Origin of the sequence: Amycolatopsis pithecellobii (assembly GCF_009707865.1) — a bacterium.
GTDB lineage: Bacteria > Actinomycetota > Actinomycetes > Mycobacteriales > Pseudonocardiaceae > Amycolatopsis_E > Amycolatopsis_E pithecellobii.
Map to the genome: position 1 here is coordinate 1 of NZ_WMBA01000065.1, position 44,427 is coordinate 44,427.

A 44,427-nucleotide genomic window follows, 5' to 3' on the forward strand; every position below is an offset into this window, starting at 1 on the left:
CCTGCCACACCTACCAACCAAGGTCCTAGCCGCAGCCACCCTAACCGGCACCCGCAAGGCCTAACCGCCACGCACCGAACGCGCGGCGGGCGCTGGTCACGCCAAACGTGCCCAGCGCCCGCCAGGGCAAGAAGCTCGCACCGTGGGGGTTTGGGGGCTCGGCCCCCAAATGCAATGGCCGGCCCGCGCCCGAGGGAAGCGAGCGCAGCGAGCGAACAGGGTTGGGCCCGCGGGCCGGCACCGGTCGGGGGAGGGGAGTGCAACGGCGCCGGCCCGCGGAGTTTCGGGGCCTCGTCAACGAGGGCGAGGTGCTCGCAAGATGCGCTCTGCAAGATCGCAGTCAGGGGTCTGCTTGATCAAGATAGCGCTGGGGCGGGTTACCCGCTAGGGGTCAGCCCCACGTTTTTTCGATTAATCGGTAACTGGTTAGTGGGTCGCGACCTGCGGGATAAGCGCGTGGCGCCCCGTGGTCTCGGACTGCGTCGGCTTGCTGCGGGCGCTCGGCACGGTGGACCGGGTGCGGCGCCACGGGCGGTTCAGGTTCTGCTGCGGTGCGAGACCACCGGCGACGAGATGTTCGTGCGCGACCTGCCAGACGGAGCACGGCGCCTTGCATCTGTGCCAGCGGGTGGAGCAGGTGGGGCAGTCACCGCGCTCGTCGGGTTCGTGTGCCGACAACATCGCCCGCCAGCCTTCGGTCAGCCGGGGCAGTTCGGAGCGGGCGACGGATACCAGTGAGTCGGTGTCGGCGCGCGTCGCCAGGTCGGCGAGCATGTCGAGGCGCTCCCACACCGCATTGCGGAGCACCTGACCAAGGATCTGATCCACGGGAGAAGTCACTTACCTTTCCGTCAGCTTCGCAGCTTCGTTGAGCGCTGCCCGCAACTGGCCGAGCTGGCCCGCGGTCAATCGCGCTGTTTCTCCGGGCGGCCCCACCAGCACCACCTGGTCGTCCTGGACGAGCACCGTCACACAACGTTCCCGGTTGATCATGTCGCCGCACTGCACGCGCCACACCAGCTGGCCGCTCTCGTACCGGCGCACCTGCGCGGCACGCGGGTCGGTGACGGACGGCACCGCCGAGCGGGCCACCGTCCTCATCGGCCCGATGTGGTGGTGGGCCTGGGCGGTCGTCCGTGCTGCGGGTATCGAGTCCATGAACTCCACCGCGTCAACTCCGCTCTGTCCGGGCTTGGTCTGTTGTGTCCCTCGTTGCTCTGTGTGATCGCGGGGCGTACCCACTCGCTCACGGAGAACTGAGAACTAGATTGCGATGAAGCCGACCGGAAGAGAAGTCGAACCGCCGTCATAGCGGCGACCGGCGCGGGTTCCACGGTAAACGGTCGGGATAGTTCGGCCGGGCTGATCAGGCTCGGCAAAAGGCGTTTCGCGCGGTTGAATATGAGTGCCTACGCTGCGAATCGACGCCCGAGTGAATGGTGAGGGGGCGCAATGGACGCCAGTAGCAGTGCGGATACCCGGCAGGGTCACCCGATCAGCCCTGCTGTCTGGGACAAGCGCGAGATGCGGGAAGCACTGGCCGGTCGCGCGATCAGCGCGGTCTACCGGAATCTCCGCAAGGAGGGCATCTCCCAGCGCCAGATCGCCGCACTCACCGGCCAGTCACAGTCCGAGGTCTCGGAGATCCTCAAGGGGCGGCAGGTCATGGCTTATGACGTGCTCGCCAGGATCGCCGACGGGCTGGGCGTCCCCCGTGGATACATGGGCCTCGCCTACGACGAGGCCACCGAGATTCAGGTCGTCGGCGCAGCCGACGAGCAGCAGGCTGAGGAGGACGAGTCCGTGAAACGGCGGAACTTCCTCGCGCATGCCGCCCAGGTCACGATGGGGGCGGCGGTCTTCGGATCGTCCCCGCAGGCGTGGGCGGCGAGCCCCGCGAGGACGCCGGCACCGGGGCACATCGGGATGACCGATGTGCGCCAGGTGGAAGCAGCGACAAGGGCGCTGCGGGCGCTCGATTACCAGTACGGTGGCGGATTCTGCCGCGATGCCGTAGTCGCGCAGCTGTCCTGGGGGCAGCAGATGCTGGACTCGTCGGCGACCAGCCCGGTCAAGTCCAGACTGTTCGTCGCGCTCGCCGACCTGCACAGCCTGGCCGGCTGGACCTCGTTCGACACCGGCCTGATGGACTCCGCGCGCGGGCATTTCGCGAACGCGCTGGAGCTGGCGAAGCAGGGCAACAACGACCCGCTGGTCGCCAACATCCTGTACCGGATGGGCCGCGTCTACCTGCACCAGGAGGCGCCCAACGACGCGTTGAAACTGTTCCAGCTCGGCCAGATCGCCGCGCAGGAGTCGGGGTCCGAGCTGGCCATCGCCGTGCTCGCGGCGAACCAGGCCTGGGCCTACGCGATGATGGAGAACGAGGAGCAGGCACTGAAACTGCTCGGCCTGGCCAAGGACGAGTTCGCCCGCGCGAACCTGGCCGAGGCCGAGGACTGGGTGAAGTTCTTCAACGAAACCGATGTCTACGCGATGATCGGCACTGTGCACACGGTGCTCGCGCGCAGCGTGGACCTCAAGCACACGAAGTACGCGATACCGGCGCTGAGCAGGGCGATCGACGCCTACGGTGACGACATGCAGCGCAGCAAGACCTTCAACGTGAGCGCGCTGGCCACCAACCACCTGCTGGAAGGCGACATCGACCACGGAGCCAGGGTCGGGCGGGCTGCGCTCGACGCCGCTGAGGGGTTGAAGTCCGCGCGCGTCCGTGACCGGATGCTTCCGCTCAAGGAAGAGGCGGAGAAGCGGAAGAACAACCCGGACGCGCGAGAACTCGCCGAGCGATTGGGCATCTTCTTCGCCGCGTGAGGCTGGGGAAGGGTGGGTCCGGACGATGCCTGCCACAACTCTCGATGGCCGTTTCACCAGGGAAAAGCTGGCTGAGACGGTAAGCGCCACCGCCGCGCTGCTCGGGCTCGACCCGGGCGGCGCGCGGTTGCTGCGATTCACCAACAACGCCGTCTACCAGCTGGCGAGCGCGCCGGTCGTGCTGCGCATCGTCGGATCGGACGCCTTGCGGTACCGGGCGCGCCGGGTGGTCGCGGTGGCCAGGCATTTCGAGCGCCACGACGTCCCGGCCATCCGTCTGCTGCCAGGTTTCGATCAGCCGATCGCGGTCGGCGAGCATCTGGTGACCGCGTGGATTCACGTGCCGTCCGTGCGCCGCCGCGCGACCGCGAAGGATCTTGGCGTGCTGCTCAAACGAGTGCACGAGCTGCCGGTGCCCGACGGGGTCGGTGACTGGGATCCGCTCGCCGACGTGCGGGCACGCGTTCTGGACGCGGAGGAGCTCGACCCCGCCGACCGGCGGTTTTTCCTGCGGCGTTGTGCCGAGGTCGAGGCCTTGCTGGACGAGCTTGAGTTCCCGTTGCCCCGTGGGCTGATCCATGGCGACGCTCATCCCGGCAACATCATCGTCGGTTCGGACGGCCCGGTGTTGTGCGATTTCGACTCCTCGTGTGCGGGGCCGCCGGAATGGGACCTGACTCCGCTGGCGGTCGGCCGAGAGCGGTTCGCCGATCCTCCGGGCCGCTACCGCATGCTGGCCGACGTCTACGGCTTCGATGTCACGGCCTGGTCCGGATTTCCCGTACTCAGGGCGCTGCGTGAGCTGAAGCTGACCACGAGCGTGCTGCCCATCCTGCGCAGCAACCCGAAGGTGCGGGACGAGTTCCGCCGGAGGCTGACCGATCTGCGGACCGGACGCACCGGCGACCCATGGGTTCGCTACCGCTGACCACCGAGGGAGACCGGCCGCGACACTCGCCGATCCCAGGTGGCCGCTCGTCGTTTCGCCACAAAGGGGCTCAATGGCGGGTAATTCGGCCCGACTAGTCACCTGATCGGGCCGATTCGCCACTCCCTAGGTGCAAATTGCGCTACATCAGGTAACGGGTGCGCGCGTGAGCACAACGGCGAACCCGAACGCGAGGCCCATCACGGTCAGCTCCAGGCTCGCCCAGGAGGCCAGCGCCGTCCGCTCGTGACGGAGGATCCGCGGCATCAGCCGCCACCGCAGGTTCGCGCCGAGCGCGCCGATGGCGATCCCGCACAGCAGTTTCAGTACCACCAACTGCCCGTACGGCGTGGTGAACAGGGCGGACCAGAAGCCGATGGTCGGATTGATCAGGATCTCCACGCCCGCGTTGAACAGCCCGGTGACGATCGAAAGGGCCAGGCACAGCGTGGCGAGCTTGGAAAACCGGGGCAGCGCGTGCGCGAGCAGCGTCCGGTTTCCGATGAGCAGCACGGTCATCGCGCCGAGCCCGCCGGTCCAGGCGACAGCGCTCATCACGTGCAGCTCCATCGAGATCGTCGTGTAGTCGTGGTAGTTCCAGTTCGACGCGTGCCCGGTGACCGGCAACGGCAGCAACGAGAACAGGCCGAGCCCGACCCGCACCTCGGCGGGCACCTTCTCGCCGTGGCGCAGCGTGAGTATCCCGAGCGCGGCCTGCGCGAGCGCGAGCACCGCGACGACGAGGAGCGCCTTGCCCGCGCCGATCTGCCGGACGTAGTCCCAGATGTCGGCGAAGCCGATCCTCGAGGCTTGTGGCCGGTACTCCGCGGTCTGCAGCACGAGGCTGACCAGCGCCGCGACCGCCCACACCAGTGCCGCCGCGACCGCGGCCGGCCGCGCCCTGGCGAGCACCGGCTCGGTCAGCTTCGGCCGGTCGTAGCCGACGAGCACCGACAGCAGGCCCAGCCCGACGGTCGTGACGGCCGACAGGTCGAGCAGCACCCGGACGACCGGGATGGCGACCGAGACCACCTCGTTCACGTCTACCACGCCCGGCACGGGGGTGGTCGTGGTCAGCGCGACCCCGATCAGCACCCCGGCCAGCGCCGCGGTGCCCGCGGCGAGGAGCGTCGAGTACTGGACCGGCAAGGTGGTCCCGGCGCTTTTCACCGAGTCTTCTCCCGGCCCATCCGCAGTGCCAGCGTCAGCCCGATGGCCAGCAGGACGAAGGCGCCGATGACCCACACCCACACCGGCACGCCGCCGCCGGAACCACTGCTGGACCCGGCCACACCGGTGGCGGCGCCCGCCGTGGCCGGCGTGCCGTTGCCCGCTTTGGTGAGGGTGAACGTGTACTCGCCCGTGACCGGATGCCCGTCCGAGGACAGGATCCGGTAGCCGACCGTGTAGGTGCCGGCGGGTCCGAGCGGCCGCACCGGGACGGTGACCACGTTGCTGCTGATGGCCACCGTGCCCTCGGCCCACTGCGACCTGTCCGGCCCGAGGACGGAGATTTGGTTGATGTCCCCGCCCTGGACCGGCGCGTCGAAGATGAGCGTGATCTTCGCCGGCCCGGTCTCGAGCGCGGTGCCTTTCGCCGGGTCGGTCGAAATCAGCACGTTGTGTGCGAGCGCCGGCGTGGCGGTGCCGATCATGGCGGCCACCGCCAGCGCCAGCACGGCGAGTGCCTTGCGCATCTACTTCGCCTTCCGGCTGCGCAGTACCGCGCCCCCGCCGATACCGAGTCCGAGCGCGCCGACGACGAGTCCGGCCCCGCCGAGCCACCTGGCGGTGTTGTCACTCGTGGTGCTCGACGATTCGGCGGCGGGTGAAACGCTCATGTCGGAGTGCCCGGAGCCGGTCGCCGCGGCGGCGAGCTGCACCGTCGGCGCCGGGTGTTCCGGCTCCGCCCCGCCTGTCTCCGCCTGGTCCCAGTGCACCACCAGACCATTGTCGTAGGTCTGGATCGCCGGCAGCGCCAGTTCGTCCACATTGGACGGAAGGGTGGAAGCGCTGATCTCGAACTCCTGGAACTCGGCGTCCCCCTTGGCGAGGGCGGACCCGGGCTGCGCGGTGAAGGTGATCTTCGTGACCGGGTTGGTGACGTCGAGGTTCTTGCCGTTCTTCACCGGCGCCGGAAGCTGGGCCTTTTCGACTTGTGCCGTCCAGCCCGGCACCGGCTTGTAGCGCACCGTGCTGATCGCGTACTCGGGCTTGAAGTCGATCTCCACCTTGTTCGTGCCGGCGTCCTGTTCCTCGTTGGGCACGCGGAAGACGATGGTGCCGCTGCCACCCTTCTGGGGTTGGTTGCCGTAGATGTTCGCGGTCACGTGGGCGGACGCGACGCCGGCTCCGAGAAGCCCGACGGCGCCGAAGGTGGCCGCCAGTACGGTCGCGCGCATGACACGGTTGTTCGACATGAAAGTGCTGCTCCTGAACAGGCTTGAGTGACCAGCGCCGGACCGGTCGCTGGCTTGGTGCGCGAAGGTTCAGGAGCGCGTGGGCGGGCCGCGCCGCCCGTGCACACGACGCAGTAGCACCGACAGCAGCGGGACATCCGCCACGGATTCGGCAGGCACCTGCCGCGGCGCGGCGGGTACCGGCGCGGGGCGCCAGACGACGGGCATTAGCAGCCACAGACTCGCGACCGCGATCCGCGCCATCGACTCGGCGTGGGTGAGCAGCCCTGCGGTCAGCACCGTGGCGATCGCATGCGCGACGTACATCGCGGGCTGTGCGGGGGCGGAGTGTTCCATCAGCTCCGTGAGCACGAGGTGCATCGCCAGCTGCGCGACCCCGAGCACGGCCAGCACCCCGAGCGGCCCCTTGGTCTTCTCGGCGAGTGCCGCGCCGACCCAGCCGATGAGCACGGTGAGCACCAGCGTTCCCGTGGCGTCGGGCAGGCTGCCGTCCGCAAGCGCATGCGCGGTGATTCCGAGACCGGCCGAACACAAGGCGAGCAAGATGCCACGCAGCATCGGTGACACACCGTGCTTTCGCCTTGGCTTGCTCACTCGCACAGCGTAAGAGAAGCCCCCGGTGTGGTGTACGCAACGGCTGTTACCAGTCGGGAAAAAGTATGACGAACGGTTATCTTCCCAGGTCACACCACTTCAGTGTCGCTGTGAGACACGTTTCGTTGAGTGGCAATAGTTGCTCATTAACAAAGAATGCGGAACGGTGAGCGGGCCATTGACCGGGAGGGAGGGCCGCCACGCGTGAACCTTTTCGACTACGTGGCCGACAGATGGAGCAGGCTGTCGCTACAGGCATGGCTGCACGTCAGCGAAGTCGTCCAGGCCACCGTTCTCGCCGCGGTGATCGGGGTTCTGATCGGTATCGCCGTGTACCGCAGCCCCGTCGGTTCGGCGCTGGCCACCGCACTGGCGAGCACGATCCTCACCATCCCCTCGTTCGCCCTGATCGGCTTGCTGATCCCGCTCGTCGGGCTCGGTGTCGCGCCCAGCGTCATCCCGCTCGTCGTCTACGCGCTGCTGCCGATCGTCCGCAACACGATCGTCGGGCTGGCCGGTGTGGATCCCGCGGTGACCGACGCGGCCAAGGGCATCGGCATGAACCGCTTCGGTGTGCTCACGCGCGTCGAGTTGCGGCTGGCCTGGCCCGCCATTCTCGCCGGGATGCGCGTCGCGACCCAGATGCTGATGGGTATCGCGGTGATCGCGGCCTACGCGAAGGGGCCTGGTCTCGGTTCCGAGGTGTTCTCCGGGCTGACCCGCGCCGGCAGCGCGAACGCCACGAACCAGGCCCTCGCCGGCACGATCGGCGTCGTCATCCTGGCGCTCATCCTCGACGGCATCTACGTCCTCATCGCCCGCTTCACCGTTCCGAGGGGTGTCCGTGTCTGAAACGATCGAAACCACAGCGAGTCCCGCGGCCGAGGGGGCCGTCTCGGGTGTCGAAATCCAGCTCGAGCACGTCACGAAGCGGTACCCGGGCTCGCGGCAACCTGCCGTCGACGACGTCACGATGACCATCCCCGCCGGGCAGATCGTGATCCTCGTCGGGCCGTCGGGCTGCGGCAAAACGACCACGATGCGGATGATCAACCGGCTGATCGAGCCCACCTCCGGCAAGATCACCATCGGCGGCGAGGACGCGCTGCGGCTCAACCCGGACACACTGCGCCGCCAGGTCGGGTACGCGATCCAGCAGGCCGGTCTGTTCCCGCATTTCACGGTGGCGCAGAACATCGGCGTCGTGCCCGGCCTGCTGGGCTGGGACAAGAAGAAGATCGCCGACCGGGTCGAGGAGATGCTGGACCTGGTCGGGCTCGACCCGGCCCAGTTCCACGGCCGGTACCCGCGCCAGCTATCCGGTGGCCAGCAGCAACGCGTCGGTGTCGCACGGGCACTCGCCGCGGACCCGCCGGTGTTGCTGATGGACGAGCCGTTCGGCGCAGTGGACCCGATCACCCGCGGCAACCTGCAGGACGAGTTGCTGCGCCTGCAAGCCGAGCTGCACAAGACGATCGTGTTCGTGACGCACGACTTCGATGAGGCGGTCAAGCTCGGCGACAAGATCGCCGTGCTCGGCAACCAGTCGAAGATCCTCCAGTACGACAGCCCGGACGCGATCCTCGCCAACCCGGCCGACGACACGGTGGCCGGGTTCGTCGGGGCGGGCGCCTCGCTCAAGCAGCTGACCCTGCTGCGAGTGCGTGATGTCGAACTCGACGAGACCCCGGTGACCGCGGCGCTGAGCGAGTCCCCGTCGTCGGTGCGGCAGAAACTGACCGAACGCGGCTCCAACTACGCGCTGGTGCTCGACGAGCGGCGCCGTCCGGTGCGGTGGGTGCACGTCCGCGACCTGGCCGCCGCCTCTTCACTGGCCACGGCGGGCAAACCGCTCACCGACCTGGTGAGCTTGCAGTCGACGCTGCAGGACGCACTCGAGGCGATGCTCGTCGAGGGCGGCGGGGTGCCGGTGACCGGTGCACGGGGCGAGTACGTCGGCACCATCCACCTGGACACCGTCATCGCGACGATTCAGCGTCTCCGTGGGGAGCACGCCGAGTCATGACGACCATCGAAAGCGGTTTCTCGACCGGGTCCGGTTCGCGCCGCGCGGAACGCGGCCGGTTCATCGCCCAGCCGCTCGCCGTGGTCGTCATCGTCGGCGCGGTGCTCGTCTGGGCGTTGACGCGGGACAACGACGCGATCGAAGCGGAAAGCCTGAACATTTCCACGCTCCTGCACGACACCTGGCAGCACCTGCTCATCACGCTCGCGGTGGCGGCGATCGTCGTGGTCGTCGCGGTGCCGCTGGGCATGCTGCTGACCCGGACCTGGGCGCGTCGCGTCGCACCGCTGTTCCTGACCATCGCGAACATCGGCCAGGCCGCGCCCGCGCTCGGCATGATCGTGCTGTTCTTCCTGTGGACCAGCTGGGAAGGCTTCTGGTGCGCGGTGCTGCCGCTCGCCTTCTACTCGCTGCTTCCGGTGCTGCGCAACACGATCGTCGGCATCGAGGCGGTGGACCCGGCGTTGATCGACGCCGGCCGTGGCATCGGGATGTCCGGCTCCGCGGTGTTGTGGCGGATCGAGATGCCGCTGGCCGTGCCGCTGATGCTGGCCGGCCTGCGGACGTCGCTCGTGCTCGCGGTCGGCACCGCGACGCTGGCGTTCTTCGTCAACGGCGGCGGTCTCGGCGAACTGATCGACACCGGGTACAAGCTCAACCGGATTCCGGTGCTGATCACCGGCGCGGTGCTCGCGGTCGGTCTCGCGTTGTTGATCGACTGGGTCGGCGCGGTGCTCGAGGAGGTATTCGGACCGAGGGGACTCAAGTGAAGCATCGCCTGAAGGCGCTTTTCGGCGTCATCCTGCTGGCGTCGTCGCTGACCGCGTGTGGTCTGAACGTCAACGCCGCCCTGCCGTACCAGGTGGAGCCCGGTTCGATCCGCCCGGTGCCGAGCCTGCAAGGGCTCAGCGTGACAGTGGGGTCGAAGGACTTCACCGAGAACATCATCCTCGGTTACCTGGCGGAACTCGCGTTGTCCGCGGCCGGCGCGGACGTCATCGACATGACGAACATCGCCGGCTCCAACAGCGCGCGGCAGGCGTTGCTCAACGGTCAGATCGACCTGTCGTGGGAGTACACCGGCACCGGCTGGATTTCCTACCAGGGCAACACCGAACCGATTCCGGACGAGCAGCGCCAGTTCGACGCGGTGAAGGCGGCCGACGAGAAGCAGAACGGCATCACCTGGCTGGACTACTCGCCGTTGAACGACACGTATGCCTTCGGCACCAAGGAATCCTACGCCGCCGAGCACAATCTCAAGTCCAATTCGGACATGACGGCGTTCTTGAAGGAACATCCCGACCAGGCGGTGTTCTGCGTGGAAACGGAGTTCGCGAGCCGGCAGGACGGCATGCCGGGGGTGCAGAAGACCTATGGGTTCCCGACCACGGACGTGAAGACGTTCGGCACCGGCGCCATCTACTCCGCGGTCGCGAGCGGCACCTGCAACTTCGGCGAGATCTTCACGACCGACGGCCGGATCGCCGGGCTGAACCTGCGTGTGCTGGACGACGACAAGAAGTTCTTCCCGCAGTACAACGCAGCGGTGACGCTCAAGAAGTCCTACCTGCAGGCGCACCCGGCACTGGCCGACGTGCTCGTGCCGGTCGGCAAGGCGATGGACAACAAGCAGATGATCGAACTCTGCAAGGAGGTCGACGTGGACGGCAAGGACGCCGGCGAAGTCGCCCGCAACTGGATGATCTCGAAGGGCTTCATCAAGTAACGGTGTTTTCCTTGCTCACACCCCGAGGTGCTGGAGGATCTCCCTTTCCAGACGTTCGAGTTCGGTGGATACCGCGTGGTGAGCGGCTTTGCGGCGGGCGGCGGGCATACGTTCCGCCGCGCGCACGGCCGCGGTCAGCTGCTCGAGCGTCGCCTGGGCGTCGGCGGCGAACTTCTGGTCGTCGTCGCTCGCCCGCTCGGATTTCCGGAGGGTATCGAGCGCATCGGACACGCCGGCGATGCGCGCGAGCAACCCGGCGCCGCGCCCGGTGAACTCCGGCAGCCGCTCGACGGGCACACCCAGCTTGCGTGCCTGGTACCGGTCGTAGGCCTCGCGGGCGGCTCCGGCCGCACGCACCGCGAGGGGCGCGAGCACTGGCGTCACCGCCGGCACGATGATCTTGGCTACCGAGACGGCGTTGCGTGCCTTCTTCGGTGTCAGACCGCTGCTCGTGGACTCGCCGCTCTTCTTGCGTGCCATGGCAGAGAACTTACTGGTCGCGGGATGGCCGGGCACGCCGGACGCGCGTCATTTCTGTCGGGGGGTGCTTCTAGAGTGTTGTACATGGAAAACGAGGTGCTGTTGGATGCCGGGGCGGTGAGCCGTTGCCGGCGTCGAGTGCATCTCGAAGCGGACCCTTCGATGCGGGAAACTCCGCTGGCGCCGCCCGATCCGGCGGCGGAGCAGCGCAAGGCCGACGCGGCGGCGCACCGGCTGGAGATCCGCCGCCGATTGGTCGAGGCCATCCCGGGCACGTGGGTCACGGTGCCGCGTGAGCTGCCAGCGGCCGAGCGTGTCCGGATCACCGAGCAGGCGCTGGCGGACGGCGCGGCCCAGATCTGGGGAGCGCTGCTGCCCACGGATCGCAGCGGTCATCGGCGCGGTGGTGCCGAGCTACTGGTCCGGTCCGGGGAGGGGTACCTGCCGGTGATCGTGGTGCGGCACCGGATCACCGATCCCGGCTCCGGCGCGGTCACCACGCCGCCCACGCAGCTCGACCCGGCGCACGCGGTGGTCGACGAGCAGCGCAAGGTCCGCTCCCAGCCGCGGGACCAGCTGCGTCTCGCGCACCTGCGCCGCATGCTGGAAACTCTCGGCCTCGCCGCGCATCAGCCGCTCGGCGGGGTCATCGGGCTGGACGCCGATGTGGTGCTGTGGCATGACTTGGCCGCGCCGACATGGCCGGGCGGTCGCAGCGCGCTCGCGGAGTACGACGCTCGCTTCGCCGACCGGGTCGCCGTCGCGCAGGCGGCGGCCACCGGAGCCGCCGCGCTCGCGGAGCCGTCCCGCATTCTGGACTGCCGCAGCTGCCCGTGGTGGCCCACATGTGAGGCGGAGCTGCTCGCGATCCGCGACGTGAGCCTTGTCGTGCGTGGCGAGGACGCGATGGAGCTGCGTCGCGCTGGAGTGTCCACTGTGGACAAGCTGGCAGCGCTGAACCCGGCCGAGGAGCCGCCGATCGTCTGGACCTCCGGCCCGTTCGGTGACGCGGTCGCGCTCGCGCGGGCGTGGCTCGCGGATCTCACCGTGGTGCGCCGGGTCACGGCGGTCACCGTCCCCCGTGGCGATGTCGAAGTCGACGTGGACATGGAAAGTTTCGGTGAGTCGGGCGCGTACCTGTGGGGTTGCCTGCTTTCCGGAGCGGATATCGGAATGCCGCAGGGATATCGCTCGTTCGTCACCTGGGACCCACTGCCCACAGTGGACGAAGCCAGGTCGTTCGCGCAGTTCTGGGCGTGGTTCCGGGAGGTGCGTGCGCGCACGGTCGCGGCGGGGTTGACGTTCCGCGCATACTGCTACAACGCGATGGCCGAGAACCGCTGGTTGTTCGGCTCCGCGGACCGGTTCGCCGGGCTCGACGGCATCCCGGTCAAGCGCGAGATCCAGTCCTTTGTGGACTCGGGCGAGTGGGTCGACCTGTTCCGCGGGGTTTCCGACCAGTTCCTGTGCTCCCGCGGCAAAGGCCTGAAAGTGATCGCGCCCGTGGCCGGCTTCACCTGGCGGGACCCGGAAGCCGGCGGCGAGGCGTCGATGCGCTGGTACCGCGACGCGGTCGGCATGGACGGCACCGCCCCGGACCTGGCGCAGCGCGAACGCATCCTGCGCTACAACGAGGACGACGTCCGCGCCACGCACGCCCTGCGCACCTGGATGTCCGGTCCCGCCAACGAAATCCCGTACATGGGCGACCTCTGACCCCAGACGTGCCGGGTCCGGCGTTCGTCAGCGCGGTGCCATCCGGATCGAGCCGTCCATGCGGATGACTTCGCCGTTGAGGTAGTCGTGCTCGATGATGTCCACGGCCAGCTGCGCGTACTCGTCGGGACGGCCGAGCCGCTTCGGGAACGGCACGCTCGCCGCCAGGCCGGCGCGGTACTCGTCGCTGACCGTGGCAAGCATCGGCGTGTCGATGATGCCCGGCGCGATGGTGACCACCCGGATGCCCTGCGACGCCAGATCCCGCGCGGCGGGCAGCGTCAGCCCGGCCACGCCGCCCTTCGAGGCCGAGTACGCGACCTGCCCGATCTGACCGTCGAAAGCGGCGACCGAGGCGGTGTTGACGACGACCCCGCGGGCGTCGTCCTCGAGCGGCTCGGTCTTCGCGATCGCTTCGGCCGCGAGGGTCAGCACGGTGAATGTGCCGATCAGGTTGATCTCGACGACCTTCTTGAATAACCCAAGGTCGTGTGGGCCCTTGCGGGACAGGATGCGCGCGGACGGTCCGATGCCCGCGCAGTTCACCACGGTCCGTAGCGGCACGCCCGCCGAGGCGGCCTGCTCGACCGCGGTCTGGACCTGCTCCGGGTCGGTCACGTCGGCCTCGACATACGTCACGCCGGGCACTTCGGGTGCCTTCTCGATCCCGCCGGGCAGGTCGAGCGCGAACACCCGCGCACCCTTGCCCGCCAACGCCGCCGCGGTCGCACCGCCGAGACCGGAAGCGCCACCGGTGACCAATGCCGCCGTGTCCGTGATCCGCATGTCGTTCCTCTCTGCCTGGGCTGCCGAAACTCTGAGGTTAACGTTCGTTCGCGCGACGGGCAGGTGGCCCTCCTCACCCGTCGCGCTAAGTATTCGGGAGCGACCCCTGCCGTTAGCGCGATTGTCAACTCCGGGTGTCAGGTTGGCCCCATGGGCTCAGCTCGGATCGTCGTCATCGGGACCGGATATGTCGGCCTGACCACCGGGGCGTGCCTCGCCGGCCTCGGTCACCAGGTCACCTGCGTCGACGTCGACGAGAAGAAGGTCGCCAGACTCGCGGCCGGGCAGGTCGACATCCTCGAACCCGGGCTCGAAGAACTGGTTTCCCGTGGTCTTTCCGCCGGTCGGCTGAACTTCGTGGTGGGCGCGGGCGCGGCGGTCGCGAACGCGGAGGCCGTGTTCCTCTGCGTGCCCACCCCCATGGGTGCGGGCGGCGCGGCCGACCTGCGCGCGGTGGAGGCCGTCATCGACGAGATCTGCGGCGTGTTGCCCGCCGGCTGCGCGGTGATCACCAAGTCCACCGTTCCGGTCGGCACCGCGCAGCGCATCCGCGCCATGCTGGGCCGGGTGGACGTGCCGGTCGTGGCGAACCCGGAGTTCCTGCGGGAGGGCACCGCGGTCGCGGACTTCCTCAACCCGGACCGGATCGTGGTCGGCTCGGACGAGGAGCAGGCCGCGCGCTGGGTCGCCGATCTCTACACCGACCTCGCCGCGCCGAACGTGATCACCGACGCGGCGAGTGCGGAGCTCGTGAAGTACGCGGCCAACTGCTTCCTCGCGATGAAACTGTCTTACGTAAACGCCATCGCCGAGCTGTGCGAGCGGCTGGGCGCGGACATCATGTCGGTCACCGAGGGCATGGGCTACGACCGCCGGATCGGCCGGTCCTTCCTCAAACCCGGCCCCGGCTGGGGCGGATCCTGCCTGCCGAAGGACACGCACGCGCTCGTGCAGGTCGCCGAGTCCGTCGGGTTCGACTTCTCACTGCTCTCGGCCGCGATCGGGGAGAACATCGCGCAACGGGACCGGATCGTCGCGAAGATCGCGGGTGCGGTCGGCGGCACTCTCGCCGGCTCCCGCATCGGCGTACTCGGGCTCGCGTTCAAGGCGGGCACGAACGACCTGCGCGACTCCCCGGCCCTGTCGGTGACCGCGATGCTTGCCGCACACGGCGCGGAAGTGACCGCTTACGACCCAGCGGTCGGCGGCGAGCTGCCCGGGATGCGCATCGTGGACGACCCCTACCAGGTGGCCAAGGGCGCCGACGCGATCGTGGTGCTGACCGAGTGGGACGAGTTCCGCCGGATCGACTGGTCCTACCTGGCGGACCTCATGCAGGGCGATTCCATTGTGGACACCCGCAACCTGCTCGACCCGCAGGTGGTGCTGGCCGCCGGCTTGACCTGGCTCGGCCTCGGCCGCCCTCGCGCCAGGGTGCTCGCCCGCTGAGTTTCGCTGCGGCACCGGGGGCTCACCAGGGCAATTCGTAACGAGTTCCTTTACGCTGGCCGCGTTGCCGGAGTTTCCCCGCCTGCGCGAGCCGGCGAAGAACCCGGCTCGCTTGCTCGGGCGCGATCGCGCACAGATCGGCCGCCTGCGCCCGGGTGATATGCCCGTGTGCGGATACGAACGCGAGGATCATCTGCTCCTGCTGAAGTGGTTCGAAGCCTCGTACCCGGACATAACCCGCCGACGAATCCAGGGTCCGGTAGACCGCGGCCGACAGATGCCAGGTTCGTCCTTTGCCATCACCACGAGCTTCGACCCACCCCCGCTCGACCATCCGGGTCAGGAGGTGGCGAGTCTCGGCTTCCGTGCGTTGTGTGAGAATTGCGAGTTCGGCCGTCGTCGCCCGCCGTTCCCGCAGCAGTTCGGAGAGGATCTGCAACTCGGAAAGCGTCAGCGGGCGGTTGTGGTGCTCCTGCTCCAGTACCCACTTGGTCATCGCGAGATTCGCCGGCCCACCAGGGAGAATCGCAACCACGGTCTCGTCGGTAGTGCGCCCGTAGTCCGGTGCGGGTCGTCCGACGCGCAGTTGCTCCGCGAACATCCGATTGATGCCCCGGCCGGTTCGCTCCACGAGCCCGATTCGCTTGAAGGCGTCCGCGAGCACCGCGCTTCGTGGATGCGGTGGGGCGACGAGCAGGTTGTCGATCCTGATGCCCTCGGGGAAGCCCCCCGGACTCGAAATTTCCAGCTGCTCGTCGGACCATTGGACATGAATGGCGCCACGCTTGGTGTAGTCGCGGTGGGTGAGCGCGTTGGCGAGCACCTCTCGAAAAGCGACCTCAGAGTAGGTGGGAATGGCGATCCGAAAAGGGCCGAACTGGATACCGCATGAACTCGTTGACGTCGACTCCCGGGAAGCGAGGTGAGTATCGGCGGTCTTCTGCTGTTCGGACGTGAAGCCGCGCTCGGCAGGCATATTCCCACCCACGAGGCGGCATTCCAAGTCTTGCGCGGCCTTGACTTCCAAGCCCAGCGCGCGAGTCAATTCCTCATCGGCGAGTGTTGCCAGAACTCTGTCGGCCTGATCTCCGGCATCGGCAACGAGACGCCGAACCCGTTCGAATTCGAAAGGATCCAGGTCAGCCCAGGTAGCGCCATGCGCCGGCAGCCGGGCGAGATCGACCGCACCACGATCGATCTCGTGAGCCAGCATCTCGTGTGCACGTAATGGCAGGCAGGTGGGGCGGCCGTTGCGGTCGATTGCCCTGCGGACGTACTTGCCTGCGGCTGTTCCGACGATATGCGGACTGTTCGGAACCTCGACCGCAATGACCTCGGCGCCGGTGACCGTGACCACGGACGCTTGGCAGGTGATCGCCGGTTCGGTCCGGCTGGCGATGAGTGCCTGCAAACGCAGCGGGTCGGTACGCCCGCCCTCGTGGCGCGGGCGCGCGCCAGTTATGCGGCCGTCGTCCTCGACGCCGATGAGAAGGACACCGCCCGCGGTAGTCCTCTCCCGCAGCCAGCCACGCTTGGATGCGCGTGACGAGGTCAACGGGGGCCTCACCGTCCACGTACGCCTCCGACTCGGCTCAGCTTATCAATATTTATCGTCATCCCAGCTGAGATAGAATGCGCGTCCGATATATATCGATAAGCCGCCGCTAAGGCTGCTGCAGCAACCAGAACTCGATCCCCTGGTTGTCGACGCAGTCGGCGGACGGGCCGTATCGCTGCTGCTCGACCTCCCCGGCTTGACCGCCGAGTTCCCGGACACGCGAGAGCGCGGCCTCGAGGTCGTCGACGGCGTACATCAGCTTCCAGCCGACCTGCCGTCCCGGGCCGCCCCAGAGGCCGCCGAACAGGCCGTTTCCTTCGACGCCCCAGGCGGTTTCCGTGCTGCCCGGTGAGAAACGCCAGCCGAGCACACCGCCGTAGAAGGCTTTCGCCGCTTCGTCATCCGGCACTTGGAACGTGAAGTACGCGGCCTCGCCATGACGCGGGCCGGTGCCCGCCGCCGTGCGCGCCGGGGCCTGCGACACCAGCCACCGCTGGCCGAACGGGTCACGGATCGCGCCGCCGCGCCCGTAGCCACGGTCGGCCACCGGGCGCAGCAGTTCCGCACCACGGGCCAGCGCGCGCTCGACCACACCGTCCACATCGGACACTTCAATGCGGACGGACGCGCCGCCGGGCGAGGAGACGTGGCCGATGTCTTCGAATTCGTCGGCCAGCATCAGCACGGCGTCACCGATGGCCAGTTCGGCATGCCCGATCCGGCCGTCTTCCATGACGATCGGATCGCCACGGCGGGTCGCGCCGAACACCTCGACATAGAACTCGATCGCCCGCCGCGCGTCCGGCACGGCGAGATACGGGGTCAGGGAGTGCAGTTCCGCGGCGGTTTCGGTCGTGGTCATCTCTCCTCCATCCAGAATCGTGTGCTGCAACGTCATCCGTAGTTCGGCGGCGAACCGGGGATCGGGATCGACCGGGCGCACCGGCGCGCGGAGGGCTTCGAACGGATCAGTCATCACGGCCCTCCTTCGTCCGATAGGCGGCGCGGAACGCGGCACGCGCCCGCACCAGCAATGCCTCGGTGGCATGCACCGTCCGGCCCAGCAGCCGCGCGACCTCAGGCACCGCGAGCCCGTCGAGGTATCGCAACGTCAAGGCCGCTCGGTGATGCGCGCCCAATTCGGCGAGCACCTCACGCGCCAGCAACGCGTCCAGCTCGTCGTCCCACGGGTCCACGGTTTCCGTCTCGTGCACGAGCCGCAGCCCACGCTCCTCCCGCTCCCGCCTGCGCCAATGATCGACCAGCTTGTGCCGCGCGACCCCGATGAGCCACGGCGTGCTCACCGGCGGTGCCCCCGCACCCCGGCACGCGCTCACCGCGCCGAGGAACGTCTCCGACGTCAGTTCCTCCGCGACGGCGCGGCTGCCGCACCGGGACAGCAGGTACCCGTACACCTGCGGCAGCGCCGCCTCATACAGTTCGAGCAGCGCCAATGCCGGGTCCGGTCGTACCCGCGGTTCGCTCACATCCCCATCGTCGTCCGGGGGCCCACTTCTCCGACGGGCCGCCGCGAGATTTCACGCGCGTGGGTCAAGCGACCGTGGGTCGGTACCGGTCGTAGCCACAAAAGCCGCTTTTCGACCGACGCGCCACGTCCCGTGGTGCCGTAGCTTCACTGACGTGTGGCGAGGTAACCGGTTCGCAGGCGACGTCGTGCTGACGGTCGTGCCGATGGCGTTCGTGCTGGCGGTGACCACCGCCGCCGGGCATTTCCAGGCCGGTGCCCGGCATCTCGACGTGCCGGGGTACGGCTGGCTCGTCGTGGCCGCGCTCCCGCTGCTGCTCGCCCGCCGGTTTCCGCTGCCGGTTTTCCTCGTGACCTTCGGTGCGACGCTGGCTTACTACTGGTCGGACTATCCGAACGGCCCGGCACTGCTGTTGCCGACGATCGCGCTGCTCGTGCTGACCCGCCGACGAGGGCCGCTGGTCGCCGGCATCACCGCGACGGCGACCCTGCTCGTCGCGTTCGCCGGATACCTCATCGCCGGCGGTGCGATCACGTTCGACGCGCGAGCCGGTCTCCTCGTCGCCTGGCTCGCCGCCGTTCTCGGGATCGGGACCGCGGTGCGGAACCGGTCCGCGGCCATCAGCGCCGCCCGCGAACGCGCGGCCGAGCACCAGTACCGGATGGCCGAACAGGAGCGGCTGCGGATCGCGCGCGAGGTGCACGACGTGGTCGCACACAGCCTGGCGATGATCAACGTGCAGGCCGGGGTCGCCGCACATGTCGCGGACCGGCGGCCCGAGCAGGCCGTCGAGGCGCTGCGGGCGATCAAGGAGGCGAGCGCGTCGGCGCTGGCGGATCTGCGGGCGACGGTCGCGGTGCTGCGTTCCGGCCAGGGCCTCGGCCCCGCACCGAGCCTGCGCCGGCTCGACGAGTTGCTCGACCACGCGCGGGCGGCCGGGCTGACCGTGCGGGTGCACGGCTCGCCGGGGGAGCTGCCCGCCCCGGTCGATGGTGCCGCCTACCGGATTTTGCAGGAATCGCTGACCAATGTCGTCCGGCACGCCGCTGATCCGTCCGAAGTGGACGTATCTTTTGGACGGTCGGACGGAATGTTCTCGTTGCGGGTCAAGGACAATGGGCGCAACCCTGGTACACCGACGCCCGGCAACGGCCTGCGCGGGATGTCCGAGCGCGCCGCCGCGCTCGGGGGAAGCGTGCGGGCCGCGCCCGTCGACGGGGGTTTTGAGGTCCGGGCCGAACTGCCGGTGAAGGAGGCGTGATGACGATCCGGGTGGTGCTCGCCGACGATCAGGCGCTCGTGCGCGCGGGATTCCGGGTGCTGCTGGAAACCGAGGACGGTTTCGAGGTGTGCGGTGAGGCGGACGACGGCGGCGAAGCGGTCGAGCTGGCCAAGCGGCATCGGCCGGACGTCGTCGTAATGGACATCCGCATGCCCGTGGTCGACGGTCTGGAAGCCACTCGCCGGATCACCGCCGACGAGGAGCTGGCATCGGTGAAGGTCCTGGTGCTGACCACATTCGACATCGACGAGTACGTCTACGACGCGCTGCGGGCCGGGGCCAGCGGGTTCCTGTTGAAGGACACCGAGCCGGTGGAGCTGCTGCGGGCGCTACGCGTCATCGCCGACGGTGAGTCCCTGCTCGCCCCGACCGTGACCCGGCGCCTCATTGCGGAATTCGTCGGCCGACCGGAGAACCGGCGCGTCGACACCCAAGCGGTCCAGCAGATCACCGGCCGCGAGCGCGAGGTGCTGGCACTCGTCGCGGGCGGGCTGTCCAACGACGAGATCGCCGCCCAGCTGGTCATCTCGACGGCCACCGCCCGCACCCACGTCAGCCGCATCATGACGAAGGTCGGTGCCCGCGACCGCGCCCAGCTCGTGGTGCTCGCCTACGAGTCCGGCCTGGTCGCTCCCGGCCGCTGACCGGTCAGGGCGTGTGCTGCGTCGGCGGCGCGAAGTCGACCTGCTGGGCCAGCAACGAGGTGAACAGCGTCTGCGCCTCGGCGCGGTCGGGACCGAAGGTCTCCACGATGACCACCCGGCTGTAGAGCACGTAGACACCGCGGAACACGGCCTGCTGTGCCTTCGCCGAGGTGCTGAACACCGGTAGCCCCTGCATCGACAGGTCACGGTTGGCCTGCAGCCCACCCGACTTCTGCGTGTCGGCGTACGTGTTGGCGACCGTCGTCGCGTCCGACGGGGTGGGCAGTGTCAGCGAGAAGATGCCGACGGTCGAGGAGCCGGTCGTGGACGCGTTCAACCGCCCGCTGATCATGTTGCCCTGTTGCAGCGCGGCGATCACAGGGTCGGGCAGCAGCTTGTTCGTCGCCAGCGAGCCGAGGGTGAAGTCACCGCCGCCGTTGCGAGGCGAGCCGGGGGCGGCGACAAGCGCTGTCGCGTCACTGCTCGGCTCCGGTTTGGCGGGCGGCGGCATCGGCAGCGGTTTCGTGGTCACCGGAGCGGGCGGCTGCTGACCGGGCCCCGCCTGGACTTCCGCGCCGTTGTCACGACCGAACAGCAGCCACACCGCGACCCCGAGGCCGACGACCACGATCCCGCCGAGGACCGAGAAGAGGATCTTTTTGCTGTTGCTGGGGGACTTCTCCCCGTCGGCGCGCTCCGGGCCCTGCGACACCCAGTCGGCGCCGGCCGGCGGCGCGATCGGCGGAAGGTCTGAACCACCCCATGGTGGGCTGGAGTCCGCCTCGGGCGCATTCCACGCCGGCGGCTGGGCGAACCCGGCAGGCGGGGACTGCATGCCCTGCTGCGGGTAGCCGGCAGGGCGCTGGCCCTGCCACGGCGCAACGGCCTGGGTGCGTTCCGCGGAACTGTCCAGCGGCGACACGATCTGCGTCGATTCGGCGTTCGGTTGCGGCTGGCTCGGCTGGCTCGACGGCGCGGACTGCTGCGGGGTTCCGGACGGCGGTGACAGCGGCTCGATGATCTGGGTCGAGTCGCCCTCACCCGGGGCGGCGTTCTCCGTGGGAGCGGCGGTGACGGCGGCGGACAGGATCTGGTCACGGCGCACGCGATAGTCGTCAGCCGACAGCGAGCCGTTCGCCAGATCTTCGTCGAGCTTGCGGAGCTGTTCCTGCCAGGTCACCCCGGCACCCCCTTCGGGATCGATGATGCTTTTTGCGAGGCCGCCGTCAAACCGGAACGTCGCCGCAGTCGGCTAGGCAATATTGTGCACCCCGCCACTCGCGCGGTTACTCCTACCTGGGGTGACTGGCCAGCACCGCCGCTATCTGGTCAATCACGGAATCCCGCAGCAGCGGGCTCGCCCCACCAGCGGCATTTCGCTCCGCGAGCTCCACGACCACGACATCTCGATCAGCCAACAGTTTCGTCGCGTTGGCGGTCGTGTCCTGGGCCATCGTCTCGGCGTGCACGATCGTCACGTTCTGGAAGGCGGCGGCCAGGAACGGGCTCGCGAACTGGGTGAACGAGTCGGCGAGGACGGCCGTGTTCGCGCCGATCACGCCGGTCGACGGGGTCGCCGTGTCCTGCTTCAACTCCAGCGGTGCGCGGAAATCGCTGGCGACATAGTGTTCCCGGTCCGTCACACCGTCCGGTTTGAGCGTGTACGTCATCAGCCTGCGGTCGGCGGACTTGCCGATCAGCATCGGCAGATCGGCGGGCCACGGGTTGATTGTCCGTGGTCCCACCAGCCAGGACGCGGTGATCCCCGGCTGGATGGCCTCGGCCAGCGCGTACGTCATCGTCAGGCCACCTTCATAGGTCCAGTGGCTGTCGTTCGCGTCGTACAGCGGATGTCCGACGCGGGTGGCGGTGGCGGTGAGGCTGGGCCGCAGATCGACGTCGCCAAGCCGGGAGGTGGCGTTGCGCCAGAACGTGGCGGAGGCCGCACGGGCGCAGTCCTTGCCCGCATAAGTACTGGGCAGATGCTCGGGTGCGGCCGTCGACTTGTCCGGGGCGATGACGAGTTCGAAGCGGCGACCGGAGTTCTCCACCGCCGCACGCAACCGTTGGAAGGCACGGACGACGCCGTCGGGGCTGAGCGTGGGCACGCACTTGTTGCTCATGTCGACCCCGAGGTACAACCAGTCGTCCGAGCCGTAGATCAGCGGCGGGTAGCCACCGGGCGGATCGTTGTCCTTCGGTCGCGTGGTCGTCGGCAGACCCAGCCCGATCGGCCCGCTCGACTCCGTCTGCCCGGACTGCGGCGGATCGCCGAAAACCCCCGTGCTGATGTCGCGCGCCGCGTCCACGCCTTGCTCGCGCAGCGGGAGATGATCGGTGGCCCAATCGGAAAGACCGGTGAAGAACGCCCAGCCTTCGCCGGGCGGAAACCCATGCAGGGCACGGTTTTCGAACGCGGCCGGGCGGACACCGGCGACGAACGCCAATGCCGGGGTGAGGAAGAAGACCACCGCACAGACCAGTGCGGTGCGTTGACGGCGGCTGTGCCGTGGCCGGTACAGGCTGTGTTCTCTCGGCAACCACGACTCCGGCGTGGCCGGCAGGCCACCTGGTCTGTGCGGCCGCAGCCTGGGCTCCCCCGTCATGATTCGTAGGCTACCGATGCCCGGCGTCCGGCCGGGGCCACACCAGTAACCTGCACTGCATGGACGCGGGAACCCCGGGCGAGCGCCTCATCGAGTGGACCGGCGAGCGGTGCGTGCCGTGGACCGACGACCACCAGGTGATCTACGAGCACTACCACCGCTACGCCTTCGCGCTGCGTTACGTCGGCGGCAAGCGCGTGCTCGATCTGGCCAGCGGGGAGGGCTACGGCGCCGCGCTGATGGCGCAGGCCGCGAGCTCGGTCGTCGGGCTGGAACTCGACCCGGTCACCGTCGAGCATGCGAACCGGCGCTACGGGTCGGAATCGCTGACCTTCCACCAGGGGTCGATCGAAGACCCCGAAGCGCTGCCCGATGAAGCACCGTTCGACGTGATCACGTGTTTCGAGGCGATCGAGCATGTCGAACGGCAGGATCTCGTGCTCGGGCTGGTCGGGAGGTTGCTCGCGCCCAACGGGGTTTTCCTGTGCAGCACCCCGGATATCGAGGTCTACACCCACGATCACGGCAACGAAAACCCGTTCCACGTAAGGGAACTGGACGAGCAGGGGTTCCGGGCGCTGCTCGGCGAAAGGTTCGGCCATGTCGTGCTGCTGCGGCAAAACGTCGCGGTCGGTTCGCTGATCCACGGTGACGGGCCGGGCAGCGAGCTGCACACCTTGCGGCAGAACCCCCCGGACGACTGGGAAATCCGGCCCGGCGCGCCGCACACCTATTTTCTCGCGGTCGCCTCGCGGGAGCCGGTCGACGTGATCGGCTCGTCGGTCATGACCGACGAGAAGCTGATCCTGATCGCGCGGGCGCTCTCGGACACCGCGGCGGCCAGGGGCGAAGCCGATCGTCTCGGCGAGGTCGCCCGCCGGCTCGAAGCCGAACTCGGCTCGGCCTCCGGTCGGGCGGACGGGCTGGCCGCCGAACTGGACACCACCGCGCGCGAGCGGGACGAGGCGCTGGCCCAGGTTCAGCAGGGGCGCGTGGCATATTCGTCGCTCGCCGCGGAGCTCGACCGGGAGCAGCGCAAAGCCGCGCACGAGCACGCGCGGCTGTCCTGGCTCGACGAGAACAACGCCAAGCTGCGCCAGACCACGCACGACCTGGCGACCGAGAACGCCCGGCTCCGCGAAGAGGTGTCGGCCCTCGGACAGCGGCTGATCAACCGGTACCGGGCGTCCATCGAGCGGTATGCACCACGGGGCACGCGGCGCCGTGACGCCTACGAGCGGGCGCTCGGCCGCCCGGCCGGCGTGCTTCCCGGCGCGGTGCCCGAGCCAGGCCCGGTCGGCGTCACCACGAGCGAGGAACCCATCGTCAGTGTGATCATCCCGGTGTACGGGCACTGGGACTACACGCGCCGGTGCCTGGAATCGATCGAGCTGACCCGGCCGCGCACGCCGTTCGAGGTGATCGTGGTGGATGACTCGTCGGTCGACGACTCCGCGGACCGGGTCGCGGCCTGCCCCGGCGTCCGCCTCGTCCGGACCCCGCGCAATCTCGGTTTCATCGGTGCCTGCAACCTCGGTGCGGAACACGCCCGCGGCGAGCTCGTCCTGTTCCTCAACAACGACACCGAAGTCCAGCCGGGCTGGCTGGACAAGCTCGTGGAGGTCGTCGAGGACCGCTTGGACATTGGACTCGTCGGCTCCAAGTTGGTGTATCCGGACGGCAGCCTGCAGGAGAGCGGCGGCATCATCTGGGCCGACGGCACCGGCTGGAACTACGGGCGCAATCAGCCCGCGGACATGCCGTGGTTCCAGACCATGCGGGACGTGGACTACTGCTCCGGCGCCGCGGTCCTCGTCCGGCGCGAACTGTTCGAGCGCATCGGCGGGTTCGACACGCGCTTCGCCCCGGCCTACTACGAGGACACCGATCTCGCGTTCGCGGTGCGGGACGCCGGGTACCGGACGGTGGTCCAGCCCGCGTCGGTCGTCGTGCACCACGAGGGCGTGTCCAACGGCACCGATCTCGCGTCCGGCGTCAAGCGGCACCAGGAACTCAACCGCCAGATCTTCGTCGACAAGTGGGCCGCGCAGCTGGCCGGGCACCTGCCCGAAGCCTCACCGGCCAACGTCTGGCTGGGCAGGCAGCGCACCGCGGCCGGACACGCCGGCGGGATCGTGCTCGTCGCGGACTACCAGGTGCCGCGGCCGGACGAGGATTCCGGCTCGGTGCGGATGAGCCGGCTGCTGCGCCAGCTCGCCGAACTGGGCGAGCGGGTGGTGTTCTTCCCGATGAACCACGCGCTGCCCGAGCGCTACACGGTCCCATTGCACGAGCAGGGGATCACGGTGGTCGTGGGGGAGGAGAACCAGCGCGCGTTCCTCCGTGAGGCCGGGCCGGTGCTGAGCCTCGCCCTGCTGTCCCGGCCGCAGGTCGCCTGGCAGCTGCTGGAACAGATCCGCGACGTGGCGCCCAGCTGCCGGGTCGCCTATGACACCGTTGACCTGCACTTCCTGCGGCTCGAGCGGCAGGCCGAACTGGCCGAGCGGAACGGTGACGCCGGCGCCGAGTCGTTGCGTCAGCGCTCGAAAGCGTTGCGGGAGATGGAACTCGGCCTTGTCCGCAGCACGGACGTCACGCTCACAGTGTCCGAAGTGGAGCGAGAGTTGCTCGGGCGGCTCGAGCCGTCGGCGCAGGTCGCGGTGCTGTCGAACGTGCACCTCGTGGACGAGACCGTGGCCGATCCCGACGGGCGCGCCGATGTGCTCTTCGTGGGCAGCTTCGACCACGTCCCCAACCGCGACGCGGTGCGGTGGCTCGCGACGGAGATCATCCCGTTGGTGCGCAAGGCCCGCCCGGACGCCGTCGTGCATGTCGTCGGCAGCAACCCGCCGCCCGAGATCACCGCGCTGGACGGCGAAGGCGTCGTCGTGCACGGCTGGGTGCCGGACATCGATCCGTTGTACCGCAAGGCCCGCGTCGTCGCCGCCCCGCTGCGCTTCGGGGCCGGGGTGAAGGGCAAGGTCGGCGAGGCGCTGGCCTGCGGTGTTCCGGTCGTCGCGACCACCGTGGCGGCCGAGGGGATGCACCTCGAGCACGGTGACGAGGTGCTGATCGGCGACACCGCGCGCGACTTCGCCGAGCATCTCGGCACGCTGCTCGACGACGACAAGATCTGGCAGCGGCTGTCCGACCGGGGCAAGGCAGCCGTGCGACGGCAGTTCGGTCCGGACGTGCTGCGGCGGGCGCTGGAATCCTTGTTGCGGTGAGTTTCCCACCGGTTTCGCCATGGTCACGTGATCGCATGAGCTAGCATTTGCGGCCATGCGCGCCCCGAAGGTCCACGCCGACGCGAACGTGGGCTTCGCGTGGTTGCGGATGCTGGGTGCGGTCACCGTCGTGGTGGATCACAGTGCGCCGCTGCTGGATCCCGGCCGGCTCACGATCTTCCCCGCCTCATGGGGCATGTCGCCCGGGTACATCGCGCTGATGGGCTTCTTCGCGATGAGCGGCTACCAGATCCAGGACAGCTGGTCGCGAGACCCGTCGTGGTGGCGGTTCGCGGCGCGGCGGCTGCTGCGGATCCTGCCGCCGCTCGTGGTCGTGGTCTCGGTGACGGTACTGGTGATCGGCCCGTTGGTGACCAGCCTCTCGCAGGGTGCGTACTGGTCGAACCTCCAGACCTGGCGTTATCTCGTCGGCACCATCGTGTTGTTCCTGTTGCAGCACCGGCTGCCGGGCGTGTTCGACGCGAACCCGTACCCGTTCTCGGCCAACGGTGCATTGTGGACACTCCCGATGGAGATGCTCGGGTACGCGCTCGTGCTGGTCGCCGGTGTGCTGATCGCGCTCGGGCTGACTCGCGGGCTGCTGCTGGTGTTCCTCGGGGTGCTGGTGTACGCCGACACCCTGTGGCAGGCCACCTTCGGCGATCACGGCGGTGGCGGTTCCCTCGGTGAGCTGCCGCTGGGTTCGACGGTGGCGTTCCTGGTGCCGTTCGTACTCGGCATGATCCTGCATTCCTTCCGGCACCGGATCCCGTTGCGCCCGTGGGCGGCGCTGGTACTGCTGGCGCTGTATCTCGCGCTGAACCAGACCCCGGCCGGCCGGTATGCGCTCGCGCTCGCGGCCGCCTACGGCGCGATCACGCTCGCGACGCACTGGCCGAAGCGGCTGGAAAGGTTCGAACCTTACGTCTACGGCAGCTATGGCACCTATATCTGGGGATTCCCCATCCAGCAGCTGATCATCATGGCCGGGGTGCACAACGTCGCGGCCCTTGTCCTGCTGGCGGTTCCGGCGGCGTATGCGGCCGGGCAGCTGTCCTGGCGTTTCATCGAGCAGCCGACCCTGCGCTTGCGCCGGCACCTGCCTGCGCCGGCGGTGAAGCGTCCCGCGCCGGCGGACGCACCCACGGTGCAGATGGAGCCGGCCGGCACCCCGGTGCGGTGAGGCGGCCGAAGTCACTCTGTGACTTTTGAGGCGCCGAAACCGGACACGAATTTCTTACCGCTCGGTTAGCATCGGCTGGTCATGCGATCTTGCCCCAAACTCCATGCCGACTCCCATGTGGGTTTCGCGTGGCTTCGTACCATCGGGGCGCTGCTGATCGTACTGGATCATTGCTGGGCGCTGCTCGTGTCCGGGCGCTCGACGATCTTCCCGCCGTCCTGGCAGATCGCGCCCGGGTATGTCGCGTTGATGGGCCTGTTCGCGATGAGTGGTTACCAGATCCAGCACAGCTGGGCCCGCGATCCGTCGTGGTGGCGGTTCGGTGCGCGCCGGCTGCTGCGCATTCTGCCGCCGCTGGTCCTGGTGGCGGCGGTGACGACGTTCGTCGTCGGGCCACTGGTCACCGAGTGGCCGCAGGGGGCGTACTGGAGTCATCCGCAGACGTGGCGGTACTTCGTCGGCACGAGCCTGGTCATGTTGCTGCAGCACCGGTTGCCCGGGGTGTTCGACTCGAATCCGTTCCCGTACTCCGCCAACGGTTCGCTGTGGACGCTGCCGATGGAACTGCTCGGCTACGGCCTCGTGCTGCTGCTCGGGGTGTTCCTCGCGCTCGGCGCGTCGAGGCTGGTGCTGCTGCTCCTGCTCGCCGCCATCGTCTACGCGGACACGACGCTGCAGGCGGACTTCCTGTCGCAGGGCAAGGCCGCTTCGGTGCTGAGCATTCCGCTCGGGTCGGCGGCCTCCTTCCTGGTCCCGTTCGTGCTCGGGATGGTGCTGCACGCGTTCCGCGACCGGATCCCGCTGCGCCCGTCGATCGCGGCCGGCTTGTTCGTGCTCTGGCTGGCGCTGAGCCAAACTTCGTGGGACCGCTACACGTTGCCGGTGATGGCGGCATACGGCTCGGTCACGCTCGCGGCGCACTGGCCGCTGCGGTGGGGCGGTGCCGGTGACTTCGTGTTCGGCAATTACGGCATCTCGATCTGGGGGTTCCTGGTCCAGCAGTTGATCGTGCTGGCCGGGGTGCGCGAGCCGTGGCTGCTCGTGGTGTTCTCGCTGCCCGCCGCGTACCTGGCCGGTCAGCTGTCGTGGCGGTTCGTCGAGAAGCCGACTCTCCGGTTGCGCAAGCATTTGCGGCCGAAGCGCGCGGTGGCTCCGGTGCCGGAACCGGCCACACTCACGCCGGTGGCAGAGCCGCTGTCAGTTCCGCTTTCGTCCGGTCGAGATGTTGCTTGAGTTGCGCCGCTCGCGCGGCGGCCGCCGGTTGTGACAGCCAGAGGATGACCGCGAGATCACCCGAGGAGTACCAGGTTCCGTTCATCAGCCGGCCCGACCGGGTCCCGCTGAGGACCGAGGAATCGGCGGGCAGCGGGACGAAACCCGTGCTGAGTGCCCCGGACCGCATGTAGTCGGCGACCTTCTTCGCCTTGGCGGCGTCCGCCGCGTGCACGACAAGAAGAAAGTACCGCTCGTTGTTGAGCGAGGAACCGCGGTAGACGATCTCGGTGACCTCGTTTTCCGCGAAGAACTGGGCCGCCTGGGCGGGATAGAGCCCGCGCTGTGCGCCCTGGTCGACCGAGACCATCGCGTTGCCGGTTTCCGGAACACCGGGCAGCGCCGGCACTCGCTGCTCGATCGGGACCACCGGCACGCTCGGCGTCGTCGAGGGGGTGACGGGCGCCGCGCCGGTGGCCGGGGCCGGCTTGTCGCGGACGCCGAGGAACCAGGTCGCGCCGATGATCATGAGCAGCACCAGCAACACCCCGAGCGCGAGGAACAGCCACGTCGGCCGGTGCCGGGACGGGCGGTTCGGGCGGGTCGGCAACGGTGGCACCTGCTGTTTCGACGGCTGCAGGCCTGGCAACGGACCGATCGCCGGCGTGACCACGGTCGGCAGGTCATGGATCGTCGGATGCCGCATCGACTCGGTGGACCGCTCGTCGGCCGGGCTGGGCGCGCTCGTCGGGCGGTCGCTCGCCAGCAGGGCGGCGGACCGGCCCGGCGGCTGCTGGGCGATCACGGGTGCCGTCACTGGGGAAGGGGAGAACCCGCCGGAGGCCGCGGCCAGCAACTCCTCACGTTGCTTCCGATGCTCGCGCAGGCTGATCTCGCCACTGGCCAGCTGCATATCCAGGCGGCGAAGGTCTTCCTGCCAGGTCATCGAGGCTCCTTGGAGTCTTACCAATCCGACCGAAAGTAGGCGGACACGGTCCGTAGCCGATCTGCTTGTAGACATCCGTTTCCGCCGTGGCTGCCGTCGGATTGGTAACGAAGGGCACAGTCGGCCCTACGGTAGCGCGATCGAGTGAACGGTGGGCGATCCCCGCGGGCGAATCAGAACAGGGTCAGCGGATCGCTGGGGAGCGGCTCCGGCAGCGGCTCGACATCGGGCAGGCGGGCGCGCACCTCGTCGTGGAAGCGGCGGGCGAGGACGAGCGCCCGCGCATTGTCCGGGGTGTGCACGAAGACCGTCGGGGAGCGGCCTTCCCGCAACCAGCCGACGACGGTGTCGACCCAGTGTTGCCAGCCCTCGACGGTTTGCGCGTCATCGTCGCGCCCGATGTATCGGACGACGGGATGCGCGGTAAGCGCTTGCGAGCGGCGCGGCAGGCGCGGTTTCTGCTGCCACGCCTCCTCTTCCGCGGGGCCGAGCGGCGGAGCGCCGAACAGGACCGTGGTGTCGAACAGCACCCACTCGGCGCCGACCTCGCCGAGCACCTGCTCCAACCGTTGAGGGTGCGCGAAAAACGCGGGATGCCGCACTTCGACGGTCAGCCGGCGATCGCGCGGCATACGACGCAGGAACGCCGCGAGCGCGCCGAGATCGGGTGGTCCGAACGACGCCGGCAGCTGGACCCACAGCGCGTGCACCCGCTCGCCGAGGGGCTCGATCGTGTCGAGGAAGCTCCGGACGAGTCCGGCGACGTCGCCCAGCCGTCGCTCGTGGGTGATCGCCTTCGGCAGTTTGAGCAGGAGCCGGAAGTCCGGCGGGGTCTGGTCCACCCACGAGGAGATCGTGCTCGCGGCCGGCGTCGCGTAGAAGGTCGTGTTGCCCTCCACCGCGTTGCACCAGCTCGCGTACGAACGCAACCGTTCCGGCAGCGGCCACGCCGGGTGGGTCCACATCGCGCAGCCCACATGCACCCGCATGGCTGGAGACTACTCAACCGCGTCGTCCAGGTAAGCCGCCGCCTGGAGGGTGAACAGGTCCGCGTAGGCACCGCCGAGTCGCATCAGTTGCTCGTGGGTCCCGTGTTCGGCGAGTTTGCCGTGATCGAGCAGCAGGATCTGCTCCGCCTGCCGCACCGTGGAGAACCGGTGCGAGATGTACAGCGTCGTGCGGCCGGAGGCGAGCGCCCGCAGGCGGGCGAACAGCTCGTGCTCGGCTTGCGCGTCGAGCGCCGACGTCGGTTCGTCGAGAATCAGCAGCGGCGCGTCCCGCATGAAGGCCCGCGCCAGCGCCACTTTCTGCCATTCCCCGCCCGACAGGCTCACGCCCTGGTCGAACCACCGGCCGAGCGGGCTGTCGTATCCCTTCGGCAGCCGCTCGATGCGCTCGGCCGCGCCGGCCCGCCGCGCGGAATCGACGATCCGTTCTCGATCGTCCAAAGCGGACAGTTGACCGAGGCCGATGTTCTCCGCGGCCGTTCCCTGGTATGTCACGTAATCCTGGAACATCGCACTGATCCGCATTCGTAGCTCGTCCGGGTCGAACTCACGGATGTCAACGCCGTCGAGCAGGATCCGTCCGCTCGTCGGGTCGTACAGTCGGCACAGCAATTTGATCAGGGTCGACTTTCCTGCACCGTTGCGCCCGACGACGGCCACCGTCTCACCCGGCCGGATTTCGAAGCTCACGCTGTCCAGCGCCGGCTCGTCGGCGCCGGGATAGCTGAACGACACGTCCTGGAATTCGACATGCCCGCGCACTTTCTCCGGCAGCGGGCGGGGATGCGTGGGCCGGGTGATCCGCGGCCGAGTGCCCAGGAACTGGTACAGCGTGTCGAGATACAGATTGTTCTCGTACATTCCGGAAAATCCGGTGAACAACCCCTGGACCGATGCCTGTACGGCGGTCGCGGCGCTGGTGTACAGCGCGAGATCGCCGATCGTCAGCCTGCCGTGCACCGCCTCCAGTGCGATGTACAGCGCGATCCCGGAACCCGCCGCGGTCGACAGGAAACTCCATGCCGTGCCGACGAGATTCCGGGTCGTGGTCAACTTGCGTTCGCGTGCGTAGTAGGTCTGCCCGAGCCGCCGGAAGCGGTCGGTCAGGTACGTGCCCAGTCCGAAGAGTTTGGTCTCCTTGGCATAGGTGTCCGTTGTGACGAGCGAAGAAAGATAGTCCATCCGCCGCCGGATCGGGGAGACGTACAGCGCCAGCATGAACGCCCGTGCGCCGTACTTGGACTGCGAGATGAACGCCGGGATCGGCGCCAGCAACGCGATCACCGCCAGCAGTGGGCTGACCGCGACGAGCAGCGCGACCATGCTCGCGAATGTGATGCCGGTACGCACGAGGCTCAGTGCCGAGGTCAGCATCGACACCGGCCGCGACGGCGCTTCCTGTGAAGCCTGGCGCAACAGGTCGTACGACTCGGACCCCTCGAAGAACGCGAGGTCGAGCTTTGCCGCGTGGGACATCACCTGGTGCCGGATGGTCAGCGTCATCCGTTCCTGCAGCAGTTGCTGTGCGACGTTCGTCAGTGCGGTGCTCAGCGCGGTCGCGGTGAAGACACCGAGCTGGAAGGCGGCGATCTCGACGATCCGCCCCGTGGTGCCGTGCCCCTGTACCGCCGCGACGACCGCGTCCAGCAACAACTTCGCGAGATAGGCGGTGAGCGTCGGCAGCAGTCCACTGACCACTGTGGACAGTACAATGAAGACGGTCATGACCGGGCTGGCCTGCCAGGTCAGCTTGAGCACCTTGGGCAACCCGCGCACCGTGCCACCCACCGACGTGCGCAACCGGAGGAGCCGGGCGCGCAGGTCCTTCGGCCCGTCGTCGGGTTTGGGATCGGGGATCTCGATGGGGCCGGTCAGCCCGCTGTCGGGCACCGTGCTGCTCGCCTGCCGCAGCCGTCGTCTGAGGCCGATGGGCGGCCCACCGCCGTGCATCAATCCGCTTTCACCGCCCCGTGCAGGAACACGTCGATCAGTGCGCCGATCTCCAGCGACTGCTGGTCGTCACGGGACCGGCTGAGCAGCAGGGACAGGAAGATCCCGCCCAGCTGCTCCGGAGGCAGGCGCAGCTTCCCGCGCTCGGGTTCGAACAGTTCGGCGACCGCCGCGCGCATCGCCTCGAACGATGCCTGCCGGTCGCCGCCGCGATGATGCCGCTTCCGCGCGCCGGAGCGGTGCATCGCACCGGCGATCGCGCCCAGGCGTTCCAGATGCGCGGCCAGTACGCCGGCCGCTTCGGCCAGCCGCTTTTCCGTCGGCTGGTCGAGCGGGATCTCGGCGAGCAGTTCGATCATCCCGTCCGGGCGCAGTGCTTCGACCACGCACGCGTCGACGAGCTCGTCCTTGTCCGCGAAGGCACGGAAAATCGTGCCCTCACCGATACCGGCTGCGCGGGCGATCTGCGCGGTGGTGACTGCGGCGCCGTGCTCGACAACCAGTGGCAGCACAGCCTGCACGATCATTTTCCGGCGTTCACCGGGGCTCATGCCCGGGGCGCGCCGTTTGGTCTCCGTCACGCCGCCCAGTGTGCGGAGTGAGCACTCACTCCGTCAAGCGGCCACAAAGAACCGGCCCTGCGGCAGGGCCGGTTCTCCGCTGTCAGTAGGTGATCGCGAGCGCGGGGTCGGCCAGCAACGCGCCGACGTCGGCGAGGAACTGCGAGCCCTGCTGGCCGTCGACCAATCGGTGGTCGAAGCTCAACGCGAGCTGGAGCACCTTCCGCACGGCGAGTTCACCGTCCACGACCCACGGGGTGTCCCTGATCGCGCCGAAGGCCAGGATCGCCGCTTCACCGGGGTTGATGATCGGCGTCCCGGTGTCGACGCCGAACACGCCGACGTTGGTGATCGTGATCGTCCCGTTCACCATGTCCTCGGGCGCTGTCCTGCCCTCACGTGCGGTCGTGGTCAGCCCGTCGAGCGCGACCGCCAGTTCCGGCAGCGACATCGCGTCGGCGTCCCGGATCTTCGGCACCACGAGCCCGCGCGGGGTCGCGGCGGCGATCCCGAGGTGCACGTAGTCCTTGTAGACGATCTCGCCGGCCGCCTCGTCCCAGGACGCGTTCACGTCCGGAGTTCGTTTGGCGGCAAGGCAAACCGCCTTCGCGGCGAATGCCAGCGGGGTGAGTTTCACGCCCGCGAACGACGGGTGTTTCTTGAGCCGTTCCCGCAGTTCCATCATCGGCGTGACATCGACCGTGAGGAATTCCGTGACATGCGGGGCGGTGAACGCGCTCGACACCATCGCCTGCGCGGTGGCCTTGCGGACACCCTTGATCGGCACCCGGCGTTCACGCGCACCCGGCTGCCGCACCACCGGCGCCGGAGCCGCGGCCCGCTCGACGTCCTCTCGCGTGATCACGCCGTCGACCGAACCGGCCAGCGTGCTCAGGTCCACGCCGAGATCCTTGGCGAGCTTGCGCACCGGCGGTTTCGCCAGCGGCACGTAACCGCTCTTGGCGGCCGGTGCCGGCTGAGCCGGTTCCGGCCGGCGTGCCGGTTCCGGTTCGGGCACCGGGGTGCCGCGGCGCACGCGCCGTTTGGTGGCAACGGTTTTCGAGCCGTAGCCGACGAGCGGCTTCATCTCCTCGTCGGGCGCGGACCCGTTCACCGAGGCACTCCCGCCGCCCGGATCGACGTCGACGGTCAGGATCGGAGCACCGACCTCGACCGTCTGTCCTTCCTCCACAAGGACTTCGGTGATCCGGCCCGCCCACGGGATTGGCAACTCCACCGCGGCTTTGGCGGTCTCGACCTCGACCACGATCTGGTTGACCGTCACCTCGTCGCCCGGTTTCACCCGCACGCCAAGGATTTCGGCCTCGGTGAGGCCTTCGGCGGTGTCGGCGAGCAAGAACTGTTTGAAGTCAGGCACCGGTCACCACCCCAGCGAACGGTCGACGGCGTGCAGCACCCGGTCCAGATCGGGCAGGTAGTGCTCCTCCAATTTGGACGGTGGGTACGGCGTGTCGAATCCCGTCACCCGCAGCACCGGAGCCTCCAGCGAGTAGAAGCATTCCTGCTGAACGCGGGCGGCGATCTCCGAGGTGATCGAGGACTCCGATGGCGCCTCGGTCACCGCGATCAGCCGTCCCGTGCGGCGTACCGACTCGAACACCGGGCCGAGGTCCAGCGGCGAGATCGTGCGCAGGTCGATGACCTCGAGCGAACGGCCTTCATCATTCGACGCCGCGACGGCGGCGTCCAAACACACCTTCACCGAAGGCCCGTACGCGACCAGCGTCGCGTCGGTGCCCTGCCGGACGACGCGGGACGCGAAAAGCGGCCCCACCGGACTGGAAGTGTCCACTTCGGACCTGAGCTGTCCGTTGTGGTACAACCGTTTCGGCTCGAAGAACAGCACCGGATCGTCGGAGGCGATGGCCTGCTGGATCATCCAGTAGGCATCCGCCGGGTTCGAGCACGAGACGACCTTCAACCCGGCGATATGCGCGAACAGCGACTCAGGCGACTCCGAGTGGTGCTCGACCGCACCGATCCCGCCGCCGAAAGGCACCCGCACCACGACCGGCACCTTGATCCTGCCCTGGGTGCGGTAGTGCAACTTCGCGAGCTGGCTGGAGATCTGGTCGAAGCCGGGGAAGATGAACCCCTCGAACTGGATCTCGCACACCGGCCGGAACCCGCGCACGGCAAGGCCGACCGCGGTGCCGATGATGCCGGACTCGGCCAGCGGCGTGTCGAGCACGCGCTGTTCGCCGAAGTCCTTCTGCAGCCCATCGGTGATCCTGAAGACGCCGCCGAGCTTGCCGACGTCCTCGCCGAGAATGATGACCTTGTCGTCGGCCTCCATCGCGGCCCGTAGACCGAGGTTGAGTGCCTTGCCGATGGTCAGCTTCTGCAGGGCAGAAGTGGATTCGTCTATTTTGGACTTCACGGGAGCCGCCATCAGTGCTCACCCGCCGTCGCGAAACCGTCGAGATACGCCAGATATTCCTCGCGCTGTGCATCCAGCACCGGCGAGGGTTCGGCGTAGACGTTCGAGAACACGCGCTCCGGCGGAGGTTCGGGCAGGTTGAACGTGTACTCGCGCAGCTCGGCGGCGAACTTGTCGGCCTCGGCCTGGATCTGGTCGAAGAACGACTGGTCCGCGTGCCCGCCACGGGCCAGGAAGGCACGCACGCGCTCGATCGGGTCCTTGAGTTTCCACGCCTCCAGCTCGTCGGACAGCCGGTAGCGCGTCGGGTCGTCGGTCGTGGTGTGCGCGTCCATGCGGTAGGTGAAGGCCTCGATCAGGACCGGACCGTTGCCGTGGCGGCATTCCTCGAGCGCCCAGCGGGTGACCGCGAGGCAGGCGAGCACGTCGTTGCCGTCGACGCGGATGCCGGGGAAGCCGTAGCCGCGGGCACGCTGGTACAGCGGCAGCCGGGACTGCCGTTCGGTCGGCTCCGAGATCGCCCACTGGTTGTTCTGGCAGAAGAAGACCAGCGGCGCGTCGTACACCGCGGACCAGACGAAGCCCTCGTGCACATCGCCCTGGCTGGTGGCGCCGTCTCCGAAATAGACGATCGTCGCCTCGCCGTCATCGTCTCCCACCTTGCCCTCGAACTTCTGCCCCATGGCGTAGCCGGTGGCGTTGAGGACCTGGTTGCCGATGACGATGGTGTAGGGGTGGAAGCGGTGCTTGGCGAAGTCCCAGCCGCCGTGGTCGGTGCAGCGGAAGATGCCGATCAGCTCGCGCAGATCGACCCCGCGCGTGAAGGCGACGCCGTGCTCGCGGTAGCTGGGGAAGGCCATGTCCTGCTTGGCCAGGGCCCTGCCGGAACCGACCTGCGCGGCTTCCTGGCCCAGCAGCGGGACCCAGATACCCAGCTGGCCCTGCCGTTGCATGGCGTTGGCCTCGCGGTCGGCACGACGGACCAGCACCATGTCGCGGTACAGCCCGCGCAGCGCGTCCCCATCGATGTCGGTCACATACCGGTCGAACTGTGAGGCGATTCGTTCGCCTTCGGGCGTGAGCAGCTGGGTCAGCTCAGCGCCACCTTCGGTTGTTGCTCGCAAACCCGCGATCACCTGCTCCGGGGACGGTTGTGCCGCTTGGGCGGCCGGCCCTTCGCCGGGCTCCGGGTGCGTCCACTGTTCGGGGGACGACATGCGTTCTCCTCGGGTGTCGTGCCGCGAAGCCACTTTTGGCGGCTTCGTCGGCGGCGCCGGCGGCCACCTGCGCATCGGATCCGAAGCGCTCGGGCAGCCATCGGCCGTGACGGCTTACGCGGTCATCCTGACATGAGAAGCCCCTCGACAGTCAGTGCCGATGCCTGATTTGTTGCCGATAACAGGGTCCTGAGCTGCGAAAACCCTAGGAAGACCGATGATCAGGGAGCCGAAAGTCGGTCTCGCAACCGGGTGTGAGCTGGCCTGTTCACCCCGGCACGGGTGTCCGCGGGTGTCCGACGGGCCGCGGTAGGTGACCCTCGTGACCTGCAACACACCTTCGGATGACTGGCAGAATGCGTCCTGTGGAGCAGACGAACGTGCGCGAGACCGTGGCCAGGCTGTGGGAGACCGACGTCCTGCCGAGCCTGTCCGAGCTGGTGCGGATTCCGGCGTTGTCCCAGGCTTTCGATCCGGACTGGGCCGCCAACGGGCATCTCGCGTCCGCGGTCGGGCACGTGCGCGGCTGGGTCGCCGGGCGGCGGCTGCCCGGCGCGACGCTCGACGTGGTGAGCGTCGAGGGCCGGAGCCCGGCGCTGCTGATCGACGTGCCCGCGACACCCGGCGCGGAGGACCGCGGCACGGTGTTGCTCTACGGACATCTCGACAAGCAGCCGCCGGTGGGTGGCTGGTCGGAGGGGCTCGGCCCGTGGCAGCCGGTGGTACGTGGCGAGAAGCTGTTCGGCCGCGGCGCGGCGGACGACGGGTACGCCGGGTACGCGGCGACCACGGCGCTGGAAGCGGTGCACGCGGCGGGCGGGAGTCATGCGCGTTCGGTGATCCTGCTGGAGACCGGCGAAGAGTCGGGCAGCCCGGATCTGCCCGTGTATCTGGAGCACCTGTCGGCGCGGCTCGGCGAGGTGTCGCTGGTGATCTGCCTCGACTCGGGCGGCAACGACTACGAGCGGCTGTGGCTGACGACGAGCCTGCGCGGCCTGGCCCAGGTTCACGTGACGGTGCGGGTACTCGAATCCGCGCAGCACTCGGGGCTGGCGAGCGGCGTCGTGCCGAGCTCGTTCCGCGTCCTGCGGCAGCTGCTCGACCGGATCGAGGACGCCGAGACCGGTGCGATCAAGCTCGCCGAGCTGAACGTGGAAATCCCGGCGAACCGGCTGGCGGAGGTCCAGGCGACGGCCGCCGTCGCTCCCGGCACGATGCGGACGGCGTTCCCGCTCGTCGCCGGTATGCGCCCGGTCTCGGACGACGAGGTCGAGCTGATGCTGAACAACAGCTGGCGGCCCACGCTCTCGGTGACCGGCGCGGCGGGCTTCCCGGAACCCGCGAACGCCGGCAACGTGCTGCGGGACTCGACGACGCTCGCGCTGAGCTTGCGGCTGCCCCCGACAGCGGATTCGGCGGCGGCCCTGAAAGCGGTGGGGGAGGCACTGACTACGGACGTCCCGTACGGCGCCAGGGTCGAGCTGGCCGGTGTCGAGCACGCGGGCGGGTGGAACGCTCCGGACGCCGCGCCGTGGCTGGCCGCGGTGCTGGAGAAGGTGAGCACGGAGGTCTTCGGCGCGCCATGGCGCAGCGTCGGCCTCGGTGGGTCGATCCCGTTCATGGGGCTGCTCGCGGAGAAGTACCCGCGGGCACAGTTTCTGGTCACCGGCGCACTCGGCCCGGACTCCAACGCCCACGTGCCGGACGAGTGGTTGCACCTTGGCCAGGCCCGCCGCATCACGGAAACGGTCGCACACACCCTGGACGCCCACGCCCGAGGCTGACCGGCAAGTCCACAATGGACACCTTGGCTGTCCGGTAGTGCCGCCGGCCGACATCACGCCGTGACCTTGCTGATGCTGCGAATGGGCCCATTCGGATGGCAGGATGCGTGGACTCACACGGTATGACCTACTAGGAGTGACGATCGTGGCGCGTGCAACACACCTCAAGGCACTTGCCCTCCTGCCGACCTTCGCATTAGTCGGGCTGACCGTCGCCTGCGGTTCCGGTGGTAACGGTTCCGGTGGCACGCAGCCCAGCGGCGGTGCTCCCGCCGCGCAGGAGATCCCGGCCGCGACCAAGGACGCCGCGCTCGCGGCCATGGTGCCGGCGGACATCGCCGGTGACGGCAAGATCATCGTGGGACAGGACCAGACCTATCCGCCGAACGAATTCGTTGACTCCACTGGCAAAGTCGTCGGTTTCGACGTCGATCTCGGCAACGCGATCGGGCAGAAACTCGGCCTGACGATGGAGTACCAGAACGCGGACTTCAGCGGCATCCTCGCCGGTCTCGCCGCGAGCAAGTACGAGCTCGCGATGTCCTCGTTCACCGTCAACGCGGAGCGCGAGCAGACGGTCGACATGGTCACCTACTACTCGGCGGGCACCTCGCTCGGCGTGCTGAAAGGCAACCCCGAGAACCTCAGCCCGGACACCCTCTGCGGCAAGAACCTCGCCGTGCAGAAGGGCACCGTCCAGGTCGACGACGCCACCGCACGCTCGGAGGCGTGCACCAAGGCGGGCAAGCCGGCCATCAACATCCAGCAGTTCCAGGCACAGACCGACGTGAACCTTCAGCTGACCACGAAGCGCAGCGACGCGATGCTGGCCGACTCCCCGGTCGTCGACTACGCGGTGAAGCAGACCGACGGCGCGGTCGAGGTCGTCGGCAAACCGTACGACACCGCGCCGTACGGGATCGCGCTTAAGAAGGGCGCCGGCCAGTTCCCGCAGGCCGTGCAGGGCGCGGTGCAGGCACTGATCAACGACGGTACCTACGCGAAGATCATCGCGAAGTGGAACCTGAATGCGGCGGGGGCCATCCAGAAGTCGGAAGTCAACCCGGCCGTCTGAGCTGCCCGAACCCATGACTGAATCGAACGAACGCACCGGCCCCGCCGCGGAGGACATCCGGGCGGTGCCGGTGCGGCACTACGGCCGCTGGATCGCCGGTGCCCTCATCCTGTTCGTCGCGGTGATCGTGATCCGCAGCGTGGCCACCAACCCCAACATGCAGTGGGACGTGGTCGGTGACTACCTGTTCAACGAGCGCATCCTCCGCGGCCTGCAGAACACCCTGATCCTCACCGCGATCTCGATGGTGATCGGGGTGCTCGGCGGCGTCCTGCTCGCCGTCATGCGGATGTCGCCCAACCCGCTCACGTCGGGCGCGGCCGGCGTCTACATCTGGCTGTTCCGTGGCACGCCGCTGATCACGCAACTGGTCATCTGGAACTACTTCGCGTTGTTCTATCCCCGCCTGGGTATCGGTATCCCGTTCGGGCCCGAGTTCGTCGGCACCAACACGAACTCGTTGATCTCCCCGTTGATCGCGGCACTGCTCGGCCTCGGCCTGAACGAGGCCGCATACATGGCCGAAATCGTCCGCGGCGGCCTGCTTTCCGTCGACGCCGGTCAGCTCGAAGCGGCGAGCGCGCTGGGCATGTCGCGCGGCAAGACGTTGCGGCGGATCATCCTGCCGCAGGCGATGCGCGTGATCATCCCGCCGACCGGCAACGAAACCATCGCGATGCTCAAGACGACCTCGCTGGTGGTCGTCATCGGTTACTTCGAGCTGATGCTTTCGGCGCAGCAGATCTACGCGCAGAACTACAAGATCGCGCCGCTGCTGATCGTCGCGGCGTTGTGGTACCTGTTCATGACCTCGGTGCTGACGTTGATCCAGACGCAGATCGAGCGGTACTTCGCCCGCGGTTCCTCGCAAACGGCACCGGAAAAGGGCTGGGCGGCGCGGATGTTCGGCTTCGGCGGCTTGCGGGGAGGGGTGGCGCGGTGACGCCCATCGTGCAGGCGCAGCGCATCCACAAGCGGTTCGGCCGCCTCGAAGTGCTCAAGGGCATCGATTTCGAGGTCGCCGAGCGCGAGGTGGCCTGCCTCATCGGCCCATCCGGTTCGGGCAAGTCGACGTTGCTGCGGTGCATCAACCACCTGGAAAAGGTCAACGCCGGGCGGCTCTACGTGAACGGGCACCTGGTGGGCTACCGCGAGCGCGGGGACCGGCTGTATGAGCTGCGCGAGAAGGAAATCGCCGCGCAGCGCAAGGACATCGGCATGGTGTTCCAGCGGTTCAACCTGTTCCCGCACATGACCGCGCTGGAGAACGTGATCGAGGCGCCGGTGCAGGTCCGCGGCGAGAACAAGGCGCAGGCGCGCGAGCGCGGCCGGGAACTGCTGGACCGGGTCGGCTTGGCCGACAAGGAAAAGTCCTATCCCGCCCAGCTCTCGGGCGGGCAGCAGCAGCGGGTCGCGATCGCACGGGCGCTGGCGATGCAGCCGAAGCTGATGCTGTTCGACGAGCCGACATCGGCACTGGACCCGGAGTTGGTCGGCGACGTCCTCGGCGTGATGCGGCAGCTCGCGGCGGACGGCATGACGATGATCGTCGTGACGCACGAAATGCAGTTCGCCCGCGAGGTCGCGGACAAGGTGCTGTTCATGGACGGCGGCGTGGTGGTCGAGGAAGGCTCACCGGAGCAGGTCATCGCCGAGCCCCGGCACGAGCGCACGCGCAGCTTCCTGGCGCGGGTGCTCAACCCGAACGCCTGACGTCGTAGGTGGACGGTGCCACGCGCACCAGCCGGTTGGTGGCGTTGAGGGCGTTGCGCAGCCCTTCGCGGGTGATGGGCCGGGCGAGCCCGGCCCGGATCTCGTCGAGGTGCAGTGGCCTGCCGGCGCGTTCGATGAGGCGGATGGCGTTCTCCGTGCTCGATCCACCCGGCCCGGTGTACGGCTCGAGATGCCACGACTCGAGCGCGAACGTGCTGGGCGCGACCCGGACGAAGCGGCTGTCGGCGTTGAGGCGGTTGTACAGCGGGCCACGGCTGTACTGCCGCTCCATCCGGCGCAGCAAGTCGTCGAGGTGCAACGGCACCCCGGCCTGGGACAGCAGCCTCGCCACGGCGTCGGTCGCGGTCGGTCCGTGCGTGGTGCGCCGGCCGGCGGAGACACGCTCGACCATCCGGTGCAGCGCCCGCCGCGGCTGCTGGAGTTCTCTCTCCGAGACGCGGTACCCGCAGCGCGCGAGCCAGGCGATGAGCTCCTCGTCGCTGAGTGTGAACCCGCGGTCGGCGAACGCCTCCGCCGGGGTCTCCGCGCGCAGCGCCTCACTGAGCGCGGTTACCACCACCCTGGTCATGGCGACCGCGGTCAGGAAATCGGGCACGGCCGCCCAGCCCCGGTCGACCTCGAATACGCCGCCGAACCGGGCCAGCACCCGCCACGCGGCGACATTCGGGCCGATGACCGGGAAATCCAGCTGCGGATGGCGTTCCAGGAGGCGGGCCAACGGCATGACCGGCGCGATTTCCGCGCGAAGCTGCTCGGCCCACTGGGCCAGCGGGCCACCACGGGCGAGCACGGCACGGACCCGGTCGGTGAAATCGGCCTCGATCGCGCCTCGCTGTTCGGGTGCAGGCAGATACTGGCCGAACCAGCGGTACGCGTCCTCCTCGTCGGCCCACAAGCGGCGCCTGAGTGCGGTCAGCTCGCCATAGGTCACCGTTTTGGTGACCTCCCTCAGCTCCGCGAGGGCCTCCATTCCCCGACGATAACTCCGAATTCCACTCCTTTCCGGGAAACGGCCCTACCGGAGTAACCCGGCCACTAAGGTTTGGCGAGGTATTCACGAAAGGGGCACGGACGAATGGCGAGTGGCCAGGCAGGACCGGTGGAACGCGAGCTGCCTCCGCTCAACCCGTTCGACGGGGTGCCGGATGCGCGTTATCACGTACCGGCCGCCGACTTGCTGCGACCGCTGCTGGAGCCGGGTAGCGGCGGGTTGCTCCGGTGGCGGCGGCAAGCAAGCAACGCGCCGATCGTCCCGGTGGAAAATGCCTATATAACGGGACGGCTGGATCTGCGTGGCGCGGATCTCGACTGCCTTTTCCGATTCGAGAACTGCCGTTTCGAGCACGCACCGGACGTGCGTGAGGCGAAACTGCTCGGCCTCGTGTTCCGGCGGTGCTGGCTGCCGGGGCTCAAGGCACGGAACCTGCGCAGCCGCAACGATGTCCGGCTCATCCGCAGTGTCGTGCAACCGGGTGGCGTCGTCGACGGCGAAACGGCCGTGCAGCGCGGGGACACCCGTGAGCGAGGGGTGCCGGACGCGGCGATCAACCTGACCGATGCGGTGATCGAGGGCTCGCTCGTGCTGACCCGAACCCGCATCGCGTCGTCGTTCGGCCGTGCGCTGCAGGCCGACCGGCTCCAGATCAGCGGTGCGTTGCTGGCGTACCGGCTCAAGGCCGACGGACAGGTTCGCGTGCCCGGTATGCGGACCGGCGGTAACGTCAACTTTTCCGGCGCCACTTTGCACAATCCGGCCGGGTTCGCGTTGGATGCCAACGGTGTGCACATCGGCGGCAGCCTGCTGTGCGATGTGGACAATTTCGGCGCCGCCGGCAAGCGGCAGGCGTTCACCGCACGCGGGGTGCTGCATCTGCCGAGCGCCAGGGTCGACGGCGACATCGTGTTCCGCGGCGCGGATCTGGCCAGCCCGCAGCGCGGCGTGATCGCGTCGGAGGCTTGGGATTCCAGTGATCCCTATGTCGATCCGTGGCCGTCCGTGGTCGCCGACCGGATGCGCGTCGAGGGCAATGTCGAGTTTTCCGACGGGCTTTCGGCGGTCGGGACGTTGCGCATGATGAACGTCCGGATCGGCGGCACGCTGCGCCTCGCGCGGGCGCGGATCAAGGTCAGCCGCGGTGACATCGAACCGTTCTACGATCGGGCGTTGCATTTGGACGGCAGCGAGATCGAGGGCGATTTCGAGGCGACAGGGCTGCACGTGCCGTGTGGTCAGCTGCGGTTGTCCGATGTGCGGGTCGGCGGGAACATGCTCGCCGCGCGAGCGAATCTGAAACACCGCGGCCGGGACGTCTTTTCCGCACGGCGCATGAAGATCGCCGGCAACCTGATGCTGACCAACGCGACGCTGGAAGGCACGTTGCGGTTACAGGGCACGGAGGTCGGCGGCAGCATCGAGCTGTACGGCACCGAAGTCACCGCACCGACAGAACGGCCGCAGGCCAGCTACTCGGTGGACCTGCGTACCGTCCGCGTCGGCCGCAATATCAGTCTCACCAAGTCGAGAGAGCGAGAGTTCCACGCCAGCGGCGGGGTCAACATGGACGGTGCGAGCGCCGCCCGTCGGGTGGACCTGACCGGCGCCGCGCTGGAAGCTGAATCCGTTGCCGAGCACGGTATCGCGCTCGATGCGAGCGACGTGACGTGTGACGAATTCTTGCTGAATCCGGGAAAGCCGCCGCAGGGCCGGATCCTGTTGCGGCACGCGTATTGCCGGACGCTCGACGACAACGACGAGTTCTGGGCCGCGGAGGGCGGGATCGAGCTCGAGGATTTCCGGTACGACGTGTTGCACCGGCCCATTCCGATGCAGAACGATCGCGCGGTCGATACCCGGATCCGGCAGCTGCGGTCCGCGATGGCCGGTTACCGGCCCGGTCCGTACGACCAGCTCGCCACGATGCTGCGCGCGAGCGGCAACGAAGAACACGCGGACACGGTGTTGTTTCGTAAGCAGCAGTACCGGTATGAGGCGCTCGCGCAGGGTTATCGGGTGCTCGGCCCTGGGGTGCGGTTGTGGAGTTGGTTGCAGCGCTGGATGGTCGGCTACGGCTACCGTCCGGTGCGGGCATTGGGCTGGCTGATCGGTTTGCTGGTGGTGGGCAGCCTGTATTTCTGGCTGGGTCAGGATTCGTGCGTCACGGATCCGGTGCGTTTCATGGTCGCGGGCACGCGGTGCGCGATCGACCAGCAGGAGACGGGCCTGCAATGGAATCCGGTGCTCTACACCGCGGATTTGCTTGTCCCCATTGTGGATTTCGGCAACAAGGGCCGCTGGTACATGCATGGTCTGGACAAGTGGATGAGCGACGGTTTCATAGCCATGGGCTGGATCCTGGCCACCACAGTAGCGGCCGGTGCCAGCCGAATGATCCGCCGAGACACCCCCACCAAATAACCCGCCGCGAGTTGACCCTTCCCGCCGCGCGAGTTGACTGTTCGCGTTGCGCGAGTTGCACGTTCCGCGCGACCGGAACACTCAACTCGCGCACACGGAACACTCAACTCGCACGCAGGAATGAAACGCAACCACGGAGGGGGGTCCAGGGGGGCGAAGCCCGCCCTGGCGGGGGT

39 protein-coding genes are annotated in these 44,427 nt (G+C 68.4%); 18 read left to right on the forward strand and 21 right to left on the reverse strand.

All coding sequences use genetic code 11. The features are described from left to right. Window positions 1-426 precede the first annotated feature (426 nt). Together GKO32_RS30625 and GKO32_RS30630 are read right to left on the reverse strand one after the other, a co-directional pair. Window positions 427-828, reverse strand: coding sequence for a hypothetical protein (locus GKO32_RS30625; protein ID WP_312868846.1), 402 nt, complete (start codon window positions 826-828; stop codon window positions 427-429). A gap of 12 nt (window positions 829-840) precedes the next feature. Further along, window positions 841-1,167, reverse strand: coding sequence for a hypothetical protein (locus GKO32_RS30630; protein ID WP_376766015.1), 327 nt, complete (start codon window positions 1,165-1,167; stop codon window positions 841-843). A gap of 285 nt (window positions 1,168-1,452) precedes the next feature. On the opposite strand from GKO32_RS30630, the gene GKO32_RS30635 reads away from it, so the two are divergent. Then, window positions 1,453-2,835 (forward strand): helix-turn-helix transcriptional regulator, encoded by a 1,383-nt coding sequence (locus GKO32_RS30635; protein ID WP_154760395.1) that lies wholly within the window; start codon window positions 1,453-1,455, stop codon window positions 2,833-2,835. A 25-nt stretch (window positions 2,836-2,860) separates the two neighbouring features. Further along, window positions 2,861-3,763, forward strand: a complete 903-nt coding sequence (locus GKO32_RS30640) for a phosphotransferase enzyme family protein (RefSeq protein ID WP_154760396.1) — start codon at window positions 2,861-2,863, stop codon at window positions 3,761-3,763. A gap of 147 nt (window positions 3,764-3,910) precedes the next feature. On the opposite strand, the gene GKO32_RS30645 is transcribed toward GKO32_RS30640, so the two are convergent. The 4 genes from GKO32_RS30645 to GKO32_RS30660 form a co-directional block, all read right to left on the reverse strand. Further along, the gene (locus GKO32_RS30645) at window positions 3,911-4,933 is read right to left on the reverse strand and encodes a CopD family protein (protein WP_312868833.1); all 1,023 of its coding nucleotides are present in this window, start codon (window positions 4,931-4,933) and stop codon (window positions 3,911-3,913) included. Beyond that, a complete protein-coding gene (locus tag GKO32_RS30650; RefSeq protein WP_154760397.1) occupies window positions 4,930-5,460 on the reverse strand; it encodes a copper resistance CopC family protein in 531 nt (176 codons plus the stop codon). The genes GKO32_RS30645 and GKO32_RS30650 overlap by 4 nt, the downstream gene beginning before the upstream one ends. Further along, window positions 5,461-6,183 carry a YcnI family copper-binding membrane protein gene (locus GKO32_RS30655; protein ID WP_154760398.1) on the reverse strand — a complete coding sequence of 241 codons (723 nt, stop codon included), beginning with the start codon at window positions 6,181-6,183 and terminating at the stop codon, window positions 5,461-5,463. Between the two features lie 69 nt (window positions 6,184-6,252). Next, on the reverse strand, window positions 6,253-6,777 hold the full coding sequence (locus tag GKO32_RS30660) for a hypothetical protein (protein WP_312868834.1): 525 nt from the start codon (window positions 6,775-6,777) through the stop codon (window positions 6,253-6,255). A 204-nt stretch (window positions 6,778-6,981) separates the two neighbouring features. Here GKO32_RS30660 and GKO32_RS30665 point away from each other — a divergent pair, with 204 nt between their 5' ends. Genes GKO32_RS30665 through GKO32_RS30680 form a run of 4 tightly spaced genes read left to right on the forward strand, consistent with a single transcriptional unit; the run spans window position 6,982 to window position 10,532 of the window. Next, window positions 6,982-7,629 (forward strand): ABC transporter permease, encoded by a 648-nt coding sequence (locus tag GKO32_RS30665; protein ID WP_312868835.1) that lies wholly within the window; start codon window positions 6,982-6,984, stop codon window positions 7,627-7,629. Beyond that, on the forward strand, window positions 7,616-8,803 hold the full coding sequence (locus GKO32_RS30670) for an ATP-binding cassette domain-containing protein (protein WP_312868836.1): 1,188 nt from the start codon (window positions 7,616-7,618) through the stop codon (window positions 8,801-8,803). The genes GKO32_RS30665 and GKO32_RS30670 overlap by 14 nt, the downstream gene beginning before the upstream one ends. After that, complete coding sequence (locus GKO32_RS30675; protein ID WP_154760400.1) at window positions 8,800-9,573, forward strand: ABC transporter permease; 774 nt, start codon at window positions 8,800-8,802, stop codon at window positions 9,571-9,573. Before GKO32_RS30670 ends, GKO32_RS30675 begins: the two co-directional genes overlap by 4 nt. Next, window positions 9,570-10,532, forward strand: coding sequence for a glycine betaine ABC transporter substrate-binding protein (locus GKO32_RS30680; protein WP_312868837.1), 963 nt, complete (start codon window positions 9,570-9,572; stop codon window positions 10,530-10,532). Before GKO32_RS30675 ends, GKO32_RS30680 begins: the two co-directional genes overlap by 4 nt. Window positions 10,533-10,547: 15 nt before the next feature. Here the strand turns inward: GKO32_RS30680 and GKO32_RS30685 are convergent, their stop codons facing one another. Continuing rightward, the gene (locus tag GKO32_RS30685) at window positions 10,548-11,012 is read right to left on the reverse strand and encodes a DUF6474 family protein (protein ID WP_154760401.1); all 465 of its coding nucleotides are present in this window, start codon (window positions 11,010-11,012) and stop codon (window positions 10,548-10,550) included. Between the two features lie 84 nt (window positions 11,013-11,096). On the opposite strand from GKO32_RS30685, the gene GKO32_RS30690 reads away from it, so the two are divergent. After that, window positions 11,097-12,728: a TM0106 family RecB-like putative nuclease gene (locus GKO32_RS30690; protein WP_154760402.1), complete on the forward strand. Its 1,632-nt coding sequence runs from the start codon at window positions 11,097-11,099 to the stop codon at window positions 12,726-12,728. Between the two features lie 27 nt (window positions 12,729-12,755). On the opposite strand, the gene GKO32_RS30695 is transcribed toward GKO32_RS30690, so the two are convergent. After that, complete coding sequence (locus GKO32_RS30695; protein WP_154760403.1) at window positions 12,756-13,514, reverse strand: SDR family NAD(P)-dependent oxidoreductase; 759 nt, start codon at window positions 13,512-13,514, stop codon at window positions 12,756-12,758. Between the two features lie 150 nt (window positions 13,515-13,664). On the opposite strand from GKO32_RS30695, the gene GKO32_RS30700 reads away from it, so the two are divergent. Further along, complete coding sequence (locus tag GKO32_RS30700) at window positions 13,665-14,963, forward strand: UDP-glucose dehydrogenase family protein (RefSeq protein WP_154760404.1); 1,299 nt, start codon at window positions 13,665-13,667, stop codon at window positions 14,961-14,963. A gap of 22 nt (window positions 14,964-14,985) precedes the next feature. Here the strand turns inward: GKO32_RS30700 and GKO32_RS30705 are convergent, their stop codons facing one another. From GKO32_RS30705 to GKO32_RS30715, 3 genes are all read right to left on the reverse strand, one after another. Then, the gene (locus GKO32_RS30705) at window positions 14,986-16,530 is read right to left on the reverse strand and encodes an RNA/DNA-binding domain-containing protein (RefSeq protein ID WP_312868839.1); all 1,545 of its coding nucleotides are present in this window, start codon (window positions 16,528-16,530) and stop codon (window positions 14,986-14,988) included. A 97-nt stretch (window positions 16,531-16,627) separates the two neighbouring features. Beyond that, complete coding sequence (locus tag GKO32_RS30710; RefSeq protein ID WP_154760406.1) at window positions 16,628-17,497, reverse strand: VOC family protein; 870 nt, start codon at window positions 17,495-17,497, stop codon at window positions 16,628-16,630. After that, entirely contained in the window at window positions 17,490-18,008 is a 519-nt protein-coding gene (locus tag GKO32_RS30715) for an RNA polymerase sigma factor (RefSeq protein ID WP_312868840.1), read from the reverse strand. The genes GKO32_RS30710 and GKO32_RS30715 overlap by 8 nt, the downstream gene beginning before the upstream one ends. 205 nt (window positions 18,009-18,213) lie before the next feature. Here GKO32_RS30715 and GKO32_RS30720 point away from each other — a divergent pair, with 205 nt between their 5' ends. Further along, on the forward strand, window positions 18,214-19,269 hold the full coding sequence (locus GKO32_RS30720; protein ID WP_154760424.1) for a sensor histidine kinase: 1,056 nt from the start codon (window positions 18,214-18,216) through the stop codon (window positions 19,267-19,269). Then, a complete protein-coding gene (locus GKO32_RS30725; RefSeq protein WP_154760407.1) occupies window positions 19,269-19,934 on the forward strand; it encodes a response regulator in 666 nt (221 codons plus the stop codon). The genes GKO32_RS30720 and GKO32_RS30725 overlap by 1 nt, the downstream gene beginning before the upstream one ends. 4 nt (window positions 19,935-19,938) lie before the next feature. Here GKO32_RS30725 and GKO32_RS30730 read toward each other — a convergent pair whose 3' ends face one another. Further along, entirely contained in the window at window positions 19,939-21,114 is a 1,176-nt protein-coding gene (locus GKO32_RS30730) for a DUF1707 domain-containing protein (RefSeq protein WP_312868841.1), read from the reverse strand. A gap of 112 nt (window positions 21,115-21,226) precedes the next feature. After that, window positions 21,227-22,540 (reverse strand): alginate O-acetyltransferase AlgX-related protein, encoded by a 1,314-nt coding sequence (locus GKO32_RS30735; protein WP_154760408.1) that lies wholly within the window; start codon window positions 22,538-22,540, stop codon window positions 21,227-21,229. Between the two features lie 59 nt (window positions 22,541-22,599). Between GKO32_RS30735 and GKO32_RS30740 the strand changes: the two genes are divergently transcribed. From GKO32_RS30740 to GKO32_RS30750, 3 genes are all read left to right on the forward strand, one after another. Beyond that, window positions 22,600-25,767, forward strand: coding sequence for a glycosyltransferase (locus GKO32_RS30740; RefSeq protein WP_154760409.1), 3,168 nt, complete (start codon window positions 22,600-22,602; stop codon window positions 25,765-25,767). A gap of 55 nt (window positions 25,768-25,822) precedes the next feature. Next, window positions 25,823-26,950 (forward strand): acyltransferase family protein, encoded by a 1,128-nt coding sequence (locus GKO32_RS30745; RefSeq protein WP_246244973.1) that lies wholly within the window; start codon window positions 25,823-25,825, stop codon window positions 26,948-26,950. 81 nt (window positions 26,951-27,031) lie between these two features. Then, on the forward strand, window positions 27,032-28,183 hold the full coding sequence (locus GKO32_RS30750; RefSeq protein ID WP_154760410.1) for an acyltransferase family protein: 1,152 nt from the start codon (window positions 27,032-27,034) through the stop codon (window positions 28,181-28,183). Here the strand turns inward: GKO32_RS30750 and GKO32_RS30755 are convergent. The 7 genes from GKO32_RS30755 to pdhA form a co-directional block, all read right to left on the reverse strand. Further along, on the reverse strand, window positions 28,125-29,108 hold the full coding sequence (locus tag GKO32_RS30755) for a hypothetical protein (RefSeq protein WP_154760411.1): 984 nt from the start codon (window positions 29,106-29,108) through the stop codon (window positions 28,125-28,127). The genes GKO32_RS30750 and GKO32_RS30755 overlap by 59 nt on opposite strands. Window positions 29,109-29,281: 173 nt before the next feature. Further along, a complete protein-coding gene (locus GKO32_RS30760) occupies window positions 29,282-30,097 on the reverse strand; it encodes a DUF72 domain-containing protein (RefSeq protein ID WP_154760412.1) in 816 nt (271 codons plus the stop codon). 9 nt (window positions 30,098-30,106) lie between these two features. Beyond that, window positions 30,107-32,065 (reverse strand): ABC transporter ATP-binding protein, encoded by a 1,959-nt coding sequence (locus GKO32_RS30765; protein ID WP_154760413.1) that lies wholly within the window; start codon window positions 32,063-32,065, stop codon window positions 30,107-30,109. Then, window positions 32,065-32,616 carry a TetR/AcrR family transcriptional regulator gene (locus GKO32_RS30770; protein WP_154760427.1) on the reverse strand — a complete coding sequence of 184 codons (552 nt, stop codon included), beginning with the start codon at window positions 32,614-32,616 and terminating at the stop codon, window positions 32,065-32,067. The genes GKO32_RS30765 and GKO32_RS30770 overlap by 1 nt, the downstream gene beginning before the upstream one ends. A gap of 112 nt (window positions 32,617-32,728) precedes the next feature. Then, entirely contained in the window at window positions 32,729-34,003 is a 1,275-nt protein-coding gene (locus GKO32_RS30775; RefSeq protein WP_312868842.1) for a dihydrolipoamide acetyltransferase family protein, read from the reverse strand. 3 nt (window positions 34,004-34,006) lie between these two features. Beyond that, on the reverse strand, window positions 34,007-35,038 hold the full coding sequence (locus GKO32_RS30780; protein ID WP_154760414.1) for an alpha-ketoacid dehydrogenase subunit beta: 1,032 nt from the start codon (window positions 35,036-35,038) through the stop codon (window positions 34,007-34,009). Beyond that, window positions 35,038-36,243, reverse strand: a complete 1,206-nt coding sequence (pdhA, locus tag GKO32_RS30785; protein ID WP_154760415.1) for a pyruvate dehydrogenase (acetyl-transferring) E1 component subunit alpha — start codon at window positions 36,241-36,243, stop codon at window positions 35,038-35,040. Before pdhA ends, GKO32_RS30780 begins: the two co-directional genes overlap by 1 nt. Window positions 36,244-36,599: 356 nt before the next feature. On the opposite strand from pdhA, the gene GKO32_RS30790 reads away from it, so the two are divergent. From GKO32_RS30790 to GKO32_RS30805, 4 genes are all read left to right on the forward strand, one after another. Next, window positions 36,600-38,027: a M20/M25/M40 family metallo-hydrolase gene (locus tag GKO32_RS30790; RefSeq protein ID WP_154760429.1), complete on the forward strand. Its 1,428-nt coding sequence runs from the start codon at window positions 36,600-36,602 to the stop codon at window positions 38,025-38,027. Window positions 38,028-38,172: 145 nt separating this feature from the next. Then, the gene (locus GKO32_RS30795) at window positions 38,173-39,102 is read left to right on the forward strand and encodes an ABC transporter substrate-binding protein (RefSeq protein WP_312868843.1); all 930 of its coding nucleotides are present in this window, start codon (window positions 38,173-38,175) and stop codon (window positions 39,100-39,102) included. 13 nt (window positions 39,103-39,115) lie between these two features. After that, complete coding sequence (locus GKO32_RS30800; RefSeq protein ID WP_154760417.1) at window positions 39,116-40,045, forward strand: amino acid ABC transporter permease; 930 nt, start codon at window positions 39,116-39,118, stop codon at window positions 40,043-40,045. Then, window positions 40,042-40,815 (forward strand): amino acid ABC transporter ATP-binding protein, encoded by a 774-nt coding sequence (locus GKO32_RS30805; protein WP_312868845.1) that lies wholly within the window; start codon window positions 40,042-40,044, stop codon window positions 40,813-40,815. The genes GKO32_RS30800 and GKO32_RS30805 overlap by 4 nt, the downstream gene beginning before the upstream one ends. Here GKO32_RS30805 and GKO32_RS30810 read toward each other — a convergent pair. Beyond that, window positions 40,799-41,806 (reverse strand): hypothetical protein, encoded by a 1,008-nt coding sequence (locus GKO32_RS30810; protein WP_154760418.1) that lies wholly within the window; start codon window positions 41,804-41,806, stop codon window positions 40,799-40,801. The two genes, GKO32_RS30805 and GKO32_RS30810, sit on opposite strands and share 17 nt — an antisense overlap. A gap of 105 nt (window positions 41,807-41,911) precedes the next feature. On the opposite strand from GKO32_RS30810, the gene GKO32_RS30815 reads away from it, so the two are divergent. Continuing rightward, window positions 41,912-44,251, forward strand: a complete 2,340-nt coding sequence (locus GKO32_RS30815; protein WP_208024597.1) for a translocation/assembly module TamB domain-containing protein — start codon at window positions 41,912-41,914, stop codon at window positions 44,249-44,251. The last annotated feature ends 176 nt before the right edge of the window (window positions 44,252-44,427 follow it).

What these genes read in the sequence shown, in the direction of transcription:
- GKO32_RS30815 (WP_208024597.1), top strand. Translation starts at nt 41,912, where the DNA reads ATGGCGAGTGGCCAGGCAGGACCGGTGGAACGCGAGCTGCCTCCGCTC.
- GKO32_RS30695 (WP_154760403.1), bottom strand. Translation starts at nt 13,514, where the DNA reads ATGCGGATCACGGACACGGCGGCATTGGTCACCGGTGGCGCTTCCGGT.
- GKO32_RS30710 (WP_154760406.1), bottom strand. Translation starts at nt 17,497, where the DNA reads ATGACTGATCCGTTCGAAGCCCTCCGCGCGCCGGTGCGCCCGGTCGAT.
- GKO32_RS30700 (WP_154760404.1), top strand. Translation starts at nt 13,665, where the DNA reads ATGGGCTCAGCTCGGATCGTCGTCATCGGGACCGGATATGTCGGCCTG.
- GKO32_RS30690 (WP_154760402.1), top strand. Translation starts at nt 11,097, where the DNA reads ATGGAAAACGAGGTGCTGTTGGATGCCGGGGCGGTGAGCCGTTGCCGG.
- GKO32_RS30790 (WP_154760429.1), top strand. Translation starts at nt 36,600, where the DNA reads ATGCGTCCTGTGGAGCAGACGAACGTGCGCGAGACCGTGGCCAGGCTG.
- pdhA (WP_154760415.1), bottom strand. Translation starts at nt 36,243, where the DNA reads ATGTCGTCCCCCGAACAGTGGACGCACCCGGAGCCCGGCGAAGGGCCG.
- GKO32_RS30765 (WP_154760413.1), bottom strand. Translation starts at nt 32,065, where the DNA reads ATGCACGGCGGTGGGCCGCCCATCGGCCTCAGACGACGGCTGCGGCAG.
- GKO32_RS30640 (WP_154760396.1), top strand. Translation starts at nt 2,861, where the DNA reads ATGCCTGCCACAACTCTCGATGGCCGTTTCACCAGGGAAAAGCTGGCT.
- GKO32_RS30720 (WP_154760424.1), top strand. Translation starts at nt 18,214, where the DNA reads ATGGCGTTCGTGCTGGCGGTGACCACCGCCGCCGGGCATTTCCAGGCC.
- GKO32_RS30650 (WP_154760397.1), bottom strand. Translation starts at nt 5,460, where the DNA reads ATGCGCAAGGCACTCGCCGTGCTGGCGCTGGCGGTGGCCGCCATGATC.
- GKO32_RS30745 (WP_246244973.1), top strand. Translation starts at nt 25,823, where the DNA reads ATGCGCGCCCCGAAGGTCCACGCCGACGCGAACGTGGGCTTCGCGTGG.
- GKO32_RS30810 (WP_154760418.1), bottom strand. Translation starts at nt 41,806, where the DNA reads ATGGAGGCCCTCGCGGAGCTGAGGGAGGTCACCAAAACGGTGACCTAT.
- GKO32_RS30750 (WP_154760410.1), top strand. Translation starts at nt 27,032, where the DNA reads ATGCGATCTTGCCCCAAACTCCATGCCGACTCCCATGTGGGTTTCGCG.
- GKO32_RS30725 (WP_154760407.1), top strand. Translation starts at nt 19,269, where the DNA reads ATGACGATCCGGGTGGTGCTCGCCGACGATCAGGCGCTCGTGCGCGCG.
- GKO32_RS30685 (WP_154760401.1), bottom strand. Translation starts at nt 11,012, where the DNA reads ATGGCACGCAAGAAGAGCGGCGAGTCCACGAGCAGCGGTCTGACACCG.
- GKO32_RS30635 (WP_154760395.1), top strand. Translation starts at nt 1,453, where the DNA reads ATGGACGCCAGTAGCAGTGCGGATACCCGGCAGGGTCACCCGATCAGC.
- GKO32_RS30760 (WP_154760412.1), bottom strand. Translation starts at nt 30,097, where the DNA reads ATGCGGGTGCATGTGGGCTGCGCGATGTGGACCCACCCGGCGTGGCCG.
- GKO32_RS30755 (WP_154760411.1), bottom strand. Translation starts at nt 29,108, where the DNA reads ATGACCTGGCAGGAAGACCTTCGCCGCCTGGATATGCAGCTGGCCAGT.
- GKO32_RS30740 (WP_154760409.1), top strand. Translation starts at nt 22,600, where the DNA reads ATGGACGCGGGAACCCCGGGCGAGCGCCTCATCGAGTGGACCGGCGAG.
- GKO32_RS30800 (WP_154760417.1), top strand. Translation starts at nt 39,116, where the DNA reads ATGACTGAATCGAACGAACGCACCGGCCCCGCCGCGGAGGACATCCGG.
- GKO32_RS30770 (WP_154760427.1), bottom strand. Translation starts at nt 32,616, where the DNA reads ATGAGCCCCGGTGAACGCCGGAAAATGATCGTGCAGGCTGTGCTGCCA.
- GKO32_RS30655 (WP_154760398.1), bottom strand. Translation starts at nt 6,183, where the DNA reads ATGTCGAACAACCGTGTCATGCGCGCGACCGTACTGGCGGCCACCTTC.
- GKO32_RS30780 (WP_154760414.1), bottom strand. Translation starts at nt 35,038, where the DNA reads ATGGCGGCTCCCGTGAAGTCCAAAATAGACGAATCCACTTCTGCCCTG.
- GKO32_RS30675 (WP_154760400.1), top strand. Translation starts at nt 8,800, where the DNA reads ATGACGACCATCGAAAGCGGTTTCTCGACCGGGTCCGGTTCGCGCCGC.
- GKO32_RS30735 (WP_154760408.1), bottom strand. Translation starts at nt 22,540, where the DNA reads ATGACGGGGGAGCCCAGGCTGCGGCCGCACAGACCAGGTGGCCTGCCG.